Raw genomic sequence first — 55156 nt, 5'->3', positions numbered from 1 at the left:
ACCTCAGCCGAGGTTCACCAGCCGATCCATGCGGCCCGCAAGCTCGTGATTGTGGGTCGCGATCAGCGCCGACAGCCCCGTTTCCCGCACCAGATCCATCAGCACGCCGAACACCTTGTCCGAGGTTTCGGGATCCAGGTTGCCCGTGGGTTCGTCCGCCAGAAGCAGCGCGGGCGCGTTGGCCAGCGCCCGACAGAAGGCCACGCGCTGCTGTTCGCCGCCCGACAGTTCGGCGGGGCGGTGATCCGCGCGATGGGACAGCCCCACCCGCGACAACAGATCGGCGGCGCGTGCCTGCGCATCGCGGGCGGGCACGCCATCGGCCAGCTGCGGCAGGACGATGTTCTCGGCCGCGCTGAATTCGGGCAGCAGGTGATGGAACTGATAGATGAAGCCCAGCTGGCGACGGCGCGCCTCGGTCCGGGCGCGGTCGGGCAGTCCCGTCATGTCGCGCCCGTCCAGCCAGACCTGCCCGCTGTCGGGCGTGTCCAGCAGTCCCGCGATATGCAGCAGCGTCGATTTTCCCGACCCCGAAGGCGCGACCAGGGCCACGACCTCGCCGCGGGCGACGTTCAGGTTCAGGTTCGACAGGACCTCGACCGGGGCCGGACCGTCCGCGTTGTAGGTCTTGGCGATCCCTTCCAGGCGCAACACGTCACTCATAGCGCAGGGCCTCCACCGGGTTCATGCGCGCGGCACGGCGCGCGGGAAAGATCGTGACGACGAAGGACAGCGTCAGCGACAGGGCGATGGCCCGGAACAGATCCCAGGCCCGCAGCTCGGCCGGCAGGCGATAGATGCCCCGGACCTCGGGCTGCCATGCGCCGCCATTCGTCAGCGAATTGAGCACCGACATGATGTTCTCGACGTTCAGCGCCAGGGCCACGCCCAGAACCACGCCCATTATCGTGCCTATGACGCCCGTGAACGCCCCGCAGAGGAAGAAGACCCGCAGCACCGACCCCTCGGTCAGGCCCATCGTGCGCAGGATGCCGATGTCGCGACCCTTGTTCTTGACCAGCATGATCAGCCCCGACGTGATGTTCATCGACGCGATCAGCACCAGAACCGACAGGATCACGAACATCACGTCATCCTCCATGTCCAGGGCCGACAGGAAGCTGCCCGACGCGTCGCGCCAGCTCCAGACCTGGGCGCCGACGCCCGCCGCCTGCAGCAGGGGCACCGTCAGCTCGTCGACATTCTCGGGGTCGGCCACGAAGACCTCGATCTCGTCCACGACGCCCTCGCGGTTGAAATAGCTCTGCGCCTCGGCCAACGGCATGTAGATGCGCGTGCGGTCGATGTCGTAGCGGCCCGCGCTGAAGATGTAGGTCACCTCGTAGGCCTTGACCCGTGGCGTGGTGCCAAAGGCCGTGCGCGCGCCTTCGGGCGCGATCAGCCGGACACGGTCGCCGATCTCCAGCGCCAGTTCGCGCGCCATGCCCGCACCGATGGCGATGCCTTCGTCGAAGCGGCCGATATCGCCCTGGGCGGTCTCGGGATCGACGATGCGCGGCATGGCGGCCATGTCGCCCGCGGAAATGCCGAAGACCTCGGCCACGTTCGATGCGTCGTTGGCGCTGGCCATGACCTGACCCTTGACCACGGCGGCGGTACGCTCGACCCCCGCGACATCGGCAAGGCGCGCGGACATCGCCTCGTAATCCTCGATCCGGCCTGCGCTGACATAGGTCTCGCCGGTGATCTCGTTCTCGATCCGGTTTGGGACCATGTAGACCGAGGTATGGGCATTCGCCCCCAGGATCGTGTCCACGAATTCGGCCCGGAAGCCCGACCGCACGGCAAGCGTCGCGATCAGCGCCATCACCCCGAGCGCAATGCCGATCAGGCTGATCCAGGTCATCACGCTGACGCCCCCCTCGGCGCGTCTTGCCCGAAGATATCGCCATGCGATCATGAATTCATAGCGTGAGAAGGGTCGCGTTCCGGCCATTGCATCCGCCCGTTGTCAAACTGCGCCGGACCCTGACCGCAGGGCGGGCGAATATCAAGCCGACATCGCCGTGAGTTGCCGTCTTGCGGCACCCGCGCGGTGGTGCCACAACGGCGGAATGCCGAAACCTACCACCGTATTCACCTGCACTGCCTGCGGCGCGACCCACAAGAAATGGGCCGGACGCTGCGATGCCTGCGGCCAATGGAACACCATCGTCGAGGAGACGCCCCTGTCGCAGGGTCCGGGCCGCGGCCTGGGCGCGGTCAAGGGCCGTGCCATCCCGCTGACGAACCTGCAGGCGACCGAGGCCCCGCCCCCGCGCTTCAACGCGGGCATAGGAGAGCTGGACCGCGTGCTGGGCGGCGGCCTCGTGCCGGGATCGGCCCTGCTGGTCGGCGGCGATCCGGGCATCGGCAAATCGACCCTGCTGCTGCAGGCCGCCGCCGCATTCTCGCAGGCCGGCAAGAGCGCGATCTACATCTCGGGCGAGGAAGCGAGCGCGCAGGTCCGGATGCGCGCGCATCGGCTGGGGCTGACCGACGCCCCCATGCAGCTGGGCGCCGAGACGAACCTGCGCGACATCCTGACGACGCTGGACGCGGAACGCCCCGATGTCGCGGTGATCGATTCGATACAGACGCTGTGGTCGGACACGGTGGATTCCGCGCCGGGCAGCGTGTCGCAGGTTCGCGCGTCGGCGCATGAGCTGGTGACCTTCGCCAAGCGGCGCGGCGTGGCCGTGATCCTTGTCGGCCACGTCACCAAGGAAGGCCAGATCGCAGGCCCCCGCGTAGTCGAACACATGGTCGATACCGTTCTCTACTTCGAGGGCGAGCGCGGGCACCAGTTCCGCATCCTGCGCAGCGTCAAGAACCGCTTCGGCCCCGCGGGCGAGATCGGCGTCTTCGAGATGACCGGCGCGGGCCTGGCCGAGGTCACGAACCCCTCGGCGCTGTTTTTGTCCGAACGCGGGCAGCCCGTCGCGGGCAGCGCCGTCTTCGCGGGAATCGAGGGCACCCGCCCCGTCCTGACCGAGGTGCAGGCGCTGGTCGCGCCATCGACGCTGGCCAGTCCGCGCCGGACGGTCGTGGGGCTGGACAGCGGACGGGTCAGCACGATCCTTGCCGTGCTCGAGGCGCGCTGCGGCATCCCCTTCGCGGGGCTGGACGTGTTCCTGAACGTCGCGGGCGGCATGAAGGTCGTCGAACCGGCCGCCGATCTTGCCATCGCGGCGGCGCTTTTATCCGCACGAGAAGACAGCGCATTGCCCCCCGAAGCGGTGCTTTTTGGCGAAATCAGCCTGTCAGGCGCCCTGCGCCCCGTCGCGCAGGCGGAAAATCGGTTGAAAGAAGCGCAGAAACTTGGTTTCACACAAGCGATTTTGCCCGACGCCACCAAGGTCGAGGGCAGCGACAACGAACGGGGCGGTATGGGATTTCGCAGAATAGCGGACCTGACCGGCTTCGTGGGCGAGGTATTCGGCGCCGGCTGAACCGCCTGCAATACGATGAACAACCGGCGCGAGGACAGTACATATGGACGGTTTCACGATCATCGACGCGGTGGTGGCCGGCGTCATCATCCTATCGGCGATCCTTGCGTGGTCTCGCGGCTTCGTGCGCGAATCGCTGGCGATCCTCGGCTGGATCGCGGCCGCCATCCTGGCATTCCTGTTCGCGCCCACCGTGCGCCCGATGATCGCGCAGATCCCGGTGCTGGACCGCTTCATGGGCGACAGCTGCGAACTGGCGACCATCGCGGGCTTTGCCGTGGTCTTCGCGCTGGCGCTGGTCGTCTTCTCGATCATCACGCCGCTCTTTTCCTCGGTCGTGCAGCGTTCGGCGCTTGGCGGCGTGGACCAGGGCATGGGCTTCCTGTTCGGCGTGGCGCGCGGCATCCTGCTGGTGGCGATCGCCTTCATCATTCATGACCGCGTGATGACCAGCCAGGAACTGGCCATCGTCGAGCAGTCGCGCTCGGCCCAGGTGTTCGAACGCCTGCGCGGTTCGATGGACGAACAGCTGCCCGAGGACGCGCCCGGTTGGATCGTCACCCGCTACGAGCAGATGGTCCGCGCCTGCACCGCCGATGCGCCCGCACCTGCCGCAACGGCACCCGCTTCGAACTGATTTTCGGCAACCTGCACGGGTTGCAACGGAAAGATGACGAAAAAACGCCCTCGCCCATCGGCGGGGGCGTGACTTTATGGGATGATGGCACTACACCACCCGCGACAGCCCCCAGCCATCAGGACGTGCCGATGCAACCCTTTCTGGCCCATCCCTTCGATTCCGATCGCCTGCATGAAGAATGCGGGATCTTCGGTGCGATAGGTGTCGCCGATGCCTCGAACTTCGTCGCGCTCGGCCTGCATGCTCTTCAGCATCGCGGGCAGGAAGCAGGCGGAATAGTGGCCTTCCACCCAGAATACGGTTTCAACAGCGCACATCGCTTCGGCTATGTTCGCGACAATTTCACGAAACCCGACGTGATGGAGACCCTGCCCGGCCAGCTTGGCATCGGGCATGTGCGTTATTCGACCGCCGGGACCAAGGCCGCGACGGCGATCCGCGACGTGCAGCCCTTCTTCGGCGAATTCTCGATGGGCGGTTGCGCCATCGCCCATAACGGCAACATCACGAACGCCGCCGCCCTGCGCCGCGAACTGATCGAACGCGGCAGCATCTTCCAGTCCAGCAGCGACAGCGAATGCATCATCCACCTGATGGCGCGGTCGATCCAGCGCAACATCCCCGAACGGATGAAGGACGCGCTGCGCCGGGTCGAAGGCGCATTCAGCGTCATCGCCATGACCCGCACCAAGCTGATCGGCGTTCGCGACCCCCTGGGCGTGCGTCCGCTGGTCCTGGGCCGCGTGGGCGATGACGGCTATGTCCTTGCGTCCGAAACCTGCGCGCTGGACATCATCGGCGCCGAGTTCGTGCGAGAGATCGATCCCGGCGAAATGGTCGTGATCTCGAAGGGCCAGGTCGAAAGCTCGCGCCCCTTCGGTCCTTCGACCGGGCGCTTCTGCATCTTCGAACATGTCTATTTCTCGCGGCCCGACAGCATCATCGGCGGGCGTTCGGTCTATGAGACGCGCCGTCAGATCGGCGTGGAACTGGCCCGCGAAGCCCCCATCGAGGCCGACCTCGTCTGCCCGGTTCCCGACAGCGGCACCCCCGCGGCGATCGGTTTTGCGCAGGAATCGGGCATTCCCTACGGCATGGGGATCATCCGCAACCAGTATATGGGCCGGACCTTCATCGAACCGTCCGAGCAGATCCGCAACATGGGCGTCCGCCTGAAGCTGAACGTGAACCGCGCGCTGATCGCGGGCAAGCGCGTCGTGCTGGTGGATGACAGCGTCGTGCGCGGCACGACCAGCCGCAAGATCAAGGACATGATCCTGGATGCCGGCGCGGCCGAGGTGCATTTCCGCATCGCCTCGCCCCCCACCGCATGGCCCTGCTTCTACGGCGTGGACACCCCCGACCGCGAGAAGCTGCTGGCCGCGAACATGACCCCGGACGAGATGCGCCAGTGGATCGGCGTTGACAGCCTGTCCTTCGTGTCGCTCGACGGTCTCTATCGCGCCGTGGGCGAGGCCGAGGGTCGCAACGCGAAATGCCCGCAATATTGCGATGCCTGCTTCTCGGGGGATTACCCGGTCGCACCCTTCGACCAGCTGGAACGCGGCTTCACGATGAAGCCCGGTTCGGAAACCGCCAAGAAGGTCGCGGCAGAGTAACTCAGCCCACGATCCGTTCCAGCGGGTCGTAATGGGCGGAGGTGCTGTCCCAGATCAGATCGATCAGGCTGTCGGGTTTGTAGCGCATTCCCGACAGTTCATCCCGGTCCACCCACCGGAACCGGTTCACCACCCCATCGGGATCTTCCAGAACGACACCCGAACCGCCCGTCAGGACGGCGCGGAAATGCAGTTCGATCTGGTGGAAACCGCTTTGCGGATCGTGGAACTCGTTCACGAGGAAGGGCGGACCGATCGCGATATCAAGCCCGGTTTCCTCGTGGATCTCGCGCGCGAGGTTCCGGGTCAGCGACTGTCCACGCTCGACGCCGCCACCGGGCAGGCACCACAGGTCGGACCGCTCGCCCGGATAGGCGTTCACCATCAGCACCCGGCCCTCGTGCAGGATCGCGGCGCGAACCGCGATCCGGGGCCGGGCCAGGGTCATTGCGTGATCCGGTTGGCATGCCCCATCTTGCGACCGGGCCGGGCATCGCCCTTGCCATAGAGATGCAGCTGAACCCGCGGTTCGGCCAGCAGCGACGGCACGCGGGCCATGTCGTCACCGATCAGGTTTTCCATCACCACGTCGGCGTAACGCTTGCCATCGCCAAGCGGCAGGCCCGCCACCGCGCGGATATGCTGTTCGAACTGATCGACCGCACAACCGGCCTGCGTCCAGTGGCCGGAATTGTGGACCCTCGGCGCGATCTCGTTGACGATCAGCCCGTCGGCGGTGACGAACAGCTCGACCCCCAGAACGCCGACATAATCCAGCGCATTCGCGATCTGCGCGGCCATCAGAACCGCATCGGTCGTGACGCGGGCGGGCTGGCCGCAAGGCACGGTGGTCGTGCGCAGGATGCCGCCCTCGTGGACGTTCAGGCCCGGATCGAAGGCCGCGACCTGCCCATCCGCCCCGCGTGCGATGATGACGCTGATCTCGGCGGTGAAATCGACGAAGCCTTCCAGGACCGATGCCGCGCCGGTCCATTCCGCAGGACCGTCGCCGATGCGGACCTGTCCCTTGCCGTCATAGCCCATGCGGCGCGTCTTCAGGATCGACGGGCGTCCGATCCGTTCGATCGCCCCGTCCAGCGCGGCCTCGTCGGGGACATCCGCGAAGGGGGCCGTGCGCAGGCCGATCTGCTGAAGGAAGTTCTTTTCGGTCAGCCGGTCCTGGGAAACCGCAAGCGCGCGACGGTTGGGCCGGATCGGGCGCAGGCTCTCCAGCAGATCCAGCGCCGAGGTGGGCACGTTCTCGAATTCGTATGTGATGACATCGACGGATTCGGCGAAGGCACGCAGGGCGGCCTCGTCCTCGTAAGGGGCACGCGTCACGCGCCATGCCACGTCGCCCGCGATGCTGTCGCCCGGCTCGTAGATATGGCAGCGCAGCCCCAAGCGGCTGGCCGCGACGGACAGCATGCGGCCCAGCTGACCGCCGCCAAGGATGCCGATGGTGCGGATCTCAGTCATCGGAGGGCTCCTCGGGGATCGAGGCCGACAGCGCATCGCGCCATGCATCCAGCCGCGCGGCCAGATCGTCGTCCGATACCGCCAGGATCCCTGCCGCCATCAGGCCCGCATTGGCCGCGCCCGCCGCACCGATGGCCATGGTCGCCACCGGAAAACCCTTGGGCATCTGCAGAATGGAATAGAGCGAATCGACACCCGACAGCGCGCGCGTCTGGACCGGCACGCCGATGACCGGCACGCGGGTCTTGCTGGCCATCATCCCCGGCAGATGGGCCGCGCCGCCCGCACCCGCGATGATCACCTTCAGCCCGCGCGACACGGCGGTCTTGCCGTAATCCCACAGCCGGTCGGGGGTGCGATGGGCACTGACGATCTTCGTCTCGTAGGGGATCGCAAGCTCGTCCAGAATGGCCGCAGCCTCGCGCATCGTCGACCAGTCAGACTGGCTGCCCATGATGATTCCGACCGAAATTTCCATCGCCAATTCCCCGTGCGTTTGCCTGTGCACGCCATAGCGCGCCGGGCCCCTGCCCGCAATCAGGCGATGATGTCGGGGGTCAGTTCGTCTTCCAGCCGGGCAATGCGATCCTTCAGGATCAGTTTCTGTTTCTTCAGACGCTGGATGGACAGCGTGTTGATCAGCGCCTGCCCCTGAAGGGCGGCGATCGCCTCGTCCAGATCCCGATGCTCGAAGCGCAATGCCGCAAGGCGGGCGCGCACGATCTCTTCGTGGTTCATGGAATGCTGCATGTTCATGGGGCGTCTCGGCATGGCTTGATGCTGTGTTGCCCGATCATACCCGTTTGCCGTCCGCCTGTTAACAGTTCTTGCACGATATGCGTGGAAAACGGTGCAGATGCGCCACGGGCTTGCGCGGATGGGATCGCGCGCACATATTGGAATGCGAAGGGGTCGCCGCCACGGGGCCCCGGACGACCAGTCGCTTAACCGCAAAGGGCTGACATGACCAAGATATCACTGGGCTCGCATCCCTATCTGCTGGGTTTCGACCAACTTGAACGCATGGCCGAACGCGCTGCCAAGGGGTCCGAAGGGTATCCGCCCTACAATATCGAACATATCGCGCCCGACGGTTTTCGCATCACGCTGGCCGTGGCCGGTTTCGCGGATCCCGACCTTGCCGTCACCACCGAGGACCGCCAGCTGGTAATCCGGGGCCGCATGCCCGAAAGCGACGGCGAACGCGTGTTCCTGCACCGGGGCATCGCCTCGCGGGCGTTCCAGCGCAGCTTCGTTTTGGCCGACGGGGTCGAGGTCGTTTCCGCCTCGATGGAGAACGGGCTTCTGAACATCGATCTGAAGCGCGTCCAGCCCGAGCAGGTCGTCCAGACCATTCCGATCAGCCGCAAGTAAGGGGGCCAATCATGGACCATGAATTCGATTTCGGCGAAACGAAACAGATCGTCTATGTCCGCGAGGTCGCGGCCGAGACGCTACCCGACGACGTTCGCGAACAACTGGGCGACGTCACCTCGATGTATGCCGTCCACGACACGGATGGCGAACGACTGGCGCTGGTCACGGACCGCAAGATGGCCTTCATGCTGGCCCGCCAGAACGAGCTGAGCCCGGTCAGCGTTCACTGACCCGCATCGGGCGCGTATCGCATGAAGGCGAATGCGCGCCCGTCCGGCGACCAGCAGGGCACATTGATGCTGCCCTGCCCGCCAAACAGGCATAGAAGCCTGCGCCGGTCGCCGCCATCGGGCGACATCGCCCACAACTCGACATCCCTGTCCCTCGGGTGCCCCTGCGTTCCGGGCGCGTATGACAGATAGAGGACGTGGCCCCCGCAGGGCGAGGGATGCGGAAACCAGTTCACCCGCTCATCGCGAAAGACGGGTGCGGCCTCGGTTCCGTCGGCCCGCATCTTCCAGATCTGGGCATGTCCGGTCGCATCCGAATTGAACCACACCCATTCCCCGCAGGCCGAAAAGTCCGGTCCGTCGTGGTGGCCCGGCCAGTCGGTCAGCACAGCCTCGGACCCTGTCGCGGTATCGAGGACGGCGACGCGCACGACCCGGTCGCCACCCCTGACGCAGGCATAGGTGATGCGCGCGCCGTGCGCCCCGTGCCACCAGCTGGGCCGCGGCAGATCGACGGGTCGGCAGCCTTCCGGTCCCAGGACATGCATCCCCGCGCCCGTCCCGTCATGGGCCGAGAAGACGATGCGTCCGTCGGGCAGAAATCCATGGTCGTTGTTGCAGCGCTCGGACGTGCCGCGCGGGATCGGGGTCAGGCCCGTCGCATCGGCCCGCCACAGTCCCCCGTCGCCATTGACCAGGAACCGGCCATCGGGATGCCAGTTCGGTGCCTCGATCAGCCGATCGGTCCGCAGGATCACCTGAACGGCACCCGTCTGCATGTCGTAGGTCTCGAGCGAGCTGCGCCAGTTCATGCCCGACGCTCTCTCATCAGGATCCAGCGCAGGGCCAGGATCGACAGGATCGTCGCGAAGACCCCGACCTGATACCCGAGCGCGTGGTTCAGCGCCTGCGGATAGCCGTCCTGCTGCAGGCGCACGAAGAACAGCCCCGACACGATGGCGATGCCGATCGCCGCGCCGACCTGCTGCAGCGCCTGCATCGTGCCCGTGGCGGCCCCCGCGATCCGTCCGGGCACGTCGCGCAGCACCAGCTGGAACAAAGGAGAGATCGCGAGCCCCATCCCCAGCCCGTTGATCGCAAGGGGCGGTGCGAAGGTCCACAGATGCAGATCGGCGGGCGGATTGCCGACCATGTGGCGCAACCATGTCATGCCGCACAGCAGGATGCCCGCCCCCAGGGCGATCCGGCCGGGAATCCACCGTGTTCCGAACCGGCCGGTGATGTAACTGCCCGTCATTACCCCAAGCGGAAACGGCGCCGTTGCCAGCCCCGATTGCAGCGGCGTGAAGTCGAACCCGGTCTGCAGGTATATCGCATAGACGAGGAACATCCCCGGAATGGCCGAGAAATGCAGCATGACGATCAGGATCCCGCTGAGGAAACCGCGATCCTTCAACAGCATCACCGGCAGCAGCTGCTCTCGTCCCTGCCGTTCCAGCGACGCCTGACGGCGCAGGAACAGGGCGGCGACGGGCAGCGTCAGGGCCAGGGCGGCGATGGTCCAGGACGGCCAGCCCAGCAGCGGCCCCTCGACCACGGGCAGCACCACCAACGAGATCGCGCTGGCAAAGAGGAAGACCCCCAGCCAGTCGATGCGCATCGCGCTTTCGGGGATCAGACGGGGAATGAGGCGCAATCCGCCCAGAACCACGATGATCCCGAAGGGCAGGTTCACCAGGAAGATGGGGCGCCAGTCCAGCCCCCACAAGTCCACGGTGATCAGCAGACCGCCCAGCAGCGGCCCGGTCACGGCGCCCAGGCTGATGATCACGCCGGCAAGCGCGAAGGCGCGGGCCTTCTCCTCGGGGCGGAAGATGACATGCATGATCGCCATGACCTGCGGCACCATCATCGCGCCGCCCACGCCCTGCAACGCGCGCGAGGCGATCAGCACCTCGACATTCGGGGCAAAGCCGCACAATGCGGATGCCAGGGTGAACATCGTCACCCCCCACAGGAACAGCCGCCTGCGCCCCAGCTTGTCCCCGAAGCGACCGCAAGGCAGCAGGCCCACCGCGAAGGTCATCACATAGGCCGCCGAGATCCATTCGATCTGGGTTTCCGATGCCTGCAACGCGTCGCGTATCGACGGCAGCGCCACGTTGACGATGCTGACATCGATCAGGTTCATGAAATTGCCCATCAGCAGCAGCACCGTGGCTGCCCATGGGTTCGGCGTCTTCTCGGGTATGGCAGTCATCGGATCCCCGTCAGGTCGCATGGGCAACCCGCCCTGCCTTCGGGGGTTCCCTTCCAACGAAAAAGGCCCCGGCTGATGCCGGGGCCCCGTCTTTGATCAGCGGATCACGAGAGGCCGATCAGGCCCATCGCTTCCAGCTTCAGCAGGACCTGATGCGCGGCACCGTCGACGTCGATATCGGTGGTGTCGATGCTCAGCTCGGGGTTCTGCGGTTCCTCGTAGGGATCCGAGATGCCGGTGAACTCCTTGATCTTGCCTTCGCGTGCCAGCTTGTACAGACCCTTGCGGTCACGACGCTCGCATTCCTCCAGCGGGGTCGCGACATGGATCTCGACGAACGCGCCACCGGCCTCGACCATCTCGCGCACGGCGCGGCGGGTCGCGGTATAGGGGGCGATCGGCGCGCAGATCGCGATGCCGCCGTTCTTCGTGATCTCCGACGCGACATAGCCGATGCGCTTGATGTTGATGTCGCGGTGTTCCTTGCTGAAGCCAAGCTCGCTCGACAGGTGCTTGCGGACGACATCGCCATCCAGCAGCGACACGGGACGACCGCCCATCTCCATCAGCTTGACCATCAGCGCGTTGGCGACGGTCGACTTGCCCGAACCCGAAAGGCCGGTGAAGAAGACGGTGAAGCCCTGCTGGGCGCGCGGCGGCGAGGTGCGGCGCAGCTGCTGCACGACCTCGGGGAAGCTGAACCATTCCGGAATGTCCAGGCCTTCGCGCAGACGGCGACGCAGTTCGGTACCCGAGATGTTCAGGACGGTCACGCCCTCTTCGATCTCATCCGCCGGTTCGTACTGGGCGCGCTCCTGCACATAGACCATGTGCTTGAAGTCGACCATCTCGACGCCGATCTCGTCCTGATACTTGCGGAACAGGTCCTGCGCGTCATAGGGGCCGTAGAAATCCTCGCCGGCGCTGTTCTTGCCGGGGCCGGCATGGTCGCGGCCGACGATGAAGTGCGTCACGCCGTGGTTGGCGCGGATCAGGCCGTGCCAGACAGCTTCGCGCGGACCGGCCATGCGCATGGCAAGGTTCAGCAGCGACAGGTTGGTCGTGGCGGCCGGATACTTGTCCAGCACTGCCTCGTAGCAGCGGACGCGCGTGAAATGGTCCACATCGCCCGGCTTCGTCATGCCGACGACCGGATGGATCAGCAGGTTGGCCTGGGCCTCGCGCGCGGCGCGGAAGGTCAGTTCCTGGTGGGCGCGGTGCAGCGGGTTGCGCGTCTGGAAGGCGACGACGCGGTTCCAGCCCAGCTTCTTGAAGAAGGTGCGCAATTCGTTCGGCGTGTTGCGACGGGCACGGAAATCGTAATGCGTCGGGGTCTGCAGACCCTTGACCGGGCCGCCCAGATAGACCGGACCCGCGACGTTGTGCAGATAGTTCACGGCCGGATGCGCCAGGTCGTCCGCACCGAAGACCTTCTCGGCCTCCAGCGACTTGTTCGGGACCCATTTGTCGGTCACCGACATGATGGCCAGGATGACGCCTTCCTGGTCGCGCAGCGCGATGTCGGTGCCGGGGGCCAGCCCTTCGGCGAACTTCTCGGACACGTCCAGGTTGATGGGCATCGGCCACAGCTGCCCCGAGGTCAGGCGCATGTCGCTGACGACGCCGTCGTAATCGGCCTCGGTCAGGAAACCCTTGAGCGGGTTGAAGCCGCCATTCATCAGCAGTTCCAGATCGCAGATCTGGCGCGGGGTCAGATCCCAGCTGGGCATGTTGCCGGCTTCGTCCTTCAGGGCGGCGGCGGCGTCAGCCGAGACGTAGAGCTCGGGGATCGGGGACTGGTTGGGATGCGTCATGTCTCGGAACTCGAGGTGGTTGCGGATATATGCGAAATCGCGCGGGCCGTCGGTCCACGCTACGCCATGACCATTAGACGTGCGGAAACCGATATTCAAGTCTGGGAAAACGCTTTTCGCGAAACTTCGCCGGCGCAATACCGTCAAGGCACCCGGCATGTGTCCATGCAACCACAAGGGGCAGGACATCGCTGCCCTGCCCCTTCGTCATGTCGTGGTGACGGGTTCAGTGGATCGAAGCGACCAGCGGTTCCGGCGCGACCTCGACCTCGCCTTCGGCGGCCAGGAAATGCTCGGCGTCCAACGCGGCCATGCAGCCCATCCCGGCGCTGGTCACCGCCTGGCGATAGACGTGATCGGTCAGATCGCCCGCTGCAAAGACACCCGGGATCGAGGTCCGCGTGCTGCCCGGCTCGACCTTCACATAGCCCCCGTTGTGCAGTTCCAGCTGGTCGACCACCAGTTCCGAGGACGGCGCATGGCCGATGGCCACGAAGACGCCATCCGCCGCGATTTCGCGCGTCGTGCCGTCCTTGGTCGATTTCAGCAGCGCTCCGTTCACGCCCATCGGATCTTCGGCCCCGTGAACCTCGACCAGTTCGTGGTCCCAGATCACCTCTGCCTTGGGGTTCTTGAACAGCCGATCCTGAAGGATCTTCTCGGCGCGCAGGCTGTCGCGGCGATGGACCAGCGTCACCTTGCTGGCGAACTTCGTCAGGAACAGCGCCTCTTCGACGGCGGTGTTGCCGCCGCCGATCACCAGCACCTCGCGGTTGCGATAGAAGAAGCCGTCGCAGGTCGCACAGGCGCTGACGCCAAAGCCCTTGAACTTCTCCTCGGACGGCAGGCCCAACCAGCGCGCCTGCGCCCCGGTCGCAAGGATCACCGCATCCGCCGTCACGACACGCCCGCTGTCGCAGGTCGCGGTGAAGGGGCGCTTCTGCAGGTCCAGTTCGGTCACCAGGTCGGTCACGATTTCGGCACCCATCGCGCGGGCATGCTCTTCCATCTTCACCATCAGCTCGGGGCCCTGGATCTCGGTCTCGCCGGGCCAGTTCTCGACTTCGGTGGTGATGGTCAACTGTCCGCCGGGCTGCATCCCCTGGATCAGCATCGGTTCCAGCATCGCGCGCGATGCATAGACGGCGGCAGTATAGCCTGCCGGGCCGGATCCGACGATCAAAACTTTCACATGGCTGCGTTCGGTCATCTTGCGCCTCATTCCCGCTTTGTGCATGAGGTAGTCCCTCCGGAGCGTAACTGCAACGCATCCCGGACCTGCTGCATATTCAGAAAGAATGTTGCGCGGACCGGCTGCCCATTGTAGTTTCCGGCAACGCCTGAATTGAATACAAGAAAGAGCAGCATGGCCGGCGCCAAACTGGACGACATCGACCGCAAGATCCTGGCCGAACTACAGGCCGACGGCCGAATGACCAATGTCGAACTGGCGCGCCGCGTCGGCATCTCTGCGCCCCCCTGCCTGCGCCGCGTCCGCGCGTTGGAGGAGCTGGGCTATATCCGCGGCTATCACGCCGATATCGATGCGCGCGAACTGGGCTTCGAGGTTCAGGTCTTCGCGATGGTGCGTCTGGCGCAGCAATCCGAACGCGACCTGTCGGCATTCGAGGCCTGCGTCCAGGACTGGCCGCTGGTCCGGGAATGCCACATGCTGAACGGCGAGATCGACTTCATCCTGAAATGCGTCTCGCCCGATCTGTCCACCTTCCAGCGTTTTCTGACCGAGAAGCTGACCGCCGCGCCGAACGTGGCCAGCGTCAAGACCTCGCTCGTGATCCGCGGGGCCAAGGACGAACCTTCGGTCCCCTTCGAGGTGGTCGAGGAACGCATCCGCGACGCCAGCTGATTCGTCACGGCGCCAGCGCGATGGCCGAGATCAGGCGACCGTAATCCGCCTGCCCCTCATGCGTCGATCTGCGATAGCTGAAGAAGCGATCCGGATCGGCATAGGTGCAATGGCGCGACCATTCGGCCATGACCCCCGCCTCGCGCAGGCGCATCAGGCCGAATGCAGGCAGATCGAACATCGGTCGCCCGTTCGGACCGCCCGCGAAGAAACGCTGATGGGCGGGGTCGTCGGACAGGAACTCGTCCATGAACTCGTCCCCGACCTCGTAATTCGCCTGAGAGATCGAGGGCCCGATCACCGCACGGATATCCGTGGCGCCGATCGCGCGCATCGCATCCACCGTCGCCTCGATCACGCCGCCGATGGCCCCGCGCCAGCCCGCATGACAGGCACCCACGACGCCCGCCCTGGCATCCGCGAACAGGATCGGCTGACAATCGGCCGTCAGCACCGCCAGCGCCACATCGGGGCGCGCAGTGACGATCCCGTCCGCCTGGATGTCGCGCGTGGCGACCGGATCGGCGGCATCGTCCAGCGTGACGACATCGGCCGAATGGATCTGCTTGACCGTCGCAAGGCCCGTATCCGGCACCCCCATCGCCTGCGCGACGCGGCCGCGATTCACCTGCACCATCTCGGACTGGTCGGTCGATCGCCTGCCGCAGTTCAGCCCCGCGAACAGACCCGAGGACGCCCCCCCCTTGCGGGTGAAGAAGCCGTGTCGCGTGCCGTCCAGCAGCGGATGGGTCAGGATTTCAAGCGTGGTCTGCATGTCACTCCAGCGGGGTAAAGCCGGGGACCGCAGGTGCCCCCTTCGGCCAGATCGCGATTGCCTTGAACAGGTGACCCATTTCCGCGGGGTCGGTCAAGCGGTGAAGCGCGGCGGCCGCGTTCCGATCGCCCGCACGGGTCAGCGCCTCGGCGCGTGCCTCGATCCCCAGCAGCCGCAGCCAGTCGCCCTGATGGATGGGCCGCGCGACCTGCGCGCCGGCATCCAGCGCGGCTGCCGCCAGCGGCGCGAAATCGACATGCGCGGTCAGATCGGCCAGTCCCGGATTGGCCAGCGGATCCTCGGGGGTGTGATCGCGCAGGGCCTGGAAACTGTCACCATAGCCGTTCCAGCCCCCGTAATCGACGATGATCGCGGCACCGCCATGCGCGGCGATGCGCTGCGCGATGGTGCGGATCGCCGCGACGCCTTCGGGGCATTCCTCGACGATATCGCCGGGCTGCCCGGCACGGCGCAGCGGCACGACCTGCCCCAACCCCATCGCAAGCGCGCCATCCTCCAGCCCGACAAGGCGTTCGCGCCAGCCGTCATCGGTCATCTGGTATTGGCGGATCGGAAGCGCGTCGATGAACTCGTTCGCCACCAGGAACAAAGGCTTGGCTGGCAGATCCTCGACCCGGTCCAGATGACGTGCATCGGGCAGGCGCTGCGATTGCACCTGCCGCAGATGGGCAGATGCCTCGATCAGGGCCACCTGCGCCGCATCCCGCATGCCCGGCGCCATGCGGATCGCGCGCAGCATGTCAGCCATCAGCGTGCCGCGCCCTGGGCCGGGCTCGGCCAGGCAGAAGGGCGAGGGGCTGCCCTGATCCATCCAGGCCTGCGCCAGCGCCAGACCGCACAGTTCGCCGAAGACCTGGTGGATTTCGGGGGCGGTCGTGAAATCGCCAGCGCGACCGAAGGGATCGCGGGTCGCGTAATACCCGTGGCGGCTGTCCAGAAGGCAGATGCGCATGTATTCGGACAAGGGCATCGGCCCCGTCGCGCGGATGCGCAGCGCGATCTGTTCCGCCAGGGGCGTCATGCGGCGACCACAGTCCGCGAACGCGCCCAGAGGATCAGCGCCAGTCCGATCACCACCATCGGCAGCGACAGCACCTGCCCCATGGTCAGCCCGATCACCGGCCCGCCGATCACATGTCCAAGCGGGTTGTCGGGCGTGATGAACTGCGCATCCGCCACGCGGAACAGCTCGACGAAGATGCGCGCAAGGCCGTAACCCAGAAGGAAGGTGCCGAAGGCTGCGCCGGGGCGCAGAAGCACGCCCGCCCGGACCAGAACCCACAGGATCAGGCCCAGCAGCAGTCCTTCCAACCCGGCCTCGTACAGCTGGCTGGGGTGACGCGCGCACAGCCCCTCGACGCCCGGGCATGCCTGCGCGGCCTGCCCCGGAAAGATCACGCCCCAGGGCAGTTCGGTCGGACGGCCCCACAGTTCGGCATTGATGAAATTCGCGATCCGCCCGAAGAACAGTCCGATGGGCGCCACGACCGCCATGGCATCGGCGATGCGCAGGACCGGGATCGCGTTGGCGCGGGCATAGAACCAGGTGGCGATGATGACGCCCGCGAACCCGCCGTGAAAGCTCATCCCGCCCTGCCAGACCTGCAGGATCTGCGCGGGGTTCGCCAGATAATAGGCCGGTTCGTAGAACAGCACGAAGCCCAGCCGTCCGCCCAGGATCACCCCCAGGATCACCCAGGTCAGCAGATCGTCCACCTTCTCGGGCTGCATGGGCGCGGTGCCGCCCCAGATCGCGGGCCGGCGCATCATCGCGACGATCAGCTGCCATCCGAGGATCAGCCCCGCGATATAGGCCAGCGCGTACCAGCGAAGGGCCAGGTTGAACCCGCCCAGCTGGATCGAGAAGATCTCGGGCGAAATATCGGGAAAGGGGATCATGTGGCCTCGGGATCGGTTGGGCGGGACAATTGGGCGCGCACGCTAGTGTCGCGGGCGGTCATGTCAACATTGAACCCCGGCGCGCGGACGGCCATATAGGGTCAAAGCCAACACAGGGAACAGCGTGCCCATGACCACTCAGAACCGCTTCTTCGACGACATGTCCAAGCTGATGACCAATGCGATGGGCGTGGCCCAAGGCGCCCGCTCCGAGGCCGAGACCGCCATGAAGGGCTGGATCGACCGCTGGCTGGCCGAGCGCGATTTCGTGACCCGCGAGGAATTCGAGGCCGTCCGCGAGATGGCGATCAAGGCCCGCACCGAGAATTCCGAACTGAAGGCGCGGCTGGACGCGCTGGAAGGCAAGTCGGAAGATTAAGGCCTCACCCGGTCCCGCAGCGCACCGTCGCGGTCGAACAGCAGCACCTCGCCCGCGTCGGTGACGACGACGATCCAGTCGCGGGCAAAGGTGACGGCATCGGCCGTGGCCCCGTCCGGCAGGGCGATCGTTTCGGGCAGCGCAGGCAGGGACGGTTCCTGCAGGCGCATCCACAGCATCGCGACGACCGCGATCATCCCCAGCCCCATGACCAGCGTCAGCCCCGTCACCAGCGTCTTCAGCCAGCGCAGTTCGGGGACGGCTTTCGCCGCGTCCTTCCAATCGGTATCATCGTCCCTCATGTCGCACCTTACTGTGATCATCCCGGCAAACCCGCCCGAACGGCTTGATAAGGCGCTTGCCGTCTCGGTGCCAGAGGAAGCCGCCCTGTCGCGATCGCGGCTGGCGCGGCTGATCACCGAAGGCGCCGTCACCGGCCCGGACGGCCCCGCGACCGACCTGAAGATGCGGGTGGCCGAGGGGCAGGTCTTCACCATCGCCATCTCTGCCCCGCAAGAGGTCGAGACCCGCCCCGAGGCGATCCCGCTGGCCGTCGTGCACGAGGATGATGACCTCATCGTGATCGACAAGCCCGCCGGGATGGTCGTCCACCCTGCCCCGGGCAGCCCGTCGGGCACGCTGGTCAACGCGCTTCTGGCCCATTGTGGCGAATCGCTGTCGGGCATCGGCGGCGAGAAGCGTCCGGGCATCGTCCATCGGATCGACAAGGACACCTCGGGCCTGCTGGTCGTCGCGAAATCCGACCGCGCCCATCACGGCCTTGCCGCGCAGTTCGAGGCCCACAGCGCCAGCCGCAGATACCTGGCACTGGCCCATGGTGTGATCGACGCGGCCGATCCGCGCCTGCGCGGCGTCCGGGGCACGAATTTCGAGGATGGCGGCGTCCTCAAGATCACCACCAGCCTTGCCCGTCACCCGTCCGACCGGCAGAAGCAGGCGGTCTATTTCGACAAGGGCCGTCACGCCGTCACGCGCGCGAAGCTGCTGGAGAGTTTCGGCAGGCCGCCCTCGGCGATGCTGGTGGAGTGCCGCCTTGAAACCGGGCGCACGCATCAGATCCGTGTCCACATGGCGCATGTGGGCCTGGGGCTGATCGGCGATCCCGTCTATGGCGGCTCTCGCAAGGCATCGGCCAAGGCGCTCGGGGCGGCGGCCGCGCAGGTTGCGGCATTCGACAGGCAGGCGCTGCACGCCGCGCATCTGGGTTTCGTCCATCCCGTCAGCCAGGAACCCATGTCATTCGACAGCCCGCTGCCCGCCGACATGCAGGCCCTTCTGGACAGTTTGCGCGCGACCTCTTGACGCGGATGTGAGCGATCACCAAGTGACTTCCCCTGCCATTGCCGTCAGGATCGACGTCGGGCAGCGACCCGCCACGGACCGGTCCTGCGGAACCGGCGGGTTCCGCATGGCGTTCGAGGGTCTCTGGGAAAGGCAAGCATCATGGCAAACTATGGCAATCTTCCGGCCCCGAGCCCCGAACAGGGCCTGAACCGTTACCTTCAGGAAATCCGCAAGTTCCCCCTGCTGGAACCCGAAGAGGAATACATGCTGGCCAAGGCATGGGCCGATCACGAGGACAGCGAGGCCGCGCATCGCATGGTCACCAGCCACCTGCGCTTGGCCGCCAAGATCGCGATGGGCTATCGCGGTTACGGGCTGCCCCAGGCCGAGGTCATCTCCGAGGCGAATGTCGGCCTGATGCAGGCGGTCAAGCGCTTCGATCCCGAAAAGGGCTTCCGTCTGGCGACCTATGCGATGTGGTGGATCCGCGCCTCGATCCAGGAATACATCCTGCGGTCCTGGTCGCTGGTCAAGATGGGCACGACCAGCGCGCAGAAGAAGCTGTTCTTCAACCTGCGCAAGGCCAAGTCCCGCATCGGCGCGTTGGAGGATGGCGATCTGCGCCCCGAGAATGTCGCCCAGATCGCCAACGACCTGAACGTGACCGAGAAAGAGGTCATCGACATGAACCGCCGCCTGTCGGGTGGCGACGCGTCGCTGAACGCGCAGGTCGGTGCCGCCGATGGCGACAGTTCCGCCCAGTGGCAGGACTGGCTGGAGGACGAGGATGCCAACCAGGCCGAGGCCTATGCCGAGACCGAGGAGCTGGATACCCGTCGCCAGATGCTGATGGCCGCCATGGATGTCCTGAACGACCGCGAGAAGGACGTGCTGATGGAAAGGCGACTGCGCGACGATCCGATGACCTTGGAGGACCTGTCGGGTCGCTACAATGTCAGTCGCGAACGCATCCGCCAGATCGAGGTCCGCGCCTTCGAGAAGCTGCAGGAACGCATGCGGGTTCTGGCACGCGAAAAGGGAATGCGCATCAGGGACGGCGGCGACCAAGACGATTGATTGACGCGGCGTCCCGCTGCGCTATGGTCGGCGCTGTGACCTTCCGTTCCAGAGCCGACCCGCATCATGACTGCCTTGACTGAATTCCAGCGGCTCGAGGCTCAGGGTTCCTGGTGCGAAATCCCCGGCAAGGATGCCCGCGATGTGATCGTCTCGCTCGGGGAGGCGACCCTGACGCTGATGGACCCGCGCACGGACCGTCCGTTGACGCATTGGTCGCTGCCCGCGGTGGTTCGGCTGAACCCGGGGCGCATGCCGGCGTCTTATACTCCGTCGGCGACCGACCGGGATGAAACGGTCGATATCGACGATCCCCTGATGATCGAGGCGATCGAGCGCGTTCAGCGCGCCATCGCCAACCATCGCGCCCACCCGGGCCGCCTGCGGGGTGTGCTGGTCGCGCTTGTGCTGCTGGGCGTCGGTGTGGCGGGTGCGATGTGGCTGCCCGATGCGCTGATCCGTCATGCAGCACAGATCGCCCCGCCCGCGCAGGCCCGTTCGGTCGGCAAGGCGATCCTTGCCGATCTGGCGCATGACGGCAATGCCGTGTGCAAGCGTCGGACCGGCCAACAGGTTCTGGACTGGTTGACGAAGCGGCTGTTGGGACCGGATGCGCAGGCCTATGTCATCCCCGGACCGCTGAATGGCGCGCGCCGCCTTCCGGGCGACATCTATATCCTTGGCGATGACATGCTGATGGCCAGCACCGGCCCCGAGGCTGCGGCGGGGCACCTGCTGGCCGCAAGCCATGCCGTACCGCCCGAACCCGTCACGCTGGACGCATTGCGTCATGCCGGGTTGACCACCAGCATCCGGATGATGACGCTTGGGACCGTGCCTTCGAATTCCATGGCCGGATATGGTGCCGAGATCCTGGCCGAACCCCTGCCCCGTCCCGATCTGGACGCCCTGCCCGCAATCTTTGCCGACAAGGGCGTCGCCCTCACGCCCTATGCGCGGTCGCTGGATCCCACGGGCAGCAGCGTGATGTCGTTGATCAAGGCCGACACCGCCCCGGCCGAGGATCTTCTGACGGACGAGCAATGGCTGGCCCTGCAGCAGATCTGCGCGGGCTGACCCTCAGACGAACTGTTCGCGCAGCAGCCTTTCATCCAGCCCGTGCCCATCGTCGAACAGCAGGCGATGCGCGATGGTCGGCACGCTCTCGATATCGACCTTGATCACGTCGCGGACCGACCGGCTGTCGGCATCGGCCATGACGGGCCGGCGCGCGGGGTTCAGGACCTCGATCGTGACGCGGGCCACCTTTGGGATCAGCGCGCCGCGCCAGCGCCGCGGGCGGAAGGGCGCGATGGCCGTCAGGGCCAGCACCTCGGACCCGATGGGCAGGATCGGCCCATGGGCGGAATAATTGTAGGCCGTCGATCCCGCAGGCGTCGCCACCAGCGCACCGTCGCAGACCAGTTCCTCCATCCGCAGGCGGCCATCGACGCTGATCCGCAGCTTGGCGGCCTGCGGTCCCTGCCGCAGCAGGCTGACCTCGTTGATGGCCAGCGCCTCGTGGCAGATGCCGTCGCCGCAGGTGGCGCGCATCCGCAGCGGGTTGATCACCGTCTCCTCGGCCCGGTCCAGGCGTTCGTGCAGGCCATCCTCGTCGAAGCTGTTCATGAGGAAACCGACCGTGCCGCGATTCATGCCATAGACCGGCAGGTTCCGCCCCTTCATGGCGTGCAGCGTCTGCAGCATGAAACCGTCCCCGCCAAGCGCCACGACGATCTCGGCCTCGTTCAGGGGAACCGAGCCGTAACGCGACATCAGCCGTTCATGCGCCATCAGCGCGGCCTCGGCCTGGCTTGCGGTGAAATGGATCTTCCGCGTCATCTGCCCGTAACGTCCCCCCGGATTGTCAGGGGCGGAGCATTGAACGCCCGCCCGCCGATGACAACCCCCAACCGGCCCCCCGCCCGAAGCCCCACCCGCGTCGCGGATGGCGCGCGGCGGGTCGTTTTGTCACTTTCCGCACCGGACACCTTGCGCTAGAACGCGCCCCATCTGCAGCCCACAGCCATAAAGGACGCGCGACATGAACGCCCCGACCCGCGACACTGGCTTCTTCACCGAAACGCTTGAAACCCGCGACCCCGACATCGCCCGCGCCATCACCCAGGAACTGGGTCGCCAGCGCGACGAGATCGAGCTGATCGCATCGGAAAACATCGTCAGCCGCGCTGTGATGGAAGCCCAGGGTTCGGTCCTGACCAACAAATACGCCGAAGGATATCCCGGCAAGCGCTACTATGGCGGTTGCCAGTATGTCGACATCGCCGAGAACCTGGCGATCGAGCGTGCCAAGGAACTGTTCGGCTGCGAATACGCCAACGTCCAGCCCAATTCGGGCAGCCAGATGAACCAGGCCGTGTTCCTGGCACTGCTGCAGCCGGGCGACACCTTCATGGGTCTCGACCTGAATTCGGGCGGTCACCTGACGCATGGTTCGCCCGTGAACATGTCGGGCAAGTGGTTCAACGTCGTCAGCTATGGCGTGCGTCAGCAGGACCAGCTGCTGGACATGGACGCCATCGCCGAGGCCGCGCGCCAGCATAAGCCCAAGCTGATCGTCGCCGGCGGCACCGCCTACAGCCGCGTCTGGGACTGGGCCGCCTTCCGCGCCATCGCGGACGAGGTCGGCGCCTATCTGATGGTGGACATGGCCCATATCGCGGGCCTGGTCGCGGGCGGTCAGCATCCCTCGCCGCTGCCGCATGCGCATGTCGTCACCTCGACCACGCACAAGTCGCTGCGCGGCCCGCGCGGTGGTCTGATCCTGACCAACGATGCCGACATCGCCAAGAAGATCAACAGCGCAGTCTTCCCCGGTCTGCAGGGTGGTCCGCTGATGCATGTGATCGCCGCCAAGGCCGTGGCCTTCGGCGAAGCACTGCGCCCCGGCTTCAAGGATTACGCGGCGCAGGTCGTCAAGAACGCGGCCGCCATGGCCGATGAGCTGATGAAGGGCGGGATCGACATCGTCTCGGGCGGGACCGACAACCACCTGTGCCTGGCCGACCTGCGTCCCAAGGGCGTGACCGGCAAGGCGACCGAGGCCGCACTGGGCCGTGCGCATATCACCTGCAACAAGAACGGCGTGCCCTTCGACCCCGAAAAGCCCTTCGTGACCTCGGGCATCCGCCTGGGCGCGCCTGCGGGCACGACGCGAGGCTTCGCCGAGGCCGAGTTCCGCCAGATCGCCCGCTGGATCGTCGAGGTCGTCGATGGCCTTGCCGCCAATGGCGAAGAGGGCAACGCCGCCGTCGAGGAAAAGGTGCGCAACGAGGTTTCCGAGCTCTGCGCACGCTTCCCGCTGTATCAGGGCATGTGATCCCGGATCAGCGATCCGATCGGCCCGCCGCGTGATGCGCGGCGGGCCTTTTCATGTCTTCTGCGCCTCGGCATGGCGGGCAAAGCGATCCAGGATCGCCTGCCAGCCCGCGCGCTGCATCTCCTCGGAATGCGAGGGGTCGGGCTCGAAGCTCTCGCGGACAAGAACGCCGTCGGGCATGGGCGTGAACTCGACCCGCGCCTGCCTGCCATCGTCCAGCGTCGCGCCGATCACCGCATGGGGCTGGATATCGGTATAGCGCCCGGCGAAATCGAACCCCATGCTGCCATCCTTCGCCTCCATCCGCGAAAGAAAGCGCCCGCCGGGCTGCAGATCGACGCTTGCGGATGTCGTGTGCCAGTCGTCCGACGCCGCGTTCCATTGCTTGATATGTTCGGCCGAGGTCCAGCAATGCCAGACCACCGGCATCGGCGCGCGGACGAGGCGCTCGATCTCGATCATCGCATTCTCCTTGCAGGGCCGGAATGGCCCGCAGGATCAACTCTGCCAGCTTGGGCGCCGCTTGTCGAAGAAAGCCGTGATGCCCTCGACCGCCTCGGGGCCTTCCCAGGCGGCGACCAGCCGGTCGATGCTGTCCTCGATCACTTGCGCGTCGATGCGGGCCCCAAGCGCGCGGCACTGCGCCTTGGCCGCCGCGACCGCGCGCGGGGCCGCCAGAAGATAGGGCGCGATCTCGGCCTCGACGGCCGCGTCCAGTTCGGCGGCGGGCACCACGCGCGACGCAAGGTTCAGGTCGCGCGCCTCGGACGCGTCGAACAGCCGTCCCGAGAAATAGACCCGTCGCGCCCGTTCCTCGCCCATGCGAGCCAGGACATAGGGGCCGATGGTGGCGGGGATCAGCCCCAGCTTCACCTCGGTCAGGCCGAAGCGCGCGCCATCGGCCACCAGCGTGACATCGGCCACTGACATCATGCCAAGGCCGCCCCCGAAGGCATTGCCATGCACCCGTGCGATCAGCGGCTTCGGCAGCAGGTTCAGCGCCGACAGCATTCCGGCCAATGTCCGGGCGCCTTCCCGCCGGGTTTCGGCATCGGCATCGATCTGCTGGCGCATCCACCCCAGATCGCCCCCCGCGCAGAAGCTGGGGCCGTCGGCTGCCAGCACCACGACGCGGACCGCGTCATCGGCGGCCAGTGCCCGTGCGGCCTCGGTCAGTTCGTCCAGCATCTGCCGCGACAGGGCGTTGTGCTTGTCGGGACGCGCAAGCCACAGGGTCGCGACGCCGCGCGGGTCGGTCTCGATACGGATCGTCTCAGGCATCGGCTGGCCCCCTCATGCCGCGCGCAAGGGCGGCCGCCTCGTTCAAGATCGCCATGTCCAGCCCGGTGTCATGGCCCAGTTCGGCCAGCCTTGCGGCCACCGCCTCGGTCGCGACATTCCCGGCGGCACCGGGCGCATAGGGGCAGCCGCCCAGGCCGCCCACCGCCGCGTCGAAGACCCGCAACCCGCGGTCCAGGCTGACCTCGATGTTGCGCAGCGCAAGGCCGCCGGTGTCGTGATAATGGCCCGCCAGCTGTTCGGGCGGCGCGACGGACAGGACAGCCGCCAGCATCGCGTCGATCCGTTCGGGCGTGCCGCGTCCCACCGTGTCGCCCAGGCTGACCTCGTGACAGCCCATCGCGATCAGATCGGCCACGACGCGGGCCACCGCGCCCGGATCGGTCGGCCCGTCGAAGGGGCAGTCGGTCACCATGCTTACATAGCCGCGCAGGGGGATGCCGTCCGCGCGCGCGGCCTCGGCCACCGGGCGGAACCGCGCAAGGCTTTCGTCGATCGAGGCGTTGAGATTGGCGCGGCTGAAGCCCTCGGACGCGCTGGCGAAGATCGCGACCGCATCGGCGCGCGCCCGCCGCGCCGCATCATAGCCCTGCATGTTCGGCGTCAGCACCGCATAGGACACGCCCGGCCGTCGCCGGATGCCCGCCATGACCTGCGCCGCGTCGGCCATCTGCGGCACCCATTTGGGGCTGACGAAGCTGGTCACCTCGATCCGGCGGAAGCCCGCGCGGGACAGGGTGTCGACCAGCGCGATCTTGTCCAGCGAGGGGATCAGGCGCTTTTCGTTCTGCAGCCCGTCGCGCGGGCCCATCTCGAAGATCTCGACCGGATCAGCCATCGGTGTCCTCCAGCCGGATCAGCGGGGCGCCGGCCTCGACCTGCTGGCCCTCGGACGCCAGCACCTCGGCCACGATGCCGTCGCGGGCGGCGGTCAAGGTGTGCTCCATCTTCATTGCTTCGAGGATGGCCAGCCTGTCGCCCGCCGCGACCGCCTGCCCCGCCGCCACGTGGATCGCCCGGACCAGCCCCGGCATGGGCGATCGCGTCAGCCCGTCACCGCCATCGGCAGCCCCCTGTCGGTCCAGTGGGTCATCGGCCATCAGGATCAGCGTCGCCTGACCGAAGACGCCGACCCCGCCGTCGAAATGCCGGATCGCATCGGGACGCAATGCGCCATCGACCAGCCAGCGACCGCCCGCGCGGGTGACGTCATGTGCCGTGCCGTCGATGGTGACGCGGGCATGGTCGCGGCCCAGAACCTCCAGCATCGCATCACCACCCTGCCAGGCAATGCGGCGGCGCAGGGGCTGCCACAGCGTCGCGCCCCATTCGGCATCCGGCAGATCAAGGCCGGCCAGACCGATCACCCCAAGCGCCACTGCCGCGGCATCCGCATCGCGCGGCGCGGTCAGCCCATCCAGGTCACGCTCGATCAGGCCGGTATCGACATCGCCCGCCCGGAAGCCCGCCTGACGCGTCAGCGCGATCAGAAAGTCGAGATTGGTGACAGAGCCCGCAACCTCGGTCCGGGTCAATGCGCGGTCCAGCGATTGCAGCGCCGCCGCGCGGGTCGGGCCGTGGGTGACCACCTTGGCGATCATCGGATCGTACCAGGGGCTGATCCGGTCGCCGGTCCGCACGCCGGTCTCGATCCGCGCGCCTGCGGGGAAATCCAGATGCGCCAGCTGGCCCGTCGCGGGCAGGAAGCCTGCCGGAACATCCTCGGCATAGAGCCGCGCCTCGAAGGCGTGGCCCCTGATCGACAGGTCGGACTGACGGGCGGGCAGATCCTCGCCGCTGGCGACGCGCAGCTGCCATTCGACCAGATCGACGCCCGTGATCGCCTCGGTCACGGGGTGTTCGACCTGCAGGCGGGTGTTCATCTCCATGAACCAGAAGCGGTCGGGGCGCAGCCCGTCGCTGCCATCCACGATGAACTCGATCGTGCCTGCGCCGCTGTAGCCGATGGCCTCGGCGGCGCGGGTGGCGGCGTCGCCCATGGCATGGCGCATCTCGGAGGTCATGCCGGGGGCCGGGGCTTCCTCGATCACCTTCTGGTGGCGACGTTGCAACGAGCAGTCGCGTTCGAACAGATGCACGGCGCGGTTGCCGTCGCCAAAGACCTGCACTTCGATATGGCGGGGCTGCAGGACGTATTTCTCGATCAGGACGGCCGGGTTGCCGAAGGCGCCCTTGGCCTCGGACTGGGCGGATCGCAGTGCCTCGGCAAAGCCTTCGGGGGCATCGACGCGGCGCATGCCCTTGCCACCGCCGCCCGCAACGGCCTTGATCAGCACCGGATAGCCGATGTCGCCCGCTTGCTGCGCCAGATGCGCCGCATCCTGTTCCGCCCCGTGATAGCCGGGAACGACCGGCACGCCCGCCTTCTCCATCAGCGCCTTGGCCGCGTCCTTGAGGCCCATCGCGCGGATCGCATCGGCGGACGGGCCGATGAAGACCAGCCCCGCCGCCTGCACCGCATCGACGAAATCGGGGTTCTCGGACAGGAAACCGTATCCGGGATGGATGCCCTGCGCGCCGGTCGCCAGCGCCGCCCCGATGATGGCATCCCCGCGAAGATAGCTGTCGGCGGGTGCGGGGCCGCCGATATGGACGGCCTCGTCGGCCATGGCGACATGGCGGGCATCGCGGTCGGCATCGGAAAAGACGGCGACGGTCGCCACGCCCATCCGGCGGCAGGTGTCGATGACGCGGCAGGCGATCTCGCCCCGGTTCGCGATCAGGATCTTGTCGAACATGGCGGCCTCACATCCGGAACAGGCCGAAGCGCGTCGGCTCGATTGGGGCATTCAGGCTGGCACGCAGGGACAGGGCCAGCACGTCGCGGGTCTTGCGCGGATCGACGATGCCGTCGTCCCACAGCCGCGCCGAGGCATAGAGCGGGTGCGACTGGCGTTCGAACATCTCGATGGTCGGGCGCTTGAAGGCGGTCTCCTCCTCGGGGGTCCATGTACCGCCCTGGCGTTCGATGCCGTCGCGTTTCACGGTGGCCAGCACGCCCGCGGCCTGTTCGCCGCCCATGACGCTGATGCGGCTGTTGGGCCAGGTCCACAGGAAGCGCGGCGAATAGGCCCGCCCCGCCATGCCGTAATTGCCCGCGCCGAAGCTGCCGCCGACCAGCATGGTGATCTTGGGCACGTTGGTCGTGGCGACGGCGGTGACCATCTTGGCGCCGTGACGTGCGATGCCCTCGTTTTCGTATTTGCGACCGACCATGAAGCCGGTGATGTTCTGCAGGAAGACCAGCGGGATGCCGCGTTGCGAACACAGTTCGATGAAATGCGCGCCCTTCTGGGCAGCCTCGGAAAACAGCACGCCGTTATTCGCGACGATGCCCACCGGGCAGCCCTTCACATGCGCAAAGCCCGTCACCAGCGTTTCCCCGAAGCGCGCCTTGAATTCGTCGAAGCGGCTGCCATCCACGGTCCGGGCGATCACCTCGCGGATGTCATAGGGGGTGCGCAGGTCGGCGGGAACGACGCCCAGGATCTCGTCTGGGTCGTAGGCCGGATCCTCGGGGGATTGCCAGTTCACCGTGTCGGGCATCCGGCGGTTCAGGTTGGCGATGGCGCGGCGGGCCTGGGCCAGCGCATGGGCGTCATCCTCGGCCAGGTAGTCCGCGACGCCCGACAGGCGGGTATGCACGTCGCCGCCGCCCAGATCCTCGGAGGACACGACCTCGCCCGTCGCCGCCCTGACCAGCGGGGGGCCCGCCAGGAAGATCGTGCCCTGATCGCGCACGATGATCGTCACGTCGGACATGGCGGGCACATAGGCGCCGCCCGCCGTGCAGGACCCCATCACGACGGCGATCTGGGGAATGCCCTTCGCGCTCATCCTGGCCTGGTTGTAGAAGATGCGCCCAAAATGGTCGCGGTCGGGAAAGACCTCGTCCTGGTTGGGCAGGTTCGCGCCGCCGCTGTCCACAAGATAGACGCAGGGCAGATGGCATTCCTCGGCGATCTCCTGTGCGCGGAGGTGCTTCTTGACCGTCAGCGGATAATAGGTGCCGCCCTTCACCGTCGCGTCGTTCGCCACGACCATCACGTCCTGCCCATGGACGCGACCGACACCGGCGATCACGCCCGCGCAGGGGGCCGCACCGTCATACATCCCATGCGCCGCGAAGCCACCGATCTCCAGAAAGGGGCTGCCAGGGTCCAGCAGGTTCGCGACCCTTTCGCGCGGGGGCATCTTGCCGCGCCCGACATGGCGTTCCTGCGCCTTGGGGCCGCCACCGGCGGCGGCGATGCGGGCAGCCTCGGCGGTCTGTTCGATCAGTGCCAGATGCGCCTTGCGGTTGGCCTCGAACGTCTCCGATCCGGTCAGGGCGTTGCTGTTCAGTTTCATGGGCGTTCTCCGATCGGGCGTCAGTTCGGCTGCATGTTGCGCAGCTGCAGGGTCCGGATGGCCGTGTGGCGCAGCTGGCAATCCGCCGCCGCGACGGTCCGCATCGAACCGCCGCCATATCGGTCATAGGCCATGGTGCAATCGGCATCGCGAAGCGCGATCCAGGCGCGCTGCGCGTCCAGCAGCAGGTCGGCCTGATCCGGGCGCGCGTCGCGCAATGCGCGGTATTCGCGGTTCAGCAGCGTGTCCCACGCCTCGGTCTCGGCCATCAGGCATTCGCTGATCGCCAGCGTCGTGTCGGGCTGCGAATGCGCGGCCTGGCAGGCGTCGGCCGCGTTTCCGATGCAGTCTGGCGCGACATCGCCAAAGCCGGCGGCGTCGTGGCAGGCGCGCACCTCGGGTGCCATGTCCGCAGGCGTCTGCGCAAAGGCGGGGGGCGCCGTCAGCGCCAGGATCAGGATGAACGGTCTCATTCCGCCTCTGCCAGCTTGCGCAATTCGCGGCGCATGACCTTGCCCGTGACCGTCATCGGCAGGGATGGCATGAACGCGATCTCGCGTGGATAGGAATGCGCGGCGCAGAGCCGCTTCGCATGGGCCTGCAATTCGCTCGCCAGCGCGTCCGAGGGCGTCTGCCCGTCGCGCAGGACGACATAGGCCTTCACGATCTGGGTGCGCGTCGCGCAGGGCTTGCCCACCACCCCCACCTGCGCGACGGCAGGATGGCGCAGCAGGCAGTCCTCGATCTCGGACGGGCCGATGCGGTAGCCGGCGCTGGTGATCACGTCGTCGTCGCGCCCCAGGAACCGGACATAGCCGTCCTCAATCACGCCGCGATCGCCGGTCAGCATCCAGTCGCCGCGGAATTTCTGCGCCGTCGCATCGGGCCGGTTCCAGTATTCCAGCATCATGCTGCCCGCCCCGCGGCGGATGGCGATGTCGCCTTCGGCATCGACCGGATTGCCGTCCTGATCCACCACGGCGATGTCGAAGCCCGGCACCGCGCGGCCGATCGCGCCGGGCCGCACCGGGAACAGGCACGAGGCCGAGGTGGCGACCATGTTGCATTCGGTCTGGCCGTAGAATTCGTTGATCGTCAGCCCGAACGCCTCACGGCCCCAGTCCAGCATCTCGGCGCCCAGGGTCTCACCCCCCGAGGCGACGCTGCGCAGCCCGTCGATGCGGGCGCCGGATGCCTTGAGCATCTTGAGCGCGGTCGGCGGGAAAAAGACGTTTCGAATACCGCAATCGGCGATCAGCCCCGCGACCTGACCGGGGTCGAACTTGCCCGCCCGCGCCGCGACCAGCGGCACCCCAAGCGCCAGCGCGGGCATCGCTACGTCGAACAGCCCGCCGATCCATGCCCAATCCGCGGGCGTCCAGATCACGTCGTCCGGCTGCCCCAGCAGATCGTGGCTGAGGCACACCCCCGGCAGGTGCCCCGTCAGCATCCGGTGCCCGTGCAGCGCCCCCTTGGGCGCGCCGGTCGTCCCCGAGGTATAGATCAGCACGGCAGGATCGTCGGGACCGGTCCTGCGCGTGTCGAACGCCGCCCCCTCGGGCAGGCCATCTTCGGGAACGATCACCCGCAGGTCGGGGAAAGGGCGCAGCATATCGCGTCCTTCGGGATCGGTGACGACGGTGCGGACGCCCGCATCGCGCAGCCGCAGCTCCAGCGCCTCGGGGCCGAACAGCTTGAACAGCGGGACCGATATCGCCGCCGATTTCCAGATGGCCAGATGCGCGGCGGCGGTCCAGGCGGATTGCGTGCGCAGAACGCCCACGCGGTCGCCGCGATCGGCCCGAAGCTCATGCGCCAGCTGGTCGGTCATGCGGGTCAACGTGCCGTGATCGTAACGCCTTGGCGTGCCGTCATGTTCGATGATGGCAACCCGGTCCGCGGAATGGGCAAGACACTGATCGGCCATGTTCAGATCGGCGGGAAAGTCCCAGCTGAACCCGTCCCGCATCGCTTGCCAATCCGGAATGCCTGCAAGACCCATCATCATGTCAGGCTCATCAGTTCCCGGCCGATCAGCATGCGGCGGATCTCGCTGGTGCCGGCGCCGATCTCCATCAGCTTGGCGTCGCGGAACAGGCGGCTGACCACGCTGTCGTTCAAAAAGCCCGCGCCTCCAAGCGCCTGGACGGCCTGATGGGCCTGCACCATCGCCTGTTCGCTGGCATAAAGAACCGCGCCCGCCGCGTCCTGCCGCGTCACGCGACCCGTGTCGCAGGCGCGCGCGACCTCGTAGACATAGGCGCGGGCGGTGTTCAGCGCGACATACATGTCGGCGATCTTGCCCTGCATCAGCTGGAAGGACCCGACCGGCTGGCCGAACTGCTTGCGTTCCGCGACATAGGGCAGCACCTGGTCCAGGCATGCTGCCATGATGCCGGTGCCGATGCCCGACAGGACCACGCGTTCGTAATCGAGGCCCGACATCAGCACGCGGACGCCGCGCCCCTCCTGCCCCAGCACGTTTTCGAAGGGGATCTCGCAATCCTCGAAGATCAGCTCTCCGGTGTTCGAGCCGCGCATGCCCATCTTGTCGAAATGCGGGCCGGTGCTGAAGCCCTTCATGCCGCGTTCGACGATGAAGGCCGTGATGCCCTTGCTGCCCGCATCGGGGTCGGTCTTGGCATAGACGACCAGCGTGTCGGCATCGGGGGCGTTGGTGATCCAGTACTTGCTGCCGTTGAGGACATAGCGGTCGTTCCTCTTCTCGGCCCGCAGCTTCATGCCGACGACATCGCTGCCCGCGCCTTCCTCGGACATGGCAAGCGCGCCGACCGCCTTGCCGCTGCACAGATCGGGCAGGTATCTCGCGCGTTGCGCATCCGTGCCGTTCAGCTTGATCTGGTTCACGCACAGGTTCGAATGCGCGCCATAGGACAGGCTGACTGACGCGCTGGCACGGGCGATCTCCTCGGTGGCGATGACATGGGCCAGGTATCCCATGCCGGACCCGCCATCACCTTCGGAAACGGTGATGCCCAGCAGGCCCAGATCGCCCATCTCGGTCCACAACTCGTTCGGAAAGGCGTTGCTGCGATCGACCTCGGCCGCGATGGGCGCGATGCGGTCCTGCGACCAGCGATGCACCATCTCGCGCAGCGCATTCACGTCTTCGCCAAGATCGAATTCCATCCCCCGCGTGAACATCAGCAGCCCTCCCAAGCCGTTATTGAACACTTGTTCATTTCATACGGTGCCGCCCCTCACCGCGTCAAGTCCAAGGCTGCGCCCCCGGCCATATTCCGTCAAGCGGGCTTGCCAAGCCGGGACCGCCGCGACAGACAGGCCGAAAGGAGACCGCGATGCGACTGGCCATCATCCGACATGCCCCCCCGCTGCACGGCGGCAGGCTGGCAGGGCGCCGCGACGTGGATGCCGATTGCACCGACGCACCCGCCTTCGCCGCGATGAAGCGCCTGCTGGCCCGCCGGATGCCCGATGCGCAGGCGGTCGCCAGCCCCGCATTGCGCTGTGTCCGGACGGCAAGCGCGCTGAACCTGCCGCATCGGACCGATCCGGCGCTTTGGGAACAGGATTACGGCGCGTGGGAGGGGATGCTGTTCGCCGATCTGCCCGATATCGGACAGCTTGCACCCCCCGATCTTGCGCGACACCGCCCCGAGGGCGGAGAGAGCTTCGACGACATGTGCGCCCGCGTCCAACCCGCCCTGATGGCATTCGACACCGATACGGTCGTGGTGGCCCATGCGGGCACCGTGCGTGCGGCACTTGCGCTTGTGGCGGGCCCGGCGGCGCTGTCCTTTCAGGTCGCGCCCCTGTCGCTGACGATCCTCGGGCGGCATGGCCGCGACTGGTCGGTCGAGACCGCGAACCTGATCCCCGCGACATGAGCGCGCTTGCCCTGATCGCCCTGCTGATCGATGCCGCCATCGGCTGGCCCGATGCCGCGTTTCGCCGCATCGGCCATCCGGTGGTCTGGATCGGGCGGATCATCACCGCATTGGATGATCGTCTGAACACGGGCGATCACCGCCAGGCTAAGGGCGCGATCGCGGTCTTGCTGACTGTCGGTGCCGCCGTGATCCCCGCGCTGATCGCGCAGGCGCTGCTGGGTTACTGGATCGCCGCGATCCTGGCCTGGCCTTTGGTCGCGGCACGGTCGCTGCACGATCACGTCGCCGCCGTCATGCGGCCCCTGCGGGCAGGCGACCTGGCAGCTGCACGGCACGCGACCTCGATGATCGTGGGGCGCGACGTGACCCGCGCCGACGCCCCTGCCCTGACCCGCGCCGCGACCGAGAGCCTGGCCGAGAATGCAAGCGACGGCGTGATTGCGCCCCTGTTCTGGGCCGCCGTCGCAGGGTTGCCGGGGATCGCGGCCTACAAGGCGATCAACACATTGGATTCGATGATCGGCCACCGCACGCCCCGCCACGAAGCCTTTGGCTGGGCGGCTGCAAGGCTGGACGACCTGGTGAACCTGATCCCCGCCCGACTTACCGCATTGCTGTTCGTGATGGTCGCGGGCAAGGGCTGGCGTGTCGTCCTGAGGGATGCGCGCCGGCACCGGTCACCGAATGCCGGCTGGCCCGAGGCCGCGATGGCAGGCGCGCTTGGCGTGCGATTGTCGGGGCCCCGCGTCTATGCGGACCGCATCGCGCCCGAGCCGTGGCTGAACGAAGGCGCGCGCGATCCCGACCCCGAGGATCTGACCCGCGCGCTGCGCATCTATCGTCGCGGGGTGGCGCTGATGGGGCTGATGCTGCTGACGGTGGCGGCCGTAGCCTAGGCCTCGACCACCGCCACGGTCTGGGTCTGCAGCTGTGCGGGCCCGGTGGTGGTCAGGAAGGCCACATCCGTCGCGTCGCGGCCGACGGCGATGACCGCCAGCGTATCCGCATCGGCCATGCCCGTGGGATCGACCAGATGCCATGCCCCGTCCAGGAACACCTCGACCACGGCATGAAAGTCGGGCGGCGTCACGCCGGGCGAGAATGCGCTGACGATCCGCGCCGGGATCTGCATCGCGCGGCACATGGAAATCATCAGATGCGCATAATCGCGACAGACGCCGCGCCGGTCGACGAAGGTATCCGCCGCCGTGGTGTCCACATTGCTGATCCCGCCCACATATTCCATGTTCCGCTGGATCCAGTCCTCGATGGCCCGCACCAACGCCCCGCCCGTCAGACCCGAGAAGCGGGTCGAGGTGAAATGCAGGAAGCTGTCCACCTGGCAATAGCGCGACGGCATCAGGTATCGCAGCGCATCGGCGGGCAGCGCGACCAGCGGCGTGGCGGCCAGGCCCGCCAGCGCAAGGCGCGGACGATCCACCGAAACCTCGGCATGCAGGCGGCAGGTCAGGCGATCCTCGACATCGACCACAAGGCGTTCACCGATGGCCTCGTCCGCATCGCGGCGCACGATCAGCGACGGCGCCCCGAACTCGATCTCGCAATTCTCGACGGTCTGGCCGCCGACGGATGCGGGTTCGATCATCAGGATGGCCGTGCCGGGCAGCGACAGCCGATAGTCGAGCGTCACGTCGATCACCATGCGCATGGCAGGGCTCCTTCCAACGGGTGGGAAAGGCGGCGAGATGGACCCGAACGGGCCCGGTGTCAATGGGCCGCGAGGGGCTCGGGGCGGATGATGGCGCGGAAGCGCGCGCCGCCCAGGTCCGAACGGCCATGTTCCAGCCGTCCCTGCATCTGCTCGACATAGGTCAGGCAGATCTGCATCCCCAGACCGTCCTGAGCGGCAGGGTCGAACCCTTCCGGCAGGCCGGGGCCGTTATCCTGAACCGCGATCGACAGGCCCTCGGCCAACGGCTCGATATCGACCAGGACGCGGGCGCGGCGTCGCCCGCCCGAATGCTTGATCGCATTGCCGATCAGCTCGGCCACAAGCTGACCGATCCCGGCGGCCTGGGTAGCGTTGACGCGAATGGGAAGATCGGGCAGCTGCCCCATTTCCACCCGTGCGTTCAGTGCCTGCCCCAGATCGCCCGCCAGCGCGCCGATGTAATCGCACAGCACCAGATCGGGCGCGCTCGGGTCCAGATGCAGCTGATCATGCACGCGGGCCAGCGTGGCGATCCGCGTCGCGGCATCGGTCAGCGCCTGTCCCGACGGATCGCCCCGATGCCTGCGCGCCTGCATCCGCAAAAGCCCCATCACGGCGGCAAAGCTGTTCTTCACGCGGTGGTCGATCTCGCTCAGCAGCAGCTTCTGACGCCGCAGCGCCTCGTTCTTGGCTGCGACCTCCTCCTCCAGCGATGTCCGCGCCTGCACCAGTTCGGTGATATCGCGAGAGGTCACGATGATGCGTTCGACGCCGCGCGCCCCCCGGACCGGGGCCGAGGTGACGTGCCACCAGCGCGGGTTGCCCCGTGCGGTCGGGCAGAAGGCCTCGAAGCTGCGCACCTCGCCACGGATCGCGGCCTCGACCGCGCCTTCCAGCAGGGCGTGCGATTTCGCGGGCCAGAGCGAGGGCCAAGGACGGTCCGCAACCTCGGCGAACTGGGCGATTTCCATCGCGCACATGCCGTTGCGGTTCATGAAGAGCAGACGCCCCTGCAGATCCAGGATCTTGATGCAGTCGGGCGAGCTGTCCAGCACCGACAACGCGAAACCGCTCTCGAGACCTGCAAGCAGATCGAGCGCGGTGACATTGGCGTCGTGGATGTTCATGACGGGAACGTCTTTCATGACCGCTGCGCAAAATCGCGGCAGCTGTCTTCTTCGGATCGCAGTCGGGGGGCCGACCTGTCAAGTCAATTCCCCCCGGCTGCGAAATATCAAACCGCCAGAGGGCGAGTTCGCGAAAGCTCGGTCGCCTGTGCCGACAGCCCCCCTGCCAGTGGCAGCAGGTCGGCCTGAAGTGCATGATAGATATCGGGTTTTCCCGCGAATTGCGTGACGGTGGGCCGGTCGTCCGGGCCGATCTCGGGGAACCATCCGCCGTGTTCGTGGTCGATGAACCGGTCGGCGGCAAATTGCCATAGGCTGCGATACCACCCCTCGGCCTCGGGGGTGGGGTCCGCCTTCTGCAGGGCTGCCAGCGCCCCGATGGCCTCGGTCACGGGCCACCAGTAACGGTCCGCGATGTCGACGCCGCCGTCCATCTTCAGCGTATAGGCCAGCCCACCGCGTTCACCGTCCCATGCATCGGCCAGCGCCGTATCGACCAGCGCACGGGCCTGCGCGACCGCATCGCCCGCCGGACGTCCGGCCGCGTCCCACCATTGCAGCAGCAAGCGCGCCATCTCGAAGCTGTGGCCCGGCGTGGTGCCTGCGGGGCGGAACATCGGATCACCCGCATAGGCCGTATCGGGGGTCCAGTCCTGATGGTAATGTTCGGGAATGCGCCAGACATGCGCCGCCGCCTGCCCGCCGATGAAGAACTGCAGGATGCGCCCTGCCCGGTGCAGGTATTCGCCGTCGCCCGTCGCCTCGTGGGCGGCCAGCAGCGCCTCGACCCCGTGCATGTTCGCGTTCATCCCGCGATAGCCGGAAAAGACCTGCCAGTCGCGGGTGAATTCGTCCCGCAGCAGGCCCGCATCCGCGTCCCAGTAATGGCGGTCGATCACCTCGGTGATGTCGGCCAGCAGGCGGTCGGCATCGGGATGCCCCGCCATCTTCGCGGTCGAGGCCGCAAGCAGGACGAAGACATGTCCATAGGCAAGCTTCGGGCGGTCCACCGGCGCATCGCCGTCCAACCCCCAGAGGTAACCCCCATGCTGCGCATCGCGGTGATGCGACCACAGATAGTCCATTCCCTGATCCATGATCCCCGCCCGGTCGGGTCGGCCCGCAAGTGCGGCAAGCCCATAGGAATGAACCAGCCGCGTGGTCGTATGGATTTCCTGCAGCCTGCCGGGCTGCGGCCTGCCGTCCAGTTCCAGCACATGGAACCCCCCGCCTTCGCGAGGCGAGGCGTCGAACAGGTCCAGCGCCCGCCGGGCGTCGCAGATCAGGAAATCGCGGTGCCCTGCATCATTCAGCCAGAGGCCCTCGGCCCCGATATCACCCGTCAGCATGGTTCCCCCCTCAGCGACGTTTCAATGCATCGGCAAGGGCCGCCCCGAAGGCACCCTGACCGGACTTATCGGGCGCGGCGGCCCGCTGCGGCTTGGCCGCGCGCTGTGCAGGTTTCGGACCGGGCGCGCCACCGCCATCCTTGCGCATCGTCAGGCCGATCCGCTTGCGGGGCACGTCCACCTCGGTCACGCGGACCTTGACGACATCGCCCGCCTTGACCACCTCGTGCGGGTCCTTGACGAAGCGGTCGGCCAGCTGGCTGACATGGACCAGACCGTCCTGGTGGACCCCGATATCGACAAAGGCGCCGAAGGCCGCGACGTTCGTCACGGTCCCCTCTAGCATCATGCCGGGGCGCAGGTCGGTGATGGCCTCGATCCCGTCGGCAAAGCTTGCGGTCACGAAGGCGGGGCGAGGGTCGCGACCGGGTTTTTCCAGTTCCGCAAGGATGTCGCGGATGGTCGGCAGACCGAATTCGGGCGTCACGAAATCCTCGGCCCGCAGGCTGGCGACGGCCCCGGTATCGCCCATCAGCTGACGCAGATCACGCCCGCAGGCCTTCACGATACCCCGCGCCACGCCATAGGCTTCGGGGTGGACGGCCGATGCGTCCAGCGGCTCGTCCCCGTCGCGGATGCGCAGGAAGCCCGCGCATTGCTCGAACGCACGCGGCCCAAGGCCCGCGACCTTCTTCAGCGCCTTGCGCGACGGGAAGGCACCGGCCGCATCGCGATGCGCGACGATGTTCTGCGCCAGCGACGGACCCAGCCCCGCGACATGCGCCAGAAGCGGGGCCGAGGCCGTGTTCAGATCGACGCCGACGGCGTTCACCGCATCCTCGACCACGGCCTCCAGCGCCTTGGACAGGTGGCGCTGATCCACGTCGTGCTGATATTGCCCGACGCCGATGGATTGCGGCGGCACCTTGACCAGCTCGGCCAGGGGGTCCTGCAGGCGGCGCGCGATGGACACCGCCCCGCGCAGCGACACGTCGAGGCCTGGAAACTCCTTCGCGGCCAGTTCCGAGGCGGAATAGACCGAGGCACCGGCCTCGGACACGACGACCTTCGTCGGGGCCTTCGTGCCCTTGGGCAGGCGCTTCAGGATGTCGGTCACCATGCGCTCGGTCTCTCGGCTGGCGGTGCCGTTGCCGATGGCGATCAGTTCGACGCCGTGACGGGCGATCAGGGCCGACAACGCGGCCTCGGACCCGCGCAGGTCGTTCTTGGGCTGGAAGGGATAGATCGTGGTGGTGTCCAGCAGCTTGCCCGTGGCATCCACCACGGCGACCTTGACCCCGGTGCGAATGCCCGGATCCAGCCCGATGGTCGTCTTGGCCCCCGCAGGCGCGGCCAGCAGCAGGTCGCGCAGGTTGCGCCCAAAGACGCGGATCGCCTCTTCATGGGCGCGGCGGCGCAGTTCGGTCAGCAGGTCGATATACATGCTGTTCGACAGCTTCACGCGCCAGCACCAACCGGCGACGCCCCGCAGCCAGTCCGCACCCGGCCCGTGGCCCACATCGCCCAGACCGCGTGCAACGATCCCCTCGGCCCGTGCGACGCCTGTTTCCGCATCGGGGGCGATGTCGATGGTGACAACCTCCTCCTTGGCGGCGCGCAGGATCGCCAGCGCCCGGTGGCCGGGGATGTCGGCCCATTTCTCGGCGTGATCGAAGTAATCGGCGAATTTCGCGCCCGCCTCTTCCTTGCCGGGAACCACGCGCGCGGCGATGCGGCCTTCGCGACGCATGAAATCGCGCAAGGGGCCAAGCACCTCGGCATTCTCGGACAGTTCCTCGACCAGGATGTCGCGGGCGCCGTCCAGCGCGGCCTTGGTCGTTTCCACGTTCTCGTTCAGGAAGCCGCCCGCCAGCGACGCCGGATCGACCGAGGGCGCGTTGCGGATCGCGGCCAGCAGCGGCTCCAGCCCGTTTTCGCGCGCGATCATCGCCTTGGTCCGACGCTTGGGCTTGTAGGGAAGATAGATATCCTCCAGCGCGGCCTTGGTATCGGCCCCGGCGATGCGGCGGGCAAGATCGTCGGTCAGCTTGCCCTGATCGCGGATGCTGGCGGTGATGGCGGTGCGACGGCTCTCCATCTCTCTCAGATAGGTCAGGCGTTCGGACAGGGTGCGCAGCTGCGTGTCGTCCAGACCGCCCGTCGCCTCCTTGCGGTAACGCGCGACGAAGGGAACCGTCGCGCCCCCGTCCAGCAGTTCCGTCGCGGCCTGGACCTGCTGGGGGCTGGCCCCGATCTCGGTCGCGATCTGGCGGGCGATGCGCGGGTTGGCGTCCATGGTCTGTCCCCTTCTGGTAGTCCGGCGATCTGTCTAGCCCTTGGCCGCGCCATCGCCAAGCGGGGTGTCGATCTGCAATTCGCTCAGCTGCAGGACCTCGGCCTCGACCGTCTTGCCGGCCACGCTGTCGCGCACGGCCGTGCGCAGGGCCGCGCTGCGCTTCAGCAGGCGGCGGAAGCCCGGCTCGTCCAGCACTAGCAGGGTCGTCGGCGTGATCGCGCGCACCTCGGTCCGGCGGATACGGCTGGTCAGAACGCCCATCTGGCCGAACATCTCGCCCCGCCCCAGTCGCGTCACCTGCCCCGCAACCTCCTGTTCCACCGCACCCGAGGCCACGAAGAAGACCGACCGCGCGGGCTGGTCCTTGCGCGTGATCACATGGCCCGCATTGACGTAACGCGTCCGCAGCGCGCGGCTCAGGCGGCGCAGCTCGGTCTCGTCCAGGTCCGAGAACAGCGGAAAGACCCGCACGAGGTCGTTCTTGCGCAGCACCAGGTCCAGGGCGGGGCGCATCTCGGCGCGGGCGCGGCGCTTGGTGACTTCGGCCATCAGTTCGGTATGAACCTCGGTCCCGATCAGGCCATCCTCGCGCATGGCGTTGTATTCGCGTTCCTCCATCCGCAGGGCAGTGCGGCGGATGAAGCGCCGTTCCAGTTCCTCGTAATATCCGGGATATTGCAGGCGCAGACCGTCCAGCGCGGTCTCGACCGCCTCGATCCGCCGGTTCAGCAGCTCGTGCAGAAGATCCGCGACACGACGGCCGTGGATGCGGCGGATGCGGCGGTCGATGAACCCGTGAAGATCGCGCAGGATCAATCGCTTGCCAAGCAATGTCTCGAACCGGTCGGCGGTCATGTTGGCCAGCGGCCCCGAGATCGACAGCCGGCTGTGCAGGAAGGCCGCAAGGCGGAAACTGGGACCATAGCGCAAGGCGCCGCGTGCGGCCCGCTGATACCCCGTCCGCCCGCCCGAACGCGCCCCTTCGATCAGCCGGTCCACGTCGAACAGCGCCTGTTCCGACAGCCGCGCCGAGATGGCCCGTTCGCGCACGCGTTGCAGGATCATCTCGCGTTCATGGCCCGCCAGCGCGATCAGGCCCAGGGTGATGCGGTCCCGGTCCAGGATCTCGACGGTGCCGTCGGCCTCGGCCCGGTCCACGGCAGCATCCAGTCTTTCGGCAAATCGCTTGGCCTCGGACCTGACAGTCTCGCGGGTCAGTTCGTAATTCTCGGTCGTGCCCTGCAGATCCTCGCGGACGCTCTGAAGGGCGACGGCGATCACCTGGTCGGACAGCGCGCGATCCAGCGGAGACAGCTTGTCCAGCCCCAGAAGCCGGATCACGCCGCGCAGCGTCGTCCCCTGCACGATCAACGTGAACAGCGCAAAGCCCGTGGCAAGGATGCCGACAAGGCGCTTGGTCTCGACCGGGACGCGCAGGTTCTCGGTCACTGCCAGGGCCAGCGCCAGCGTGACCGCCCCGCGCAACCCGCCCCACATGATGGCATAGCGATAAGGCCTCTGGATCTTGGGCGACAGCTTCAGCCCGGTCAGAAGCGGCAGCAGCAGGAACAGGATCGCGGCGCGCGCGACGAAGGCCGCGACCACCACGAGGCCCACCAGCACCAGATCGGTCAGCTGCACGTCGCCCAGAAGGCGCGGGATCAGCAGCGCGGCAAGGATGAAGATCAGCGCCCCGGCCCAGTGCGACAGAAGGCCCCACACCTCTCGCATGTTGGTCCAGAAGGCGGGCGCCAGCCGCCCCGGCCCCATGAAGTTCAGCGTCAGCCCCGCGACGACGACACCGATCACGCCCGACGCGCCCAGCAGCTGTTCCGCCCCCAGATAGGCAAGATAGGGCACCGCGACCGAAATCGAGATCTGCGCGTTCTCGAACCGCCAGAACAGCCCCATCAGCGCCAGCCCCAGCCGGGCCGTCAGCCAGCCCGCCCCCATGCCGCCCAGGATCAGCCGCGGGAACCCCTCCAGCGCCTCGGACAGGCTGGGGTTCGGGACGCCCAGCATCACATAGGACATGAACAGCCCGAACAGCGCGATGGCGGCGGCGTCGTTCAGCAGGCTCTCGCCCTCGATGATGCGCGCGAGGCGCTTGGGGGCCGAGATCGACCGGAAGATGCTGACCACCGCCGACGGATCGGTGGTCGAGACGATCGACCCGATCAGCAGGCCCACCATCAGCGGCAGCCCGCCAAGCCACGCCAGCGCATAGCCGATGGTCAGCGTCGCCACCACGACCGCCACCACGGCCAGCGTCAGGATGGGCACCCAGTCGTCCAGCATCCGGCGGATGTTCATTTCCAGCGTGGCCTGGAAGATCAGGATCGGCAGGAAGACATAGATGAAGACGCTGGACCGGATCGGCAGCGACAGGATGCTTTCGGCCACCGCGTTGAAGCTGTCGGTCAGTTCGGTCTGCAGCAGGAATGTCGCGCCACCCCCGATCATGATGCCGATCCCGGCCAGGATCACGCTGAAGGGCAATGCAAGCCGCGCGGCCAAAGGCTCGGCCGCGGCGATCAGCACGAAAAGGAACCCGGTGAAGGTGGTCAGCAGCACGATATCCATGTCGTTGGAATACTGCCATATCTTGCCCGTGGAAAGTCGCAGCGGACCATATATGCACCGCTTTTGCGCAATGACGCCAAGTTGACCCGGCCTTGCGCGGCTTGAAACCGGGCGGCGGCGTTCACAATTGGCGCCTGCACCCCGAAGGGCGCGACGTAAGCCTTCAACAACGAAAGGAGGACAGGATGTCCTCGATGTTCGATCCGATGTCGCTTGGCGGCATTCCCCTCAAGAACCGCATCGTGATGGCGCCGCTGACGCGGTCGCGTTCGGGCGAGGATCGCGTGCCGAACGACCTGATGGTCGAGTATTACCGCCAGCGCGCCGGCGCCGGCATGATCCTGACCGAAGCGACCAGCGTGATGGCCATGGGCGTGGGCTACGAAGCCACCCCCGGCATCTGGAACGAGGCGCAGGTCGAGGGATGGAAGAAGGTCACCCAGGCCGTGCACGAGGAAGGCGGCAGGATCGTCCTGCAGCTGTGGCATGTCGGGCGGATCTCGGACCCCAGCCTGCTTGGCGGCGAGACGCCGGTCGCGCCTTCGGCAATCCAGCCCGAGGGCCATGTCAGCCTGCTGCGCCCCAAGCGCCCCTATGTGACGCCCCGCGCGTTGGAGACGGAAGAGATCCCGGGCATCGTCGAAGCCTATCGCCAAGGGGCCGAGAACGCCAAGCGCGCGGGCTTCGACGGCGTCGAGATTCACGCTGCAAACGGTTATCTTATCGACCAATTTTTGCAGGACAGCACCAATACCCGAACCGACCGCTATGGCGGCTTGATCGAGAACCGCATGCGCTTCCTGAACGAGATCGCGGATGCCGCGATCGACGTCTGGGGTGCGAACCGCGTGGGCGTGCATCTGTCACCGCGCGCCGATGGCCATGACATGGGCGACAGCGATCGCCATGCCCTGTTCACCGCGGTCGCCCGCAGCATGAAGGACAAGGGGATCGCCTTCCTGTGCCTGCGCGAACATGTGGCCGAAGACAGCCTGATGCCCGCGATCCGCGACGCGTTCGGCGGCCCCGTCATCGCGAATGAAGGGCTGACCCGTGAACTGGCGGCGCAGCTGCTGGCCGAGAATCGTGCCGATGCGGTGGCCTTCGGTCGCGACTTCATCGCCACCCCCGACCTGCCCGAACGCTTCGCAAGGGAACTGGCGCTGAACGAACACGACCCGAGCACCTTCTATGCCGGCGGGCCCGAGGGCTATGTCGATTACCCGACCGCCGGGCAGATCGCGGCCGAGTGATCCGGCACTGATATCGACAAGGGAAAGCCCCGCCGGATGTCCGGCGGGGCTTTCTTGTCGTCAGGGGGATGGGGCGTGGATCGGTATCAGCCGTTATTCGCGCTCGAGAAGTCGACAGGTGCGCCGTGGGGCACTTCGCTCAGCGTGATCAGATCGTCGGCGTCCAGATCGCGGCGAACCAGGTCCTTCTGCTGCAGCACGTCGCCTGCACGGACCTGACGGGTCTCGACGCGCTGTTCGACCTGCTCGCTTTCGAAGGTCGGACCGTTGCCGCCCTGGACGGTGGCAAATGCGGGAACTGCGGTCATGGCCGAAAGGGCTGCGATGGCGGCGATTTTACGGATGTTCATGGTTATCTCCTGTGTGTCGGTTGCGTTGTAGCCTGCACTACGCAAACCAAATCCCAATCGTTTCACACCTCGCATTCCTGTGACTGAATGCGATCCGAGGTGATTGGTCGACACAAAAGGAAAAGGGCGGCCCCGAAGGACCGCCCCGTTACCTGCGCATCGGCAAAACCGATCAGCAGCTGTAATACATCTGGTATTCGACCGGATGCGGCGTGTGTTCGTAGGCGTAGACCTCTTCCCACTTCAGCGCCATGTAGCCTTCCAGCTGATCGCGGGTGAACACGTCACCTGCCAGCAGGAAGTCCATGTCCTTGTCCAGCTCCTCCAGCGCTTCGCGCAGCGAACCGCAGACGGTCGGGATCTCGGCCAGTTCTTCCGGCGGCAGATCGTAGAGATCCTTGTCGGAAGCCGCGCCCGGGTCGATCTTGTTCTTGATACCGTCGAGACCGGCCATCATCAGTGCGGCGAAGCACAGATAGGGGTTGGCCGAGGGATCGGGGAAACGAGCTTCGACGCGCTTAGCCTTCGGGCTTTCGGTCCACGGAATACGGACGCAACCCGAGCGGTTGCGTGCCGAATAGGCGCGAAGCACGGGGGCTTCGAAGCCGGGGATCAGACGCTTGTAGCTGTTGGTCGACGGGTTCGTCAGGGCGTTCAGCGCCTTGGCGTGCTTCAGGATGCCGCCGATGAAATACAGGGCCTCCTGGCTCAGGTCGGCATACTTGTCACCCGCGAAGAGCGGCTTGCCGTCCTTCCAGATCGACATGTTGACGTGCATCCCCGAACCGTTGTCGCCCTTCATGGGCTTCGGCATGAACGTGGCCGACTTGCCATAGGCATGGGCGACGTTGTGGATGACGTACTTGTACTTCTGCAGGTTGTCGGCCTGTTCGGTCAGCGAACCGAAGATCAGCCCCAGCTCGTGCTGCGCGCTGGCAACCTCGTGGTGGTGCTTGTCGACCTTCATGCCCATCCGCTTCATGGTGGACAGCATCTCGCCACGGATATCCTGGGCCGCGTCGATCGGGTTGACCGGGAAATACCCGCCCTTGTGACCTGCGCGATGGCCCTGGTTGCCCATCTCGTATTCGGTGTCGGTGTTCCATGCCGCGTCCAGCGCGTCGATCGAGAACGCCACCTTCTGCGGGGTGACCGAGAAGCGGACGTCGTCGAACAGGAAGAACTCGGCCTCGGGGCCGAAATAGGCCGCATCGCCGATGCCCGACGACTTCAGATAGGCCTCGGCCTTGAGCGCGGTGCCGCGCGGGTCGCGGCTGTAGGCCTCGCCCGTGTCGGGTTCAGCGACGTTGCAATGCACGCAGAGGGTCTTCTCGGCATAGAACGGGTCCAGATAGACCGAGCTGACATCCGGGATCAGTTTCATGTCCGACTGGTCGATCGACTTCCAGCCCGCGATCGAGCTGCCGTCGAACATGAAGCCTTCTTCGAAGAAGTCCGCGTCGACCAGGTCCTTGTCCAGCGTGACGTGCTGCAGCTTGCCCTTGGGATCGGTGAAGCGCACGTCGACATAGGCGACGTCCTCGTCCTCGATCAGCTTGAGAACATCCTTGATTTCCATCTCTTCCCTTTCTTCGTAGTAGCGACCCGGCGGCTTGGCGGCCGGGCGCGGAAGTCTTGTTCGGTTCCTGACCGCGATCAGACGGCGTCGTCGCCGGTTTCGCCCGTGCGGATGCGGATCGCCTGCTCGACCGGCAGGACGAAGATCTTGCCGTCGCCGATCTTCTCGGTGCGCGCCGCGCCGACGATGGCTTCGACCGCGGCTTCGACCTGATCGTCCGGCAGGACCATCTCGATCTTCACCTTGGGCAGAAAGTCGACGACATACTCGGCGCCGCGATACAGTTCGGTGTGACCCTTCTGGCGCCCGAAGCCCTTGACTTCGGTCACGGAAAGACCCTGGACGCCGACCTCTTGCAGCGCTTCCTTCACATCGTCCAACTTGAACGGCTTGATGATCGCCTCGATCTTCTTCATCGCAATTGATCCTTCCTCGCGGCTTGCCTGAAGTCTGATTGGCGCGTTTGATCACAGGCGTAAATGCAGCAGCGGGTTCTGAACAGTGCGGAAGCGCGCCAGCCCGTGCAACTGCCGAAAATTAGACCACAGCGCACATTAAATAGGCAACAACCATGTTATACGGCATTGAATCGCTCAGCTCCGCCCAAATGCGCGCCATCGAATCCGACGCGATGAACAGCGGGCAGACAAGCGGTGCCGAATTGATGGAACGCGCGGGCGCGGCGGTCGCCGGCCAGATCCGGCTGCGATGGCCCAAGCCCGGACGGGTGACGGTGCTGGCGGGACCGGGAAACAATGGCGGCGACGGTTTCGTCGTGGCGCGGCACCTGGCCCGGGCCGGCTGGGCGGTCAGGGTGATGTGCGATGCGCCCCGCCCCTCGGCCGCGCTGACGGCATGGCAGGCCGTGGGCTCGGTCCAGCCGTTCGACCCGGATGCCCTGCGTCCCGACGATCTGCATGTCGATGCGATCTTCGGAACCGGGCTGACCCGCGCGCCCGAGGGTATGGCCGCGCGCATGATCGAAGCCCTGGCCGGCTTTCCGGGGATCGTGGCCATCGACGCCCCGAGCGGCCTCTGCCTCGACAGCGGGCGGATCATCGGATCGGGCGCGGCGCGGGCGGCCCTGACCGTGGCCTTCGACAGCCCCAAGCCCGGCCATGTGCTGGCAGACGGACCCAGGCTGTGCGGCAGGTTGGTCGTCGCTGATATCGGGCTGGCGCCATGGCGCAAGGCGCAGGGTCATTCGGACACCAGCATCATGGACGCGCGAACGACCACGGGAATGGGCGACTGGCTGCGCAAGACGACGGCGGGGGATGCACACAAATACGGGCACGGCTCGGCGCTGGTGATCGCGGGCGATGCGGCGGGTGCCGCGCGGCTGACCGCCAAGGGGGCGCTGCGCGCGGGCGCCGGATTGGTCACCATCTGCCCCGAGCGGCGCGACATGCAGGGTCACGCGGGACCGCCCGACGCCCTGATGCGCAAGCCGCTGGACGGTCCCGACGACCTGGCGGCCTTGCTGGACGGTCGCGTCACGGCGCTGGGCCTCGGCCCGGGCGCGGGCATGGAACGTGCCGCCAACCTGCTGCCCGCTGCGCTTGGGGCGCGGATCACCACGATCCTGGATGCGGACGCCCTGACCGCGCTGGCAGGGGACGATGCCCCTGCCCCGCATGACCGCTGCATCCTGACGCCGCATCTGGGCGAATTCGCCCGCCTGTTCCCCGACCTTGCGAAACGCCTGAAGGACGCGCCAGAGACCGGACCCGCCTTTTCGAAGTTGGACGCGACCCGGCAGGCTGCCGCGCGCATCGGTGCGGTCGTGCTGCTGAAGGGGCCCGATACCGTCATTGCCGAGCCCTCGGGCCGGGCGGTGATCCACTCTGCCCCCGATCTGCCCTGGCTTGCGACCGCAGGCGCGGGCGATACGCTTGCCGGCATCGTCACGGGGCTTGCCGCGCGCGGCCTGGCGCCCTTCGATGCGGCCTGCTTGGGCGTGATGCTGCACGGGGCTGCAGCGCGGCATTTCGGGCCGGGACTGATCGCGGACGACCTTGCCGATGCGCTGCCCCATGTCATTCGGACGTGGGAGACGTGATTTTACCTCTCGCACCCCGCCGGATGCTTTGATAAGGCATCCGGCGGAGCGGGTGTGGCGGAACTGGTAGACGCACCAGATTTAGGTTCTGGCGCCTTTGGCGTGGGGGTTCGAGTCCCTTCACCCGCACCATTTTCCCGACGGTATCTCGATGGCGATCCCCCCGACCATTTGAGGAAGGCGCGATGGAATGCGCTCGGCTCGGCATAGCCTACGCGCGATGCGATCTCGGCCACCGGCAGGTCGGTGCCGCGCAGCAGGTCGCGGGCGATGGCAAAGCGCAGGTCGTCGCGGATCATCGGCAGCCCCTGCCCTTCGGATGCCAGCCGCCTGCGCAGGGTCGCGGCCGACATCCCCAGGCCCGCGGCGATATCGGTCGCAGGCGGCCAGTCCGGCGGGGGCAGATCGCGGAGCAGCGCGCGCAGACGCGCCGAAACGCCCTGATCATGTCGATACCTGATCAGCAGGTTGCTGGGCGCCTGCGACAGGAACCCGCGCAACTGCCGGGCATCGCGCACCACCGGCAGCGTCAGGTGCCGTGCATCGAAGGTCAGCAGGCATTCGGCCCGGGCAAATTCGACAGGCGCACCGAAGAACTGCTGGTAATCGGCGCGGTTCGTGGGCGCCTCGCATGACAGTTGCAGGTCCGACAGCGGGATGCGACGCCCCACCAACCAGCACATCAGCCCCATGAGGATCAGCCAGTAGGTCCGCGCCGCGAATGCCCCAACGGGGCCGCGCGGATCGCTCAGCACGATCTGGCCACGCCCCTCGGACAGGCGCAGCGTTCCGGACGGATGATCCAGCACCATGTCCATGAACCGCAGCGCCCGCGTCAGGGCGCGGCGCAGGTCGGGTGCATCCAGAACGGCATGCGCCATCATCGCGAAGGCACCCGGACGCATCGGGCGTGCCCCCATCCCGAAGAATTCGCAGCCGATATCCTGGGCGATCATGCGCCACAGCCTGCCGTAATCGACGTGATCGACCGGTCCGGCCCCGATGCCCGCCCGGCGCGCCATGCCCGGGTCCGCGGCGTATCGCAGCGCGTCCTGCACGAACCCTTCCGATATCGCGTGACGCTCCATCCCCCGCACCCGTTGCAAAAGCGATCACCAAGCGTGACGCGCAATGTCATTGTTTGCAATGGCAGACAGGCTAGGCTGCGCGGGGAAATCCGGGGGGAACATCATGGAAATTGAAGGACGCGTCTTTGTCGTCACCGGCGCGGCATCGGGATTGGGGGCTGCATCGGCGGCGATGCTGGCGGGCATGGGCGCATCGGTGGTGATCGCGGATCTTGCCGAACCTGCCGACCAGACCGCCGGAACGGTCTTTGCAAAATGCGACGTCACGCAAGAGGATGACGCGCAATCCGCCATCGCCATGGCAAAGGATCGCTTTGGCAGGCTGGACGGGCTGGTCAATTGCGCAGGCATCGCGCCTGGCGAACGGATGCTGGGACGCGACGGGCCGCATGCACTGGACAGCTTCGCGCGGGCCGTCACGATCAACCTGATCGGCAGCTTCAACATGGCACGGCTTGCGGCGCAGGCCATGGCGGCGAACGACCCTGTCGCGGGCGAACGTGGCGTGATCGTCAACACCGCCTCGATCGCGGCGATGGACGGACAGATCGGACAGGTCGCCTATGCCGCCGGCAAGGCGGGCGTCGCGGGCATGACCCTGCCCATGGCACGGGATCTGGCGCGGCACGGCATCCGTGTCATGACCATCGCGCCGGGAATTTTCCGCACCCCCATGCTGGAGGGCCTGCCCCAGGACGTGCAGGACAGCCTGGGGGCGGCCGTGCCCTTCCCCTCCCGCCTGGGCGAGCCTTCGGAATACGCCGCCCTGTTGCGCCATATCGTCGAAAATCCGATGCTGAACGGAGAGGTCATCCGCCTTGACGGCGCCCTCCGCATGGCCCCGAAATGAAGGAGCATTCCATGGACCCCATCGTCATCACCGGCGCCAGGCGCACGCCCATGGGGGCGTTCCAGGGCGATCTGTCGGGCATGGTCGCGCCCGATCTGGGTGCCGTCGCGATCCGCGCGGCGCTTGGCGACCTGTCGCCCGAACAGGTGGACGAGGTGCTGATGGGCTGCGTCCTGCCCGCCGGGCTCGGACAGGCCCCCGCCCGTCAGGCGGCGCTGGCCGCGGGGCTGCCGCTGTCGTCGGGCGCGACCACGATCAACAAGATGTGCGGATCGGGCATGAAGGCCGCGATGCTGGCCCATGACCTGATCGCCGCGGGGTCCGCGGGCATCGTCGTCGCGGGCGGGATGGAGAGCATGTCGAACGCCCCCTATCTGCTGCCCAAGGCGCGGGGCGGCATGCGCATGGGGCATGACCGGGTGATGGATCACATGTTCCTCGACGGGCTCGAGGATGCCTATGACAGGGGCCGACTGATGGGCACCTTCGCCGAGGATTGCGCCCAGAGCCACGGGTTCGGCCGCGAGGCGCAGGACGACTACGCGCTTGCCAGCCTGTCGCGCGCGCAGGCGGCAATCGCGACCGGGTGCTTCGCCGACGAGATCGCGCCCGTGACGATCACCGGCCGCAAGGGCCAAACCACCGTCGATACCGACGAGATGCCCGGCAAGGCCCGACCCGACAAGATCCCGCATCTGAAACCCGCCTTCCGCGAGGGCGGCACCGTGACGGCGGCGAACAGTTCCTCGATCTCGGACGGGGCGGCGGTGCTGGTGATAATGCGGCAGTCGCGGGCCGAACGGCTGGGGCTTCGGCCCCTTGCGCGGATCACGGGCCATGCGACCCATGCCGACAAGCCGGGCCTGTTCCCGACGGCCCCCATCGGCGCGATGCGCAAGCTGCTGGACCGGACCGGCACGAAGCTGACCGATTACGAGATGTTCGAGGTGAACGAGGCCTTCGCCGTCGTCGCCATGATCGCCATGCGGGAACTGGGCCTGCCCCATGACGTGACGAACATCCATGGCGGGGCATGCGCATTGGGGCATCCGATCGGGGCCTCGGGGGCGCGGATCATCGTGACGCTGCTGGGGGCAATGCGGGCGCAGGGGGCCATGCGCGGCGCCGCCAGCATCTGCATTGGCGGGGGCGAGGCGACGGCCATCGCATTGGAAAGGCTGACCTGAATACGCATTGCGCGAATCCGGCCTTTTCGTGCAACATGGGGGAACCGAACGCGACAGGGCCGGTTACGGTTTTGTCGATTGGTTCGCGGCTTGTCCGCGACGCGATATGGCTTGCGCATGAGGCGTTGCCGATCCGGTCGGTCGAACGATGCAACGAAGGCCCCGATGACGCCCACGCAGCAGTTTCCCCTACGCGACATCGTCGAGACGCGGCTTGCCGAAATCTCGGACCCCTTCGGTGCGGTGGCACCTGCCTTGGGGAATGCCATGGAACAGGCAGCCCTGTCGCCCGGCAAGCGGTTCCGCGCGGTGCTGATGCTGATGGTGGCGGAACGGTCGGGCGGGGTCTGCGATGCGACGGTGGATGCCGCCTGCGCGGTCGAACTTGTCCATGCGGCCTCGCTCATCTTCGACGACCTGCCCTGCATGGACGATGCGCGCACGCGGCGCGGGCTGCCGGCCACCCATGTCGCCCATGGCGAAGGCCGCGCCGTGCTGGCCGGGATCGCCCTGATCACCGAGGCGATGCGGGTCCTGGGCGAAGCGCGCGGTGCCTCGCCCGAGATCCGGGCGCAGCTCGTCTCTGCGATGGCGCGGGCGATGGGGCCTGCGGGCCTGTGTGCGGGCCAGGAAATGGACCTGCACGCCGCCAAGGACGCGGATGGCGTCACGCGGGAACAGGATCTGAAGACCGGCGTACTGTTCGTCGCGGGGCTTCAGATGCTGTCGGTCATCAAGGGGCTGAACGCGACCGAGACCGACCAGCTCGTGGCCTTCGGGCGCCAGTTGGGGCGTGTCTTCCAATCCTATGACGATCTGCTGGACGTGATCGGCGACAAGGCCACCATCGGCAAGGACACCGGCCGCGATGCAGCGGCACCCGGCCCCCGTCGCGGGCTGATGGCGGTGGGACAGATGGGCGACGTGGCCCAGCATTACCATGCCAGCCGCGCCCAGCTGGACGAACTGATGCGCACGCGCCTGTTCCGAGGAGGAGAGATCGCGGACCTGCTGGCCCGCGTCCTGCCCTACGAGGTGCGCCGCAGCGCCTAGTCGCGCGGGCGCGTCCAGAGCGGCGGGCGCGGCCGTGTCCGCCCCGGCATCCGCGACCGCCCCGCATCCCAGCTGCCGCGTGCGATCAGTCCGATCTTGGCGGGTTTCGACGTGCTGATCCGCTGGCGATAGGCCTGCGGGCCGCCCTGCCTGATCCGGGTGCCGATGGCACGATAGATGCGCAGCGCCGCCGCGATCGACCATGCACAGCGCGGCGGCAAATGCGGCAGCCCTTGCCGCGCGGACGCGTAGTAGGGCTCGGCCGCGTCCAGCAGCCTGATTATCACGGAATAAAGCGCATCGGACGGCACGGGGCCCTCGACCGAGGCGCCCGCCTCGGCCAGCCAGTCGGCGGGCAGATAGCAGCGCCCGATCGCCGCGTCGTCGATCACGTCGCGCGCGATGTTCGTCAACTGGAAGGCCAGCCCCAGATCGCAGGCGCGGTCCAGCACGTCGTCATCCTGCACGCCCATGACGCGGGCCATCATGACCCCCACCACCCCCGCAACGTGATACGAATATTCCAGCACGTCATCCAGGCTGCGATATTCGCGATCCGCGACATCCATGGCGAACCCCTCGATCAGGTCCATGGGCCAGCGGTCGGGGAAATCGTGCCGCCGGGCAACCTGCCGCAATGCCGCGAAGGGCGGGGCCAGCGGGCCGTCCTCGTGCAGGGCGGCCATCGTGTCGGCGCGCAGGACGGCAAGCCGCGCCTGAGGATCGCCGCCCGCCTCAGGGGTCGATCCCAGAACCTGACCGTCGATGACGTCGTCGGCATGCCGGCACCAGGCATAGAGCATGACCGTATCTTCGCGGATGCCTGCGGGCATCAGCCTGGCAGCCTGCGCGAAGCTCTGCGAACCTTCCGCGATGGCGGCTTCGGATGTCGCGGTCAGGTCCGTCATGCCGCGCCCATGTCCGACAACATGACCTGCGCGGTCGCCTTGGCGCTGCCCACGACGCCGGGGATCCCCGCGCCCGGATGGGTGCCCGCCCCCACGATGTAGAAGTTCGGAATCGCGCGGTCGCGGTTATGCGGACGGAACCATGCCGATTGCGTCAGGATCGGCTCGACCGAGAATGCGCTGCCGTGATGGGCCGACAATTCGGTGCGGAAATCGGCGGGGCTGAAGATGCGGCTGACGGTCAGGTTCTTGCGCAGATCGGGGATGGCGCGACGCTCCAGCTCCTCGAAGATGCGCTCGGCATAGGCCGGGGCCTCGGTGGCCCAATCGACATCGGCGCGGCCCAGATGCGGCACGGGTGCCAGCACGTAGTGGGTGGACATGCCTTCGGGCGCAAGGCTGGGATCGGTGACGCAGGGCGAATGCAGATACATCGAGAAATCGTCGGGCAGACGCGGCCCGTCGAAGATCTCGTTCACCAGTTCCTTGTAGCGGGGGCCGAAGATCACGCTGTGATGGGCCAGGTTCTCGGGTCGCTTCGACAGGCCGAAATGCAGCACGAACAACGACATGGACCAGCGCTGACGGCGCAGCATCGCGGCCTTGGTCCGCCCGCGACGCGTATGGCCCAGCAGATCGCCATAGCTGTGCATGACATCGCCGTTGCTGGCCACCATGTCGGCGCGCAGCTGCCGCCCGTCCAGCAGGGTCACGCCGGTGGCGCGGTTGCCCTCGGTCTCGATCCGCGTCACGCGGGCGTTCAGCATCAACGTGCCGCCCAGTCGCTCGAACAGCGCGACCATCCCCGCGACCAGCTGGTTCGTCCCGCCCTTGGCAAACCAGACGCCGCCGCGGCGTTCCAACGCGTGGATCAGCGCATAGATCGAACTGGTCGAGAACGGGTTGCCCCCCACCAGCAGCGTGTGGAACGAGAATGCCTGCCGCAGATGCGGATCCTTGATGAAGCGCGCCACCATGCTGTGGACCGAACGATAGGCCTGCAGCCGCATCAGCGCAGGCGCCGCATTCAGCATCTGCCCCATCTTCAGGAACGGTGTCGTGCCCAGCTTCAGATAGCCTTCGCGATAGACCTCTTCGGCATAGTCGTGGAAGCGGCGGTATCCGTCCACGTCATCGGGGTTGAAGGACGCGATCTGGCGGATCAGCTCATCGTCGTCGTTCACGTATTCGAAGCTGCGCCCGTCGGCCCAGCTGAGCCGGTAGAAGGGCGAGACGGGCAGCAGCGTCACGTCACGCTCCATCGGCTGATCGCTGAGCGCCCACAGCTCGCGCAGGCTGTCGGGATCGGTGACGACGGTGGGGCCGGCATCGAAGACATGCCCCTCTTCGTGCCAGACATAGGCGCGCCCGCCGGGCTTGTCGCGGGCCTCGACCAGGGTGGTGGCGATACCTGCGGATTGCAGCCGGATGGCCAGCGCGAGGCCGCCGAAGCCTGCACCGATGACGATGGCGGAACTCATGCTCTCTCCTGCAGAAGGGGGCGTTCGGGCAGGCAGCGGACAGCCTGCGTCAATGGAATGGGCGGGCGTCCCGACACGATGCGCAGCCGGTCGGCCCAAGTCAGCCTGCCGGCATAGAACCGCTCGATCAGCGGTTGCGGCAGGCCGTAGAAACGCTGCAGCAGCCGGTATCGCCGGTCGGGCGCACAGCCGCGGAACAGCATCCGGTTCAGAAGCCGCAGGAAACGGTCCTGATCGGCGCGCGCGATGGCAAAGCCGCGAACGGCACGACGGGCAGACGCGGTATTCAGATCGCGCGCAGCGATGGCATCGGCCACCTGCGCGGCATAGGGCAAAGAATAGCCCGTGACGGGATGGAACAGCCCTGCCCGCAGCCCGATCGCCACCGCACCCTGCGCATGGTCGCGCCAGAAACCCACCGCATCATGGGCCAGCGCGATGGGCAGGATGCCGCGCTCTCGCCGGACCTCGCGGCCGTTCCAGCCCCGCGCCGCCGCATAATCCAGCGATGCCTGCGCCAGCGCCGCATCGTCCAGATCGCCACCGTCGCTGTAGCGGGTATCCTCGATCAGGATGCGCGTCGGACCGAAGGGCAGAAGATAGATGAAGCGGTATCCGTCCATCTGCGGAACCGTCGCGTCCATGATCATCGGGCGTTCGACGCCATGGGGGGCGTCGGTCTCGATCTCGATACCCACGAATTTCTGGAACCCGACCGTCAGATGCGGCGAGGCTTGTGCGCCCCGCGCATCAATCACGCAAGCGGCCTCGATCCGTTCGCCGTTCACCGTCGCGCCGGTATCGTCCAGCGCCTGCACGTCGCTGTTCCAGCGGACCTCGATCCCGTCCAGCAGCGACGCCAGCCCCGGCCCGTCGACAGAGCCGTAGCCGGTCGAGAGCTGCCGCCCGCGCGTCGGAAAGCTGACCTGCTGGTCGGGCCAATGCGCGCGCCGCGCGGGTGCCAGCCTGCGGTGCCATTCGGGCGACAGATCGGGGTCGTGGCAGGACCAGGTGTGCCCACCCGAGGGCCCCGGCGCGGCGTCCAGCATCAGGATGCGGGCATCGGGTCGGGCTTCGCGCACGGCAATCGCGGTCAGCGCCCCCGACAGGCCCGCGCCCGCGATCAGCAGGTCGTGGCTCATGCCTCGCCGTCCGTCCCGTCGCGCTCGCGCAGCAATGCGCCCGACCGCTTCAGCTGCGCCTTTAGCCGGTCGACCGAGGGCGCCCAGATGAAGCCGAAGCTGACGCAATCGTCGCGCCCATGAACGGCGTGATGCATCC

At 67.0% G+C, this 55156-nt stretch carries 53 protein-coding genes, 1 tRNA gene and 1 pseudogene (1 of these 55 running past the window's edge); 19 read left to right on the top strand and 36 right to left on the bottom strand.

The window, feature by feature from the left end:
- Window positions 1–3: 3 nt before the first annotated feature.
- Window positions 4–663 (bottom strand): ABC transporter ATP-binding protein, encoded by a 660-nt coding sequence (locus tag KO490_RS13985; protein WP_216020013.1) that lies wholly within the window; start codon window positions 661–663, stop codon window positions 4–6.
- Entirely contained in the window at window positions 656–1957 is a 1302-nt protein-coding gene (locus KO490_RS13980; RefSeq protein ID WP_216020012.1) for a lipoprotein-releasing ABC transporter permease subunit, read from the bottom strand. Before KO490_RS13980 ends, KO490_RS13985 begins: the two co-directional genes overlap by 8 nt.
- 118 nt (window positions 1958–2075) lie before the next feature.
- Here KO490_RS13980 and radA point away from each other — a divergent pair, with 118 nt between their 5' ends.
- The 3 genes from radA (at window position 2076) to purF (ending at window position 5711) form a co-directional block, all read left to right on the top strand.
- Window positions 2076–3452 carry a DNA repair protein RadA gene (radA, locus tag KO490_RS13975; protein WP_216020011.1) on the top strand — a complete coding sequence of 459 codons (1377 nt, stop codon included), beginning with the start codon at window positions 2076–2078 and terminating at the stop codon, window positions 3450–3452.
- Window positions 3453–3495: 43 nt separating this feature from the next.
- Window positions 3496–4089 carry a CvpA family protein gene (locus KO490_RS13970; protein ID WP_216020010.1) on the top strand — a complete coding sequence of 198 codons (594 nt, stop codon included), beginning with the start codon at window positions 3496–3498 and terminating at the stop codon, window positions 4087–4089.
- Window positions 4090–4220: 131 nt separating this feature from the next.
- Window positions 4221–5711, top strand: a complete 1491-nt coding sequence (purF, locus tag KO490_RS13965) for an amidophosphoribosyltransferase (RefSeq protein WP_216020009.1) — start codon at window positions 4221–4223, stop codon at window positions 5709–5711.
- Between the two features lies 1 nt (window position 5712).
- On the opposite strand, the gene KO490_RS13960 is transcribed toward purF, so the two are convergent.
- Genes KO490_RS13960 through KO490_RS13945 form a run of 4 tightly spaced genes read right to left on the bottom strand, consistent with a single transcriptional unit; the run spans window position 5713 to window position 7946 of the window.
- Entirely contained in the window at window positions 5713–6159 is a 447-nt protein-coding gene (locus KO490_RS13960) for an NUDIX domain-containing protein (RefSeq protein WP_216020008.1), read from the bottom strand.
- The gene (locus KO490_RS13955; protein WP_216020007.1) at window positions 6156–7190 is read right to left on the bottom strand and encodes a 5-(carboxyamino)imidazole ribonucleotide synthase; all 1035 of its coding nucleotides are present in this window, start codon (window positions 7188–7190) and stop codon (window positions 6156–6158) included. The genes KO490_RS13960 and KO490_RS13955 overlap by 4 nt, the downstream gene beginning before the upstream one ends.
- Window positions 7183–7668, bottom strand: coding sequence for a 5-(carboxyamino)imidazole ribonucleotide mutase (gene purE / locus KO490_RS13950; RefSeq protein ID WP_216020006.1), 486 nt, complete (start codon window positions 7666–7668; stop codon window positions 7183–7185). The genes KO490_RS13955 and purE overlap by 8 nt, the downstream gene beginning before the upstream one ends.
- Before the next feature lie 59 nt (window positions 7669–7727).
- Window positions 7728–7946, bottom strand: a complete 219-nt coding sequence (locus KO490_RS13945; RefSeq protein WP_216020169.1) for a YdcH family protein — start codon at window positions 7944–7946, stop codon at window positions 7728–7730.
- Between the two features lie 207 nt (window positions 7947–8153).
- Here KO490_RS13945 and KO490_RS13940 point away from each other — a divergent pair, with 207 nt between their 5' ends.
- Together KO490_RS13940 and KO490_RS13935 are read left to right on the top strand one after the other, a co-directional pair.
- On the top strand, window positions 8154–8564 hold the full coding sequence (locus tag KO490_RS13940) for an Hsp20 family protein (protein ID WP_216020005.1): 411 nt from the start codon (window positions 8154–8156) through the stop codon (window positions 8562–8564).
- Window positions 8565–8575: 11 nt separating this feature from the next.
- Window positions 8576–8797 carry a DUF1150 family protein gene (locus tag KO490_RS13935; RefSeq protein WP_216020004.1) on the top strand — a complete coding sequence of 74 codons (222 nt, stop codon included), beginning with the start codon at window positions 8576–8578 and terminating at the stop codon, window positions 8795–8797.
- Here the strand turns inward: KO490_RS13935 and KO490_RS13930 are convergent.
- The 4 genes from KO490_RS13930 to trxB all read right to left on the bottom strand — a co-directional run bounded on the left by KO490_RS13930 (window position 8791) and on the right by trxB (window position 14054).
- Entirely contained in the window at window positions 8791–9609 is an 819-nt protein-coding gene (locus KO490_RS13930; protein ID WP_216020003.1) for a hypothetical protein, read from the bottom strand. The genes KO490_RS13935 and KO490_RS13930 overlap by 7 nt on opposite strands.
- The gene (locus KO490_RS13925) at window positions 9606–11018 is read right to left on the bottom strand and encodes an MFS transporter (RefSeq protein ID WP_216020002.1); all 1413 of its coding nucleotides are present in this window, start codon (window positions 11016–11018) and stop codon (window positions 9606–9608) included. Before KO490_RS13925 ends, KO490_RS13930 begins: the two co-directional genes overlap by 4 nt.
- A 104-nt stretch (window positions 11019–11122) precedes the next feature.
- A complete protein-coding gene (locus KO490_RS13920) occupies window positions 11123–12832 on the bottom strand; it encodes a bifunctional sulfate adenylyltransferase/adenylylsulfate kinase (protein ID WP_216020001.1) in 1710 nt (569 codons plus the stop codon).
- 226 nt (window positions 12833–13058) lie between these two features.
- Window positions 13059–14054, bottom strand: a complete 996-nt coding sequence (gene trxB, locus KO490_RS13915) for a thioredoxin-disulfide reductase (RefSeq protein ID WP_216020000.1) — start codon at window positions 14052–14054, stop codon at window positions 13059–13061.
- 144 nt (window positions 14055–14198) lie between these two features.
- Here trxB and KO490_RS13910 point away from each other — a divergent pair, with 144 nt between their 5' ends.
- Complete coding sequence (locus KO490_RS13910; RefSeq protein WP_216019999.1) at window positions 14199–14699, top strand: Lrp/AsnC family transcriptional regulator; 501 nt, start codon at window positions 14199–14201, stop codon at window positions 14697–14699.
- A gap of 4 nt (window positions 14700–14703) precedes the next feature.
- Here KO490_RS13910 and pgeF read toward each other — a convergent pair whose 3' ends face one another.
- Genes pgeF through lgt form a run of 3 tightly spaced genes read right to left on the bottom strand, consistent with a single transcriptional unit; the run spans window position 14704 to window position 17394 of the window.
- The gene (gene pgeF, locus KO490_RS13905; protein ID WP_216019998.1) at window positions 14704–15474 is read right to left on the bottom strand and encodes a peptidoglycan editing factor PgeF; all 771 of its coding nucleotides are present in this window, start codon (window positions 15472–15474) and stop codon (window positions 14704–14706) included.
- Between the two features lies 1 nt (window position 15475).
- Window positions 15476–16516 (bottom strand): class I SAM-dependent methyltransferase, encoded by a 1041-nt coding sequence (locus KO490_RS13900; protein WP_216019997.1) that lies wholly within the window; start codon window positions 16514–16516, stop codon window positions 15476–15478.
- Window positions 16513–17394 carry a prolipoprotein diacylglyceryl transferase gene (lgt, locus tag KO490_RS13895; RefSeq protein ID WP_216019996.1) on the bottom strand — a complete coding sequence of 294 codons (882 nt, stop codon included), beginning with the start codon at window positions 17392–17394 and terminating at the stop codon, window positions 16513–16515. Before lgt ends, KO490_RS13900 begins: the two co-directional genes overlap by 4 nt.
- A gap of 130 nt (window positions 17395–17524) precedes the next feature.
- Here lgt and KO490_RS13890 point away from each other — a divergent pair, with 130 nt between their 5' ends.
- Window positions 17525–17773 (top strand): accessory factor UbiK family protein, encoded by a 249-nt coding sequence (locus KO490_RS13890; protein ID WP_216019995.1) that lies wholly within the window; start codon window positions 17525–17527, stop codon window positions 17771–17773.
- Here the strand turns inward: KO490_RS13890 and KO490_RS13885 are convergent.
- The gene (locus tag KO490_RS13885) at window positions 17770–18075 is read right to left on the bottom strand and encodes a DUF6476 family protein (protein ID WP_216019994.1); all 306 of its coding nucleotides are present in this window, start codon (window positions 18073–18075) and stop codon (window positions 17770–17772) included. The genes KO490_RS13890 and KO490_RS13885 overlap by 4 nt on opposite strands.
- Here KO490_RS13885 and KO490_RS13880 point away from each other — a divergent pair.
- The 3 genes from KO490_RS13880 to KO490_RS13870 all read left to right on the top strand — a co-directional run bounded on the left by KO490_RS13880 (window position 18074) and on the right by KO490_RS13870 (window position 21232).
- Window positions 18074–19096, top strand: coding sequence for an RluA family pseudouridine synthase (locus KO490_RS13880; protein WP_216019993.1), 1023 nt, complete (start codon window positions 18074–18076; stop codon window positions 19094–19096). The genes KO490_RS13885 and KO490_RS13880 overlap by 2 nt on opposite strands.
- Window positions 19097–19237: 141 nt before the next feature.
- Window positions 19238–20155: an RNA polymerase sigma factor RpoH gene (rpoH, locus tag KO490_RS13875; protein WP_216019992.1), complete on the top strand. Its 918-nt coding sequence runs from the start codon at window positions 19238–19240 to the stop codon at window positions 20153–20155.
- 66 nt (window positions 20156–20221) lie between these two features.
- Complete coding sequence (locus KO490_RS13870) at window positions 20222–21232, top strand: hypothetical protein (protein ID WP_216019991.1); 1011 nt, start codon at window positions 20222–20224, stop codon at window positions 21230–21232.
- Between the two features lie 3 nt (window positions 21233–21235).
- Here KO490_RS13870 and KO490_RS13865 read toward each other — a convergent pair whose 3' ends face one another.
- Window positions 21236–21997 carry an NAD kinase gene (locus KO490_RS13865; RefSeq protein WP_216019990.1) on the bottom strand — a complete coding sequence of 254 codons (762 nt, stop codon included), beginning with the start codon at window positions 21995–21997 and terminating at the stop codon, window positions 21236–21238.
- 202 nt (window positions 21998–22199) lie between these two features.
- Here KO490_RS13865 and glyA point away from each other — a divergent pair, with 202 nt between their 5' ends.
- Window positions 22200–23495, top strand: a complete 1296-nt coding sequence (glyA, locus tag KO490_RS13860; RefSeq protein WP_216019989.1) for a serine hydroxymethyltransferase — start codon at window positions 22200–22202, stop codon at window positions 23493–23495.
- A gap of 51 nt (window positions 23496–23546) precedes the next feature.
- Here glyA and KO490_RS13855 read toward each other — a convergent pair whose 3' ends face one another.
- From KO490_RS13855 to KO490_RS13820, 8 genes are read right to left on the bottom strand one after another with little or no spacing between them, the layout of a single operon-like run.
- Window positions 23547–23957, bottom strand: a complete 411-nt coding sequence (locus KO490_RS13855; protein ID WP_216019988.1) for an SRPBCC family protein — start codon at window positions 23955–23957, stop codon at window positions 23547–23549.
- Between the two features lie 36 nt (window positions 23958–23993).
- Complete coding sequence (locus KO490_RS13850; RefSeq protein ID WP_216019987.1) at window positions 23994–24776, bottom strand: crotonase/enoyl-CoA hydratase family protein; 783 nt, start codon at window positions 24774–24776, stop codon at window positions 23994–23996.
- Window positions 24769–25632 (bottom strand): hydroxymethylglutaryl-CoA lyase, encoded by an 864-nt coding sequence (locus KO490_RS13845; RefSeq protein ID WP_216019986.1) that lies wholly within the window; start codon window positions 25630–25632, stop codon window positions 24769–24771. Before KO490_RS13845 ends, KO490_RS13850 begins: the two co-directional genes overlap by 8 nt.
- Entirely contained in the window at window positions 25625–27553 is a 1929-nt protein-coding gene (locus tag KO490_RS13840; protein ID WP_216019985.1) for an acetyl/propionyl/methylcrotonyl-CoA carboxylase subunit alpha, read from the bottom strand. Before KO490_RS13840 ends, KO490_RS13845 begins: the two co-directional genes overlap by 8 nt.
- 7 nt (window positions 27554–27560) lie before the next feature.
- The gene (locus KO490_RS13835; RefSeq protein WP_216019984.1) at window positions 27561–29165 is read right to left on the bottom strand and encodes a carboxyl transferase domain-containing protein; all 1605 of its coding nucleotides are present in this window, start codon (window positions 29163–29165) and stop codon (window positions 27561–27563) included.
- A 20-nt stretch (window positions 29166–29185) separates the two neighbouring features.
- Window positions 29186–29638 (bottom strand): lysozyme inhibitor LprI family protein, encoded by a 453-nt coding sequence (locus tag KO490_RS13830; RefSeq protein ID WP_216019983.1) that lies wholly within the window; start codon window positions 29636–29638, stop codon window positions 29186–29188.
- Window positions 29635–31170: an AMP-binding protein gene (locus KO490_RS13825; RefSeq protein WP_371822364.1), complete on the bottom strand. Its 1536-nt coding sequence runs from the start codon at window positions 31168–31170 to the stop codon at window positions 29635–29637. Before KO490_RS13825 ends, KO490_RS13830 begins: the two co-directional genes overlap by 4 nt.
- Entirely contained in the window at window positions 31170–32330 is a 1161-nt protein-coding gene (locus KO490_RS13820) for an isovaleryl-CoA dehydrogenase (protein WP_216019982.1), read from the bottom strand. Before KO490_RS13820 ends, KO490_RS13825 begins: the two co-directional genes overlap by 1 nt.
- A gap of 155 nt (window positions 32331–32485) precedes the next feature.
- On the opposite strand from KO490_RS13820, the gene KO490_RS13815 reads away from it, so the two are divergent.
- Window positions 32486–33034, top strand: a complete 549-nt coding sequence (locus KO490_RS13815) for a histidine phosphatase family protein (protein ID WP_216019981.1) — start codon at window positions 32486–32488, stop codon at window positions 33032–33034.
- A complete protein-coding gene (cbiB, locus tag KO490_RS13810; protein WP_216019980.1) occupies window positions 33031–33933 on the top strand; it encodes an adenosylcobinamide-phosphate synthase CbiB in 903 nt (300 codons plus the stop codon). The genes KO490_RS13815 and cbiB overlap by 4 nt, the downstream gene beginning before the upstream one ends.
- Here cbiB and KO490_RS13805 read toward each other — a convergent pair.
- The 5 genes from KO490_RS13805 to KO490_RS13785 form a co-directional block, all read right to left on the bottom strand.
- Window positions 33930–34706: a transglutaminase family protein gene (locus KO490_RS13805; protein WP_216019979.1), complete on the bottom strand. Its 777-nt coding sequence runs from the start codon at window positions 34704–34706 to the stop codon at window positions 33930–33932. The genes cbiB and KO490_RS13805 overlap by 4 nt on opposite strands.
- Window positions 34707–34765: 59 nt before the next feature.
- Window positions 34766–35836: a sensor histidine kinase gene (locus KO490_RS13800; RefSeq protein ID WP_216019978.1), complete on the bottom strand. Its 1071-nt coding sequence runs from the start codon at window positions 35834–35836 to the stop codon at window positions 34766–34768.
- Between the two features lie 107 nt (window positions 35837–35943).
- Window positions 35944–37185 (bottom strand): AGE family epimerase/isomerase, encoded by a 1242-nt coding sequence (locus KO490_RS13795; RefSeq protein ID WP_216019977.1) that lies wholly within the window; start codon window positions 37183–37185, stop codon window positions 35944–35946.
- Between the two features lie 10 nt (window positions 37186–37195).
- Window positions 37196–39481 (bottom strand): Tex family protein, encoded by a 2286-nt coding sequence (locus KO490_RS13790; RefSeq protein ID WP_216019976.1) that lies wholly within the window; start codon window positions 39479–39481, stop codon window positions 37196–37198.
- Between the two features lie 33 nt (window positions 39482–39514).
- Complete coding sequence (locus KO490_RS13785; RefSeq protein ID WP_216019975.1) at window positions 39515–42064, bottom strand: cation:proton antiporter; 2550 nt, start codon at window positions 42062–42064, stop codon at window positions 39515–39517.
- 185 nt (window positions 42065–42249) lie between these two features.
- Here KO490_RS13785 and KO490_RS13780 point away from each other — a divergent pair, with 185 nt between their 5' ends.
- A complete protein-coding gene (locus KO490_RS13780; protein WP_216019974.1) occupies window positions 42250–43317 on the top strand; it encodes an alkene reductase in 1068 nt (355 codons plus the stop codon).
- Between the two features lie 86 nt (window positions 43318–43403).
- On the opposite strand, the gene KO490_RS13775 is transcribed toward KO490_RS13780, so the two are convergent.
- From KO490_RS13775 to KO490_RS13765, 3 genes are all read right to left on the bottom strand, one after another.
- On the bottom strand, window positions 43404–43667 hold the full coding sequence (locus KO490_RS13775) for a hypothetical protein (protein WP_216019973.1): 264 nt from the start codon (window positions 43665–43667) through the stop codon (window positions 43404–43406).
- A gap of 172 nt (window positions 43668–43839) precedes the next feature.
- A complete protein-coding gene (glnA, locus tag KO490_RS13770; RefSeq protein WP_216019972.1) occupies window positions 43840–45246 on the bottom strand; it encodes a type I glutamate--ammonia ligase in 1407 nt (468 codons plus the stop codon).
- A gap of 77 nt (window positions 45247–45323) precedes the next feature.
- Complete coding sequence (locus KO490_RS13765) at window positions 45324–45662, bottom strand: P-II family nitrogen regulator (RefSeq protein WP_022707998.1); 339 nt, start codon at window positions 45660–45662, stop codon at window positions 45324–45326.
- 155 nt (window positions 45663–45817) lie between these two features.
- Here KO490_RS13765 and KO490_RS13760 point away from each other — a divergent pair, with 155 nt between their 5' ends.
- Together KO490_RS13760 and KO490_RS13755 are read left to right on the top strand one after the other, a co-directional pair.
- Complete coding sequence (locus tag KO490_RS13760) at window positions 45818–47308, top strand: NAD(P)H-hydrate dehydratase (RefSeq protein WP_216019971.1); 1491 nt, start codon at window positions 45818–45820, stop codon at window positions 47306–47308.
- A 48-nt stretch (window positions 47309–47356) separates the two neighbouring features.
- A tRNA-Leu gene (locus tag KO490_RS13755) sits at window positions 47357–47440 on the top strand.
- Window positions 47441–47505: 65 nt separating this feature from the next.
- Here KO490_RS13755 and KO490_RS13750 read toward each other — a convergent pair.
- A pseudogene (locus KO490_RS13750) lies at window positions 47506–48264 on the bottom strand (AraC family transcriptional regulator ligand-binding domain-containing protein); the annotation flags it as partial.
- A gap of 235 nt (window positions 48265–48499) precedes the next feature.
- Here KO490_RS13750 and KO490_RS13745 point away from each other — a divergent pair.
- The 3 genes from KO490_RS13745 to KO490_RS13735 all read left to right on the top strand — a co-directional run bounded on the left by KO490_RS13745 (window position 48500) and on the right by KO490_RS13735 (window position 51486).
- Window positions 48500–49246, top strand: coding sequence for an SDR family NAD(P)-dependent oxidoreductase (locus tag KO490_RS13745; RefSeq protein ID WP_216019970.1), 747 nt, complete (start codon window positions 48500–48502; stop codon window positions 49244–49246).
- Between the two features lie 11 nt (window positions 49247–49257).
- The gene (locus tag KO490_RS13740) at window positions 49258–50433 is read left to right on the top strand and encodes an acetyl-CoA C-acyltransferase (protein ID WP_216019969.1); all 1176 of its coding nucleotides are present in this window, start codon (window positions 49258–49260) and stop codon (window positions 50431–50433) included.
- A 165-nt stretch (window positions 50434–50598) separates the two neighbouring features.
- Window positions 50599–51486 carry a polyprenyl synthetase family protein gene (locus tag KO490_RS13735; RefSeq protein WP_216019968.1) on the top strand — a complete coding sequence of 296 codons (888 nt, stop codon included), beginning with the start codon at window positions 50599–50601 and terminating at the stop codon, window positions 51484–51486.
- Here KO490_RS13735 and KO490_RS13730 read toward each other — a convergent pair.
- The 4 genes in view from KO490_RS13730 to KO490_RS13715 are tightly spaced (each overlapping or abutting the next) and all read right to left on the bottom strand, a layout consistent with a single transcriptional unit that may run on beyond the window.
- On the bottom strand, window positions 51483–52394 hold the full coding sequence (locus KO490_RS13730; RefSeq protein WP_216019967.1) for a phytoene/squalene synthase family protein: 912 nt from the start codon (window positions 52392–52394) through the stop codon (window positions 51483–51485). The genes KO490_RS13735 and KO490_RS13730 overlap by 4 nt on opposite strands.
- Window positions 52391–53875 carry a phytoene desaturase gene (locus KO490_RS13725; RefSeq protein ID WP_216019966.1) on the bottom strand — a complete coding sequence of 495 codons (1485 nt, stop codon included), beginning with the start codon at window positions 53873–53875 and terminating at the stop codon, window positions 52391–52393. Before KO490_RS13725 ends, KO490_RS13730 begins: the two co-directional genes overlap by 4 nt.
- Complete coding sequence (crtY, locus tag KO490_RS13720) at window positions 53872–55017, bottom strand: lycopene beta-cyclase CrtY (RefSeq protein WP_216019965.1); 1146 nt, start codon at window positions 55015–55017, stop codon at window positions 53872–53874. The genes KO490_RS13725 and crtY overlap by 4 nt, the downstream gene beginning before the upstream one ends.
- Window positions 55014–55156, bottom strand: the 3' end of a protein-coding gene (locus KO490_RS13715) for a sterol desaturase family protein (protein ID WP_216019964.1). It continues 367 nt past the right edge of the window; only the last 143 of its 510 coding nucleotides appear in the window; the start codon falls outside the window, past its right edge; it ends in the stop codon at window positions 55014–55016. The genes crtY and KO490_RS13715 overlap by 4 nt, the downstream gene beginning before the upstream one ends.

The sequence above is a fragment of the Paracoccus sp. C2R09 genome (genome assembly GCF_018860625.1).
Taxonomy (GTDB): domain Bacteria; phylum Pseudomonadota; class Alphaproteobacteria; order Rhodobacterales; family Rhodobacteraceae; genus Paracoccus.
This window is presented reverse-complemented; position numbering and strand designations above follow the sequence as displayed.

What these genes read in the sequence shown, in the direction of transcription:
- KO490_RS13925 (WP_216020002.1), bottom strand. Translation starts at nt 11,018, where the DNA reads ATGACTGCCATACCCGAGAAGACGCCGAACCCATGGGCAGCCACGGTG.
- purF (WP_216020009.1), top strand. Translation starts at nt 4,221, where the DNA reads ATGCAACCCTTTCTGGCCCATCCCTTCGATTCCGATCGCCTGCATGAA.
- KO490_RS13865 (WP_216019990.1), bottom strand. Translation starts at nt 21,997, where the DNA reads ATGACGCGGAAGATCCATTTCACCGCAAGCCAGGCCGAGGCCGCGCTG.
- rpoH (WP_216019992.1), top strand. Translation starts at nt 19,238, where the DNA reads ATGGCAAACTATGGCAATCTTCCGGCCCCGAGCCCCGAACAGGGCCTG.
- KO490_RS13820 (WP_216019982.1), bottom strand. Translation starts at nt 32,330, where the DNA reads ATGTTCACGCGGGGGATGGAATTCGATCTTGGCGAAGACGTGAATGCG.
- KO490_RS13765 (WP_022707998.1), bottom strand. Translation starts at nt 45,662, where the DNA reads ATGAAGAAGATCGAGGCGATCATCAAGCCGTTCAAGTTGGACGATGTG.
- KO490_RS13945 (WP_216020169.1), bottom strand. Translation starts at nt 7,946, where the DNA reads ATGAACATGCAGCATTCCATGAACCACGAAGAGATCGTGCGCGCCCGC.
- KO490_RS13790 (WP_216019976.1), bottom strand. Translation starts at nt 39,481, where the DNA reads ATGGACGCCAACCCGCGCATCGCCCGCCAGATCGCGACCGAGATCGGG.
- KO490_RS13840 (WP_216019985.1), bottom strand. Translation starts at nt 27,553, where the DNA reads ATGTTCGACAAGATCCTGATCGCGAACCGGGGCGAGATCGCCTGCCGC.
- KO490_RS13785 (WP_216019975.1), bottom strand. Translation starts at nt 42,064, where the DNA reads ATGGATATCGTGCTGCTGACCACCTTCACCGGGTTCCTTTTCGTGCTG.
- KO490_RS13795 (WP_216019977.1), bottom strand. Translation starts at nt 37,185, where the DNA reads ATGCTGACGGGTGATATCGGGGCCGAGGGCCTCTGGCTGAATGATGCA.
- KO490_RS13970 (WP_216020010.1), top strand. Translation starts at nt 3,496, where the DNA reads ATGGACGGTTTCACGATCATCGACGCGGTGGTGGCCGGCGTCATCATC.
- KO490_RS13930 (WP_216020003.1), bottom strand. Translation starts at nt 9,609, where the DNA reads ATGAACTGGCGCAGCTCGCTCGAGACCTACGACATGCAGACGGGTGCC.
- KO490_RS13740 (WP_216019969.1), top strand. Translation starts at nt 49,258, where the DNA reads ATGGACCCCATCGTCATCACCGGCGCCAGGCGCACGCCCATGGGGGCG.
- KO490_RS13830 (WP_216019983.1), bottom strand. Translation starts at nt 29,638, where the DNA reads ATGAGACCGTTCATCCTGATCCTGGCGCTGACGGCGCCCCCCGCCTTT.
- KO490_RS13725 (WP_216019966.1), bottom strand. Translation starts at nt 53,875, where the DNA reads ATGAGTTCCGCCATCGTCATCGGTGCAGGCTTCGGCGGCCTCGCGCTG.
- glyA (WP_216019989.1), top strand. Translation starts at nt 22,200, where the DNA reads ATGAACGCCCCGACCCGCGACACTGGCTTCTTCACCGAAACGCTTGAA.
- lgt (WP_216019996.1), bottom strand. Translation starts at nt 17,394, where the DNA reads ATGATCCCCTTTCCCGATATTTCGCCCGAGATCTTCTCGATCCAGCTG.
- KO490_RS13920 (WP_216020001.1), bottom strand. Translation starts at nt 12,832, where the DNA reads ATGACGCATCCCAACCAGTCCCCGATCCCCGAGCTCTACGTCTCGGCT.
- KO490_RS13805 (WP_216019979.1), bottom strand. Translation starts at nt 34,706, where the DNA reads ATGCGCATGGTGATCGACGTGACGCTCGACTATCGGCTGTCGCTGCCC.
- KO490_RS13835 (WP_216019984.1), bottom strand. Translation starts at nt 29,165, where the DNA reads ATGAAACTGAACAGCAACGCCCTGACCGGATCGGAGACGTTCGAGGCC.
- KO490_RS13980 (WP_216020012.1), bottom strand. Translation starts at nt 1,957, where the DNA reads ATGGCCGGAACGCGACCCTTCTCACGCTATGAATTCATGATCGCATGG.
- KO490_RS13775 (WP_216019973.1), bottom strand. Translation starts at nt 43,667, where the DNA reads ATGAACATCCGTAAAATCGCCGCCATCGCAGCCCTTTCGGCCATGACC.
- KO490_RS13985 (WP_216020013.1), bottom strand. Translation starts at nt 663, where the DNA reads ATGAGTGACGTGTTGCGCCTGGAAGGGATCGCCAAGACCTACAACGCG.
- KO490_RS13855 (WP_216019988.1), bottom strand. Translation starts at nt 23,957, where the DNA reads ATGATCGAGATCGAGCGCCTCGTCCGCGCGCCGATGCCGGTGGTCTGG.
- KO490_RS13800 (WP_216019978.1), bottom strand. Translation starts at nt 35,836, where the DNA reads ATGAACATCCACGACGCCAATGTCACCGCGCTCGATCTGCTTGCAGGT.
- KO490_RS13955 (WP_216020007.1), bottom strand. Translation starts at nt 7,190, where the DNA reads ATGACTGAGATCCGCACCATCGGCATCCTTGGCGGCGGTCAGCTGGGC.
- KO490_RS13780 (WP_216019974.1), top strand. Translation starts at nt 42,250, where the DNA reads ATGTCCTCGATGTTCGATCCGATGTCGCTTGGCGGCATTCCCCTCAAG.
- KO490_RS13825 (WP_371822364.1), bottom strand. Translation starts at nt 31,170, where the DNA reads ATGATGGGTCTTGCAGGCATTCCGGATTGGCAAGCGATGCGGGACGGG.
- KO490_RS13735 (WP_216019968.1), top strand. Translation starts at nt 50,599, where the DNA reads ATGACGCCCACGCAGCAGTTTCCCCTACGCGACATCGTCGAGACGCGG.
- KO490_RS13960 (WP_216020008.1), bottom strand. Translation starts at nt 6,159, where the DNA reads ATGACCCTGGCCCGGCCCCGGATCGCGGTTCGCGCCGCGATCCTGCAC.
- KO490_RS13910 (WP_216019999.1), top strand. Translation starts at nt 14,199, where the DNA reads ATGGCCGGCGCCAAACTGGACGACATCGACCGCAAGATCCTGGCCGAA.
- KO490_RS13760 (WP_216019971.1), top strand. Translation starts at nt 45,818, where the DNA reads ATGTTATACGGCATTGAATCGCTCAGCTCCGCCCAAATGCGCGCCATC.
- trxB (WP_216020000.1), bottom strand. Translation starts at nt 14,054, where the DNA reads ATGAGGCGCAAGATGACCGAACGCAGCCATGTGAAAGTTTTGATCGTC.
- purE (WP_216020006.1), bottom strand. Translation starts at nt 7,668, where the DNA reads ATGGAAATTTCGGTCGGAATCATCATGGGCAGCCAGTCTGACTGGTCG.
- KO490_RS13745 (WP_216019970.1), top strand. Translation starts at nt 48,500, where the DNA reads ATGGAAATTGAAGGACGCGTCTTTGTCGTCACCGGCGCGGCATCGGGA.
- KO490_RS13885 (WP_216019994.1), bottom strand. Translation starts at nt 18,075, where the DNA reads ATGAGGGACGATGATACCGATTGGAAGGACGCGGCGAAAGCCGTCCCC.
- cbiB (WP_216019980.1), top strand. Translation starts at nt 33,031, where the DNA reads ATGAGCGCGCTTGCCCTGATCGCCCTGCTGATCGATGCCGCCATCGGC.
- KO490_RS13935 (WP_216020004.1), top strand. Translation starts at nt 8,576, where the DNA reads ATGGACCATGAATTCGATTTCGGCGAAACGAAACAGATCGTCTATGTC.
- KO490_RS13845 (WP_216019986.1), bottom strand. Translation starts at nt 25,632, where the DNA reads ATGGCTGATCCGGTCGAGATCTTCGAGATGGGCCCGCGCGACGGGCTG.
- pgeF (WP_216019998.1), bottom strand. Translation starts at nt 15,474, where the DNA reads ATGCAGACCACGCTTGAAATCCTGACCCATCCGCTGCTGGACGGCACG.
- KO490_RS13940 (WP_216020005.1), top strand. Translation starts at nt 8,154, where the DNA reads ATGACCAAGATATCACTGGGCTCGCATCCCTATCTGCTGGGTTTCGAC.
- KO490_RS13870 (WP_216019991.1), top strand. Translation starts at nt 20,222, where the DNA reads ATGACTGCCTTGACTGAATTCCAGCGGCTCGAGGCTCAGGGTTCCTGG.
- KO490_RS13890 (WP_216019995.1), top strand. Translation starts at nt 17,525, where the DNA reads ATGACCACTCAGAACCGCTTCTTCGACGACATGTCCAAGCTGATGACC.
- KO490_RS13815 (WP_216019981.1), top strand. Translation starts at nt 32,486, where the DNA reads ATGCGACTGGCCATCATCCGACATGCCCCCCCGCTGCACGGCGGCAGG.
- glnA (WP_216019972.1), bottom strand. Translation starts at nt 45,246, where the DNA reads ATGGAAATCAAGGATGTTCTCAAGCTGATCGAGGACGAGGACGTCGCC.
- KO490_RS13730 (WP_216019967.1), bottom strand. Translation starts at nt 52,394, where the DNA reads ATGACGGACCTGACCGCGACATCCGAAGCCGCCATCGCGGAAGGTTCG.
- KO490_RS13880 (WP_216019993.1), top strand. Translation starts at nt 18,074, where the DNA reads ATGTCGCACCTTACTGTGATCATCCCGGCAAACCCGCCCGAACGGCTT.
- KO490_RS13850 (WP_216019987.1), bottom strand. Translation starts at nt 24,776, where the DNA reads ATGCCTGAGACGATCCGTATCGAGACCGACCCGCGCGGCGTCGCGACC.
- KO490_RS13900 (WP_216019997.1), bottom strand. Translation starts at nt 16,516, where the DNA reads ATGACGCCCCTGGCGGAACAGATCGCGCTGCGCATCCGCGCGACGGGG.
- crtY (WP_216019965.1), bottom strand. Translation starts at nt 55,017, where the DNA reads ATGAGCCACGACCTGCTGATCGCGGGCGCGGGCCTGTCGGGGGCGCTG.
- radA (WP_216020011.1), top strand. Translation starts at nt 2,076, where the DNA reads ATGCCGAAACCTACCACCGTATTCACCTGCACTGCCTGCGGCGCGACC.